The organism is Sinomonas cellulolyticus (genome assembly GCF_014656475.1).
Taxonomy (GTDB): domain Bacteria; phylum Actinomycetota; class Actinomycetes; order Actinomycetales; family Micrococcaceae; genus Sinomonas; species Sinomonas cellulolyticus.
This window is the reverse complement of record NZ_BNCM01000004.1, coordinates 57,102-113,334: the sequence shown is the minus strand read 5'-3', so window position 1 is coordinate 113,334 and position 56,233 is coordinate 57,102. Positions and strand designations below refer to the sequence as shown.

Here is a 56,233-nt window from a genome sequence, read left to right as displayed (position 1 = left end):
GCCCGCAGCTCGAGGATGCCCGGGTCCGCGGTGGGCCCCTCGGCGCCGCAGTTCCATGAGCGGTTGTCATCCGCGCCGTCGCGGTTGCCCTCGCCGTTGGCCTCGTTGTGCTTGCCGTCGTAGGAGACGAGGTCCGCGAGGGTGAAGCCGTCGTGCGCGGTGACGAAGTTGATCGAGGCGCTGGGCTTGCGCCCCTCGTCCTCGTACAGGTCCGCGGAGCCGGCCACGCGCATGGCCAGCTCGCGCAGCGTGCCGGGCTGGCCGCGCCAGAAGTCGCGCACCGTGTCCCGGAACCGCCCGTTCCACTCGGTCCACTGCGGGGGGAAGTTGCCCACCTGGTAGCCGCCGGGGCCCACGTCCCACGGCTCGGCGATCAGCTTGGTGCGGGAGAGCACCGGGTCTGCGGCCACGAGCCCGAAGAACGGCGAGACCATGTCCACCGTGCCCTCCTCCCGGGCGAGCGTGGCAGCGAGGTCGAACCGGAAGCCGTCCACGTGCATCTCGGTGACCCAGTAGCGCAGCGAGTCCAGCACGAGCTGGAGGGTGAGCGGGTGGCCCACGTTGAGGGAATTGCCGGTACCGGTGTAGTCCATGTAGTAGAACTCGTTGCCCGGCACGAGATGGTAGTAGGCGGCGTTGTCGATCCCGCGGTAGCTCAGCTGCGGTCCGAGGTGGTTGCCCTCGGCAGTGTGGTTGTAGACCACGTCCAGGATCACCTCGATCCCGGCCCGGTGGTACGCCTTGACGAGCTCCTTGAACTCGTAGATCTGCTGGCCGTGGTCCCCCGAGGACGAGTACGCGGCGTGCGGCGCGAAGAAGCACACCGTGTTGTAGCCCCAGTAGTTCACCAGCCCCTTCTCCAGCAGGGTGGAGTCGTGGACGAACTGGTGCACGGGCATGAGCTCCACCGCGGTCACCCCGAGCTCGGCGAGGTGGCGCACGACGGCGGGGTGGGCGGCTCCCGCGTATGTCCCCCGGCACGCTTCGGGAACCTCGGGGTGCAGCTGGGTGAGGCCCTTGAGGTGCGCCTCGTAGATCACCGTCTCGTTGTAGGGGGTGCGCGGGTGGGCGTCGCCCTCCCAGTCGTACTCTGCGTGGTCTACCACCACCGAGAGGGTGCTGTGGCCCAGGGAGTCGGAGGTGTCCATGGTGGCCGGGTCGCCGAACACGTAGGCGTGCATCTGCTGTCCCCACTCGGTGCGGCCGGAAACGGCGAGCGAGTGCGGGTCGAGGAGCAGCTTGGAGGGGTTGAACCTCAGGCCCCGGCCCGGGTCCCAGGGCCCGTGGACGCGGTAGCCGTAGTGCTGCCCGGGCGCGCATCCGGGCACGGTGCCCTCCCAGCGCACCGCCTGCTCCCCCGCTGTGGTCCCCGTGCGGGCCAGATCGAAGCAGCGCTGCTCCCACGTCTCGTGGTCCACGAGGCAGACTTCCACGCGTTCAGCCGCCGGGGCCGTCGCGAGGGCGAAGTCCGTCCCGCTGTCGGTGGGCCGGGCGCCCCAGAACGGGGACTGCGCGGTGGAGTCCATGGGGCGACACTAGCGGACCCCTGCGACATTCTCGGAACTTCCGCTTCCCGCAGCCTTGGCCCCCGCGTGGCGGGTGCCTACCGTGGGTAAGTGGAGGCCCTCAGGAGAGAGAGGCTCCCATGGATCTGACATTCACCGAGATAGAAGCGGCGCCGCCTCCCAGAACCTGGACGTGGCTCGGGATTGCGTGCGTCGCCACGCTTCTGCTCGTCCTGTTCCTCGCTGCGCCCGCGGCGGCCGCCGTGGCGGGGCTGGTGCTTCTGGCCGCCCTGCCGCTCGCCGTGATCGCTGGCACGAGGCGGACGAGGGCGCCGCTGGCCGTGGCCGGCGTCCTGGCCCTCATGGCGCTCGGCTCCTCTGCTGTCTCGCTCGCCGTATCCATGAACGGGCCCGCCTCGCTCCCCCGCGCCGCGCGCACGCTACCGCCGGCCAGCAGCGCGGGCCCGTCTCCCGCCGTCGTGCCTCCCGTCCCCTCGCAGGGGCCGGCAAGACCGCTGCCCGCCCCCGCAGAGATCGCTGCCGCGCCGCAGCCGCCCGAGCCGACAGCCACTCCTCCGCCACCGGCCGCTGCCGCTCCTGCCCCTGAAGTAGCACCGGCGGCCGCCGCTCCCGCCCAGGCGCCCCAGGCCGCCCAGGCACCGGCCCCTGAGCCGGCCGAGGTCCAGGCACCCGCTCCCGCACCCTCACAGCCCTCTCCCGTGCCCTCGCTGGCAGTGCAGAACACCCTCTCCACGCCCGCCTGGGGCCAGCTCCCTGAGCCTCAGCGCGAGCAGCTCTGCGCGGCCGCGGAGAGCAGCGGACTGAAGATGCCCCCAGGGCAGTGCAAGTGAGGCGTCATAGTCGGTTCAGTTGGGCGGGAACAGCAGCAGCCTGAGGTCTCAGGCCTAGGCTGGATATCGGGATCCAGGGGACAGGAGGCCCGTGATGACGTACCGGTACTTGCTGCTCGGCGACAAAGTGACGTTCCACGACACTGGCCCGCATCCTTTCAACGTCCGGGCGGTCTCTCCCGACGGGCGGACCGTGATCCTGTCCCGCCCCGTGGACCGGGGCGCCTCTGCGGAATACACGATGATCGACTGGGAGCGCGGGGTGCGCGGCTCAGATGGTACGGGCGGACAGGGGATCCGCATCACCTCCCAGGCCCACCACCGGCTTCAGCACTTCTTCACCGGTCCGGCCCTGGCTCTCTCCCGCACCGACGAGGGGTCAGCGCCCACACAGTCCGTCCTCGCCTTCGGCGACTGGACGCCGGTGCTCATCGCGACCGTCAACGGGCACCCTTAGGCACGGGGTTCGCCGGAGCAGAGCGTCCCCGCCTTTGCGTCAGGCGAGCGGACCCAGAATGATAGGAGCCGTGGAGAGCACGAGCGGGGAACGGGTGGCGAACGGCCTCCCCCTCGTCGACCTCCCGCTCGAAGACCGCGTCCGCCTCGCGCACGCCCTCATTGAGTCCGCCGCCACTGGCGTGGAGGTGGACCTTCTGCACATCAAGGGCTACTCGGCCGCCCCGGGCCTGTACGCCCCGGGCCGCGAGAGCACCGACGTCGACGTGCTGGTCCGACCCGCGCACGTGGACGCCCTTGTTGAGGCGCTCCACGCCCGCGGCTGGAGGACGGTGACCACCTTCCGCACCGGCTCTGTGTTCCATCACGCCATGACCCTGTGGCACGACCAATGGGGCTACGTCGACGTCCACCGTGCCTTCCCTGGCGTCGGAGTCCCGGCGGAGGAGTTCTTCGAGCTGCTGTGGGAGCAGCAGACCACGGCGGATATCGCAGGATGGCCGTGCCGGGTGCCGTCCCGGGAACACCACGCGCTCATGATCGCCCTGCACGCCGCGCGCGACCCCTACCGGGGGGCCGACGACGTCACGCACCTGCGCTCGGCGCTGACCGCGGATCAGTGGGAGAGGGTCGAGGCGCTCGCCGGTGTGGTGGGGGCCCACTTGGGCTTCGCCGCGGCGACGGGGCGTCTCGATGAGTGGGCGGCGCACCCCGAGCACGATGTCTGGGAGGTCATGTCCCACGGAGGCACCCGGGTGGAGCTGTTCCGGGCCCGGTGGCGTGCGGCGCAGGGAGCGGCCGAGCGCGCCGAGCTGCTCCGGTCCCTTGTCGTGGTGAATCGGGACCATCTGCGCATGCGCCTTCACCGCGAGCCGGGCTTCGCAGACATCGCGAGGGAAGTCTGGGCACGGGCACTGGACGTACTGCGCGCTGCGGGTGGACGGAACCGGCGGGAGAGCTCCTCAGCGCACGACGTCGGGTAAGCGGCTCAGGTGCTCGGCACACCTCTGGGCTGGATTACCGGCGTGGCGCGGTGCCGGCGAGGGCGTACACCTCATCACGAAGCCGGTCGCGGAAGCGTTCTTCCGAGAAGGTTTCGGCATGCTGCCGGATGGTCCGGGCATCCCAGTCGCCAACGGTGAAGCCTCGTACCGCTTCCCGTATGGCGGTGGCAGTCGGCGCCTCGATGAAGACGCCTGTCTCACCCTCGATGATCGTGTCGAGGTAGCCCCCTGCGCGCAGGGCGATGGTCGGCTTGCCCCACGCGGCACCCTCGAGTGGAGTGATCCCGAAGTCCTCGTAGCTAGGAGCAATCACGGCGGCGGCCGTGGAGTAGGCCCAACGCATCTGCGCGTCCGTGAGGTGGGATGCGAGCCGCACATTGGGCGGCATGGCAGCCCGGAGGTCCGCGGCCATGGGCCCGGCGCCGATGACGAGGAGCCGCTCGTCGAGTCCTCGGAAGGCCTCCATGGCCTGGTCCACGTTCTTATACGGCAAGAGCCGGGAGACTGTGAGGAAGTGCCCTCCCGGGCTGAGGAAGTCCTCGAGCCCGGGAATCGAGTCCCGCGGCCCTTCCGTGTCGACGCTGTGGGGAGGGTGGAAGACCTCAGCCTCGCGACCATAGACCGCCAGGATGCGTTCGCGGACCACGGTCGAGTTGGCCACGTATGTCTCCGGCCGTGCCGCGGCACGCTGGTCCCACCACTTCAGGAACGGGCGCAGCGCTGCGAGTGAAAGGCCCTTGGCAGACCGGGCGGAGGAGCCGCCCAGGTACTGCTCCGTGAGGTAGAGCCACCGGGCAGGCGAATGGCAGTATGCGTACACCACGCCGTCGGTCCTGAAGCCGTGCGCCCACCCGCTGGTCGACGTGACGACGATGTCGGCCGGGATCCTCAGCGACTGGGATGCGGGGGCCAGTACCGGCAAGGCGAGCCTGTGGTCCCTGCGGAACGCGGCGATCCTGTTCAGGGGCGAGGTGACGATCTCAGCGTCCCGGAACTCGGGGTAGGTCCCGTCCGGATCGTAGAGCGTGGTGTAGATGGTGGCCTCGGGGAAGGCACGGTGCATGGCGAGGACTACCCGCTCGGCTCCCCCTCGCTGGGTCAGGTAGTCGTGCGCAATGGCGACCACTGGCTTCTGTCCCATCAGAACCTGCTCCGCGCTCGTTCGGGATATCGGATGCCAGCCAGGCCAGCCGACTCGACAGCGAGGGCCACGAGCTTCTCCGCCGCCCGGGCTGGGAGGAATCGTCCGGTGAGGTCGACGGCAGGACCGTAGAGACTCAGGGTCCGCTCGGAGACGAGCGCCGCGGACGCCCGCACCAGCCGGTCCCAGGTTCCGGTTCCTTTCGACGGTTCCGACAGTGCCTCTGCGCCGTGGATGCCGACGAAGGTCTCCCGAGCGGCACCCGAATGGAGGGCCCTCAGTGCGCGTATGGTGGTGGTCGTCGCTGCCACGTGGTGGACCGCGCTCAGCTCGGGAACGATCCGAACTGCAATCCCGGCCTGGTGAAGACGGTAGCCGTAGTCGACGTCCTCCCACCCGTACCGGCGGAAGCGGGCGTCGTAGCCCCCGATCCGCTCATGCACCTCGCGCAGCACCGAGACGTTGCCAGCCCAGTAGCGCCACTGCCCATCCGGCGGCGCCGCGAGCGCCTGCTCGCGGAAGCGGGCGTCGGCGCGCATTCCGTAGGCTCTGGCATAGGGAGTGTCCGGGAGAGAGTTGAGGTAGAGGCCGATTGCTCCGTGTTCTCCTTCCTCATGCTGGCGCACATGCGCGGACACGTACCCCGGAGCCGGCTCAAGGTCGTCGTCGGCACGGATGAGGACTCTGCCGCGCGCAGAAGCCGCCCCCGCGTTCAGCGCAGCGGAACGACCCTGGTTCTCAGCGAAGACGACAGAACGTACAGGAAGCCTGGCCGACCAATGTGCCACAACGTCAGCCGTTCCGTCGGCATCGCCGTCCACCACGACGACCACCTCGAAGTCGTCCGTGTCCTGCGACTCTAGGGCCTGGAAGAGTACTGGCAGTCGGCGAGCACCAGCGTGCGTCGGCACAACGACCGTGGCAGCGGGGGTTCTCATGCTGACCCCCTCAGATCCGGCACCTGGTCGGCGACGATCCCCAAGCTGACCAGCAGGTCACGCAGGCGCAAGCGACCGGCCTCCGGCGAGTACGACGCCGACCATCGCCGGTTGGCGGCGTCGACGGCGTCCACGGCGGGCAGGGCGGCGACGCACGCCCGAATGGCACGGGTGAGGTCCGCGCTGTCACCGGCGCGGGCGATCCACGGGTGATTGGGCCCAACGACCTCAGGCAGAGCACCGGCGTCGGTCACCACGACGGGCACCCGAGCGGACATGGCCTCGGCGGCTGCCAGTCCGAACGACTCGGGCGCCACCGAAGGCACGACGAGGAGATCGATTGTCCCGAGGAACTCGTCCGGCGGCATCCAGCCAAGTCGCTCAACGGCGCTGCCCAGTCTGCGCATGCGCCCCTCGAGGAAGGCCCTCTCGCGCGCGTCCACGAATCTGGGCTCCCCGGCGATCCGGAGCCGGTACCCACCCGGCTTTTCGCGCAGGAGCAGGTCGAGCGCGTCGGCGAGGACGTGAATTCCCTTCGCCTCGGACGGGCGTCCGAGGAAGCCCAGACGGACAGGGCCGCTCCCGCGATTCGTAGGAATGCGCTCGAGGGGGGCCGTCCAATTCTGCAGGGACACAGACCCGTGAACCCTTGCGGCGACGAAATCCGATGGGACCACCGTGGCGAGGGCTCCGAGCTTCGCGGCGAGGACCGCCGGACGCTGGAGCGGAGCGGGCAACTGGTGGAGGTGCACGACCCGCCTCCGGCCTCCCGCGGTTGCTGCGGCTGGCACAAGCCCGTTGCACCATAGGAGGCCATCGCGGTTGTCCTTGCGCCATCGCCGGAGCGAGCGCATGTAGGAGATGCGGTCCGGACCGGCGACTGCGGCGGTGGGAAATCCACGCTCGGCGGCCTCCCTGAGGATCCCCTTGGGCCTCTCGGGCCCGACCACGGTGACGTCGAGGCTGAAGGAGCGCATCGCCTCGGCCATCGCAAGGAGCATCACCTCACCGCCGCCGATCTCGGCGTTGTTCGCGGCGATGCAGATGGGTTGCGGGCTCATGCCGCTTCAACTCCCGACGGGCGACGCCGTCGTGCTGAAAGAAACACCACCGCAACTGCCCATAAGACAGCGCAGGATCCGACTAGAGTCTCGGCCACTGACCATCCGCCCCTCTCCAGATATGAACCAAGGAACCACCACGGCGGCACCGCGAGCACGACGACGCCGGCAGCCGCGAGCAACATCAGGTCCCATCCCTTGATCAGCCATCCGCGGGCCACGAGGAAGAGCACTGGAACCACAGCAAGCACCCAGTGGTGGAGCCATGAAATCGGCGAGATGAGCAGTACCACGAGCGCATTGAGAGCAAAGGGCCCGACCTCTTCCACCCGTCCATGATCCAGCACGCGCATGGCCCGCACCCCGAACGCCACGACAATCGCACAGGCGCACAGCCAGACGATCCACGCCAAGCCCTCGAGATGTCCGGTTGAGGAGGCAGCAAGGCGTGAGATGAGACCCGCGAGGCTTTGATTGAGCGCAGCCGTCTGAGCGCCCACGCGATCGGTGTCCCACAGGAGCTTGGTCCAGTAGACGAAGGAGTCACTCGGTGCCACTATCCACCCGAGGGCAGTGGTTGCTGCCGCTGAAGCCATGATCCTGAGGACAGACGGGATGTCCTTCCGCACGAGGAACAGCAGGATGAAACCCGCGGGAGTCAGCTTGATGGCGGCTGCCACCCCGATGGCAATTCCTCGCCATCGCGAGCGTGCCCCGAGCGCATCGAAGACGATTAGCACGGCCAGAAGGAGATCTACCTGCCCCGAGCCGTACGAGCGTTGGACGGGATACCAGAGGAGCGCGAGGGGCGCGACAAGAAGGGCCAGCCAGAGCGCTGACTCGGACGGCGCGCCGAGACGCCTGACGGTGAGGAGAACGACGGCATACACGGACAGTACACAGGCTCCCTGGAGCAGTGGCACGGCGGCCGGGAACCACGCGAACGTTGTGAATACCAGAGCAGCGAACGGGGGGTAGGTAAACCCGAATCCGGTGTCCGAGGTGGAAAAGCCATAGACGCTCTCGCCGTGCAAAAGTCGCTGGGCAGCGGTCATATAGATTTGCCCGTCGGATCCCGTGAAGCCCTGACGGGACATAGCCGTCATCGCTGCAATGACTCCGAGGATCACCACATTCAGCGCAACAATGACCCATCGGGTGCGCTGCAGGAAGAGGAACTTCGACAGGCTGGGCACGGCGTGCACGCTTCGCTCAGCAGTCATGGCCGCGCCCTCCCCGCCACGCGCACTGATGGGCCCTGGTCGACTACACGTGAGGGCGGCGGTGACGACGCTCTCACGAGCAGTCCGAGCGCCATGGTCATCGGGAGCGCAAAGAGCACTTCGCCCAACTGTTGCGAGCAGATGAGCAGAGCAAGGACCGCTCCCTCGACCCAGATGCTCCGATTTCCCCGTCTCTTCCGGATGGCGAAAATAACGACGACCGCGGCGAGAAGCAGCACGAGGCCGACACCGATCCAGCCGAACTCGGCAACTCCCGACAAGTAACTGTTGTGAAAGAAGAAGTTCTTCCGGCCCTCGGGGACGTAGACGGTACCCTGTCCGGGGCCATGCCCGAGCCAAGGGCTGGCTGCCACTTTGGCATCCTCGGCGGCGAGGATCTTGGTGCGGAGTATGTCGCTGCCTTCCCTGCCCTCGAAGAACCGGCTCGCCCAAGGCATCGCACCCAGGATTGGCACCGCGGTGACGACCACGGTCATCGCGGCAACCGCAAACCAGGCATGCAGCCACCGACCCAGGAGGACCCAGAGCAGGACCATCGCGGCCGCGAACAGCGTCGTCCGCGACTGCGTCATGTAAATGCCGAAGAAGGCGACACCCCCAACCACAATGCGGGAGGACCGACGCTCGAGGAGTGCGATGCACATCGCGGCGGACGCAACCAGGATCATACCGCCCGTGTTCGGGTCACCGAACAGGCCTGTCATGCGGCCCGCATAGGAACTCGACCCGAGACGTACGACTCCGTAGACGGTCCCGATGACAATGCCGACGCCCATTCCGCGGGCCAATGACGGCGTGTGGACTCGCCCGAAGATGATGACCGCCCCTAGGAGGGCCCACAGCGCCAGGTGCCCGACTCTCGTCACCGAGAACGTACCGGTCACGAGAATGACAATGCCGACCCAGACTGCGAAGAGAAGCACCGGGACGTAGTAGGCCCGGCCGGGAACCGGGCGCAACTGCGGGGTCCGGAGCAGCGCGAAAGCAACCAGCAGCGCGGCAGCCAGCTCGCTGACCGTGAGAGAGAACGGCCAGCCGGGGAAGTCACCGGCCTTGTAGAGAACGAAGATCCCCAGAAGGAATTCGACGAGACGCGTCGGCGAGGAGGTTCGTGTAGCCCCTGTTGCGACGCCGGTGCCGGGCGTCACGGTCTCTCCTCGTAGACGCCCGCAGTCTTTCGGGCCATCTCGGCGCGTGAAATCCACGATGACCCCGGACGCTCGTCTGAGGCGAGCTGGGCGGCTATGGCCGAGGCGACTGCATGGGCATCCTCGGCCTCGACGAGGCACCGCTCCGGCAGGATCTCGGGGTTACCGCCCACCGGCGTCGCGACGACGCCGAGCCCGGCGGCAACGGCGTCGAGCAGGGTGTAGGAGCAGTTCTCCCACACGGAGAGCTGAACAACCACATCCGCCTCGCTCATTGCCGCGCCAGCATCGACAAAGCCGGGGAAGGCCACGGAGTCCGCGAGGCCGAGCGTTCTGGCTTGCGCCTCGAGGGCGCCCCGGTCGGGTCCATCCCCCGCCACGGTCAGTATCGCCTCGGGATGGGTCAGGCGCAGACGAGCGAAGGCCTCGAGGAGCTCCGGAATGCGCTTCTCCGCGGAGAGTCGGGCGAGTGAGAGGATTCGTGGGCCGCCACGGGAAGCGCCGCCCGTACCACTGACCGGCGCCGCGGTGCGGATGCGTGCGGTGACCTCGTCCGCGTCCACGCCGTTGGGGATCACGGTCACGGCCTGCCGGGGCTTCCACTTGTGAACCATGGCCCACTTGGTCGCCTCGGCCACGGCGATGACGGCCGACGCCCGGCGCAGCCGCAGGGCGTGCACCGCGGCCATGAGGCGGGACTTCCAGGCCGAGCCGTGGTAGACGGCGTCGTCGCCCGCGATGCCGTGCTCGGTCGTCACGTAGCGCGCCCCGGTGCCGATCGTCGCGACGGCCGCGACAACGTCCGCATACGCCAGATGCGCGTGGACGACAGACGGGCGCAGCGCGCCGATGTTCTTCCGGAGCGTCTTCACGGAGGCGATGAAGCCGGCGGCCGGGCCGAACGGGCCGGTCACGACGGCGGCGCCTGCCTCCTGCAGCTTCCCCGCCAGCGGTCCCTCGGGGCACAGGACCACGAGCCGCCACCCGGGCAGCCCCACGGCGGCCACGTCGAGGACGTGCCGGGCCACGCCCCCGAGGTCCGGGACCGGAATGGCCCACAGCGCGATCCGGGCGGCGTGGGGCGAGCGCGCGCCGTCGAGCGCCATCAGAACCACGCCTCGAGCCGGTCCAGGGCCGTCCAGAAGCCCTCGCCGGAGTTGACGTGGCCCTGCCAGATCTCGGGGATGAAGCTCACCCCAGGGGCGAGCCGCTCGAGCTGCTCGGCGAGCGCGGGCCAGTCCACCTCGCCCTCCCCCACCTGCACGCCCTCGCCGTCCACGCCGGTGGCGTCGACGAGGTGGAGGTGGATCGTGTGCGGGGCCAGGAGCTCCACGGCTTCGGAGAACTGCATGCCGAGGAAGTTGGCAGCGAGCTTGGAGTGGGAAACGTCGAGGCACAGCCTCGTGCCGGTCGCGGCCGCGAACTCGGCGGTATCCCTCGGATCGAGGAACAGGTTGTGGAACTGCTGGCCGCCCATGAGCCACGGATACGGGGGCAGGGTCTGGGCCGCGATCCGCACGCCGGTCGTGTCGAGGCGCTTGAGCGCGTCCGCGATCCGCTCGTACATGGCCGGCCGGGCGGACGGGCTCACGTGGCGGTCCTTGGTGAAGCCGCCCATGGTCACCACCATGATCGGCTCATCCTCGCGCTTGAACCAGGTGGTGAGCGAGCGGGTGATGTCGATCGTGCGCTGCACCTCGGCGATCGACCGCTCCCACACCTCGGTGTCCTGCGAGGCGAGGTCCACGAGGAAGTCGCCGGCGAACAGGTCGGGCAGGTGCGTGGTGAAGCCCATGTCGAGCGGCTGGGTGAAGACCGCATCGGGGTCGATCTCGAGGTCTTTGTAGGAGAAATGGAACTCGAGGAAGTCCGGCGTGCAGTCCGCGATGAGCGCCGCGTGGTCGTGGTAGCGGACGGGCAGGCCCCAGGGGCGGCGGAAGGCGAAGTCCCGGCCGGTGGGCACGACGTCGGCGAGATCGCCTTCGAAGAAGAAGTCGCCCTCGGCAAGCGTGCGCCTCAGGGTCCGGCCCAGTAGGCGCGGGAGGGCGTTGGGCTGGAGGCCCCGGCCCGGGCTGCGCACGTCCACATCCGCCTCGCCGATGAGCGTCCCCGCCGGGATCGGTCGCGCGGCGACGAGGGACTTGGCGAGGTTGACGCGGTTCATCATCTCGCCGGTGGAGACCTGGCGTGGGGCAGCGTCGCCGATGGACTCCTCGACCTCGCGGATGCGGGCCACCATCGCGGCGAATTCGTCAGGCAGGAGCGAGACCTTGTGGTCGTTGCCTTCCATGGCGGTGTCCACGGTGAAGTGCTTCTCGATGATCTTCGCCCCGCGCGCTACCGCCGCGACGGGCACGTGGTAGCCGCGCTCGTGGCCCGAGTAGCCCACGATGCAGCCGCCGATCTCCGCGAGGCGGTCCATGTAGGCGAGGTTCACGTCCTTGAACGGGGCGGGGTAGGTGGACTGGCAGTGGAGCATCGCGAAACTCGAGCCCATGGAGCGCAGAAGCCCTGCGGTCTCGCGGATCTCGTCCTCGCGGGACATGCCGGTGGAGAGGATGAGCGGCAGGCCGCGGGACCCGGCGTCGCGGAGCAGGCCGTGGTTGGTCAGGTCCGCGGAGGCGATCTTGAGGGCCGGGATGCCGTAGTCCGCGAGCGCGGCGACGCTCGGAGCGTCCCACGGCGTGCACATGACCTCCACCCCCCGCTCCCGCGCGTGGTCGAAGACGCCGAAGAGCTTCTCGGCGGGCAGGGAGAACCGGGAGAGCAGGTCGAGCGTGTACTGGGCGCCGAGGTCCTCCCCCGCGCTCGAGCCGCCCGACTGGCGGTAGAGCGCGTCCATGTCCCGCAGCTGGAACTTCACGGCATCCGCGCCGGCATCCGCGGCGAGGTCCACGAGTCGCTTCGCGAGGTCCACCGAGCCGTTGTGGTTGTTGCCGATCTCGGCGATGAGGAACGCGGGGCTGTTCGGCCCGATCTCCTGAGTCCCGATCCGCAGCACGTCGGCGCGGTCCACGGCGATGGCCATGAGGTGCCCGCGCGTGTCCACGAGCGGCAGGTGCGTGACGCCCCGGGTGAGGTAGCCGCCGAGCTCCGCCGGCGGCGTCGTGTGCGGGGCGGTGCGGACGGAGCGGTTCGCGACCGCGAGTGCCGAGGCCGTCAGGTCCGCCGTGGGGTTGCTGACGATCCAGCGGCGGAAGTCGCCGTCGGAGAGGGAACCCTGGAGGATGCCGTGTTCATCGACGCAGAAGACGATGCGTTCCTGGTTGGCGGTGATCTTCTGCAGGGCGGTGAGGATCGGATCCTCGGAGAAGACGACATACGGCGTAATGTTCCGCTCGATGATCATTCGGCGCGTGCCTCCCCCTCCAGTTCCGCTCGGAACCGGTCTAGCTGCTGTGCGGCGACGGCGAGGTCGAGCTCGGTGTCGACATCGACGCCTTCCCTCTCGTCCATGACGAACAGGCCGATGCGGCCGCCGAGGCGGTTGTCGAGCTGTTCGTAGATGGCCGTCCGGGTGACGTAGAGCGAACCGGTCTCGCGGTAGCGGAAGTCCCGCTCAGTGAGCTCCTGACGGCGTGGCCTGCTCTCCACAGTGTACTGGGCGGCGGGCTGGCCCCCCTGTTCCTGCGGCAGAGTCCACAGGAACGGCGTCTGCGGGACCACGCCCACCAGGGAGTCCACGCCGGTCTCCCCGAACTGCGCGACGGCTCGGTCCAGAGTGCCCCGGAAGCGAAGCGGCGAGGTGGCCTGGAGGAGCATGACGGCGTCGGGTCGCCTCCCCTGCGCGTGGCGGAAGTCGATCGCGTGGCGGACCACGGGCTCGGTCGCGGTGGTGTCCTGGGCGAGCTCTGAGGGTCGAAGGAACGGAACATCGGCGCCGGCCACGCGTGCCACATCGGCGATCTCGGGATCGTCGGTGGAGACGAGGACGTCGAGGCTCGCGTTTGCAGCGAGGGCCTGCTCGATCGTCCACACCACGAGCGGCTTGCCGGCTACGTCTCGGATGTTCTTCCGGGGGATGCCCTTCGAGCCCCCGCGGACGGGGATGACGCAGAGGATGGTCACGGGCGGGCTCCTAGGGTCTCGAGGAGGGAGGCAGCGATGGCCTGAGCCGGCTCTGTGGCGGCCCTAGCGGGCGACGGCGTGGGCTCGCCTCCCCAGGGATGCATCTCGTACCGCTCCCAGAACTCGGAGAGCCATGCGGGCGGCCGGGGGTAATGGACCCAGGCTGGCAGACCGCGCGCGGCAGCCTCCAGGACGCCCGTTGAGAAGGCTGAGACCACGGGACGGCCGAGCTCGGCGAGCGGGAGGCCGGAGCGGTCGAACACGATGCCCTGGCTCTCCCATCGACGGTGCTGGAGGCGGGAGAGGATGTCCATCTCGGCGGGGTGAGGACGGTACTCGGACCCGGTGGTGCGGCAGAAGCCCCCGGCGGCGCTGGCCTTTCCGTAGCGCGGAAGCTCTGCGCCGTGCAGTTGGCCGAGGTACACCGGTCGCTCGGAAAGCAGACCGTCCTCGACCCGTGGACGCGACCCGGCGGCCCAGAGCAGCTGCGACCCCACGGATGTGTGGGTGACGTCAGTCCGCCCAGATGCCGCGAATTCCGCATCCGCGTCGCTGAACGAGAACAGGTGGACCTCGCGCGGCAGCGGCGGCGCGTGCGGGGTCAGGAGTCCGTGCTGCACGACGAAGAACTCCGCTCCGAGACCCCGAGCCCAGGCCTCCGCGAGCGCCCCGATCGGCAGGTAGTGCCCTACGGCGAGCACCGCCGTGGCGCCCTCGACCACGTCAGGGACCGTCGCGCCGTCGTGCATCTCTGCCGGGAGCTGCGTCCAGGTCCATTCGCCCGGCAGCAGGCCCTCGAGCCTCCGGTGGGCGAGGACGGCCGCGTCCAGGTGCGGGCCGAGAAGCTCGAGCGGGCGGATGAGAGAGGCGATCTGGGTGGGCGTCGTGGCGTCGAGCGCAACGAGCAGCCGTGGCGACGCGCCGCGGACGGCGAGCCAAGGACGCACCGGCGCCTCCGGGCGGAGGGCGCTGCGGACCATGCGGAGCGGGTTCTGACGCCGCTGCCAGGAACGCCACGCGGACAGGTCCTCAGGGAACATGAGTCCGGCACATCGGCCACCGAGCGTCAGTCCCACAGTGTGTCCAGTCGCTCGATCCGGTGCGCGAACGTGTGCTCGGCAAGCGTGCGGCGCTGGCCCGCCTCGCGGATGCGCTCGCTCCATGCGCGGTCGCTCAAGGCTCGACGGGCCAGCTCCACGAGCTCCTCAGCGGACCCGAAGACGAGGGCCTCGGTGCCCGGGTCGTAGAAGTCCTCCACGTCGGGGCGGTCGATGAGCTGCAGGCCGCCCATGCCGGGAACCTCGAAGGTCCGCATTGCGAGTCCGGCCTGGAGCCCGTGCACGTTGATCGCGGCAGCCGCCTCGGCTTGGACAACGTAGGCGCGCTCGAGGCTGATATCCCGCTCGGCAGGAAGCCTGGGGCGCACCACCTCCCAGGTGCGGAGGCGGTCGAAGGGGTGCTTCGACCACTGCCTTCCGTAGGCGCGCACTGGCAGGCCGGCCGCATGCAATTCCTGGAGGAGCTCCACGCGGTTGGGATAGCGCGAGCCGACGAAGACGATCTCGTCGGTCCGCCGTGCCGTGGGCGCGCCGACGAGCCCGGGGTCGAAGCCGTTGGGCACCCAGCAGGCGTTCACGCCCCTCTCCACGAGGCCCTCGGCCTCGCTGCGGGCGTAGGAGACCACCGGCCCCACCTCACGGAGGAACTCGTAGGTGTAGCGGTGGCGATGCAGGTCGTCGTAGAGCCAGAGGATGCGCGGGAGTTCCCTGCGCTCGACCTCGTCCCAGAAGTCGAGCCCGAGCGTGTCTCCCTTGATCACGATGATGCGATCAGGCGAGGACTCCCGGAGAGCGGCAAGTGCCCGTTCGGTGGCCCAAGCCTCGGCGGACCGATGGCTGTCCACACCCAGACGGGCCGGCAGCTCGACGAGGGCCTTGTTGCGGAGCTTGTCCCCGAGCGTCGCGAAGCCGTCGTAACAGTGGGTGATGACCTCGTAGCCGCGGCCCTCGAGCGCACGGGCAATTCCCCGGTGGTAGCCGTGGAACGTTGGAGTCACGAGAAGGAGACGCGTCACCGGACGCGCTCCTGGCCGGCCAGGAGGTAGCTGATCTCGCGTCGGAGTGTTGCGGCGGCATCGACGTCGCGTCCGGCGGCCTGGCGGACGGCGTTGACTCCGAAGTTGGCGAGGGACGCCATACTGAGGGCACCCTTCAGCTGCGCAGCGCCGCCCCACTTGCGCGCGTATTCGAGCCGGGAGTCCACAAGCCACCGACGGCGCCTCTCCGGATCCGAGGATCCGCCGCCTTCGTGAACTGCCGTGACCGTGCCGGCGAACACACTTGGCACGCTAATCTCGCGAAGGCGCCGCTGGAGGTCCACCTCCTCGGCATTCATGAAGAAGCGCTCATCGAATCCGCCTACAGCCCGCACCTGCTCCATGGGCAGGAGCATGGCGGCACCCATGACCCAGTCAACGGGAACGGTCGCGCCATCGATGCAGCGCGTGTCGTGGCCCACGGCCTCGTGGAGGGCCGGGAGGTGCCGGAATCGGGCGAGCGGGCTGAGCCACTCGACGGCCTGGTGCCAGGCAGTCGGGAAATGCCGCCCGACCCACTGCGGCTTGCCGTCGTGGCCGTGGATTTGGGGGCTGACCACCGCGGGCATCCAGGGCTCAGCGGCGCCGACAAGGTCCTCGACGAACGTAGGGCCGATCTCGAGGTCGCTGTTCAGCACCAGGGCGTAGTCGGTCTCTACCAGCGCGAGCCCGGTGTTCACCGCGGATCCGAATCCGCCGTTGCGCTCGCGGCGCACGACGACGACACCGTCCCTCGCGGGGAAGGGCTGAGGGGACGCGTCGTCGGACACCACAATGCGGGCAATGCTGGATCCGGTCTGGGCCAGGAGTCTCTCCACGAGGGTGAGGGCCGGCGCCGGCTTGCCGTAGTGCGGGATGACGGCGGTCAGGGCGCTCACCTCGCGACCTCCGTGAGCCGACTCGGCTGCTCCATGAGCCGCGGGGCAGGCGGAGCGCCGAACTTGCGGTAGCGGAGGTGGCCGGCGAGGACGCCGAGGTTCCACCCAAGGGCCCTCGCCTGGACCAGGCGCGCTTGCGGGTCCAGAAGGCGATGGGCGCGCAGCGTCTGCACGGCTACGTTGCGAATGCTCCCCTTCAAGGACACGGGGGCGAGGCTATGGGTCGGCGCGTGGCGGGCCCACAGCTGGAGCGAGGACTCGCCATAGTTGAACGACTGCCGGAAGACGCCGCGGGTGTCGGCGCGCTGGCGGTAGTCGACGACGGCGTCCGGCGCCCACCCGAGGGAGTAGCCCGCGTGCTGGAGCCGCCACGCGAAATCGACCTCCTCGTGGCCGTGTGGGAACGACTCGTCCGTTCCGCCGAGAGCCAGGTACACCTCTCGACGAACGCCGAGGGAGGCGCCGACCGCATAGGGGAGGTAGCCGAAGACAGATCGGTTTCCTGTCGAGAGAGTCTCCATCCCGGCGATGGTGGGCCCAGCGTTGATGCGGTCCAGCCGGACCGGGCCCCCCACGGCGTCGAATTCTGCCAGTCCGTCCGCCATAGCGCGCACCCACCGGGGCGACACGTGGTCGTCAGCATCGCAGAAGGCCACGGCGGCGCCGCGGGCCGCCGCCACGCCGGTGTTACGGGCAAACGCTACCCCGGGGCGGGCCCCCGCATCGACGACGCGGACAGGCATGCGGCCGCCACACCAGGCCAAGGCCAGGGCTGCGCTCGAGTCGGTCGAGCCGTTGTCCGCCACGACCACCTCGAACGCGGGCGCGTCCTGCTGCTGGGCGAGGCAGCGCAGCTGCTCCCCCAGCGTCTCCGCGCCGTTGCGCACCGGGATGACCACGGCCACCTCATAGGCGGGCTCAGCCATAGATCTTCCTCATGCTCTGCTCAAACTGCTCCTGGCCGAACGCCCCCAGCGCCTCCGTGCGCGCCGCAGCGGCCCGATGCTCGGCAGGGCCCGGGTCGGTGAGGACTTCCACTACGGCCGCGGCGAATGCCGCGGGGTCGCTGTGCACCCCCGCGAACCATGCGTCAGTGCCGATGCCCTCGGCCCCGACCGGGGTCGTGACGACGGGAACGCCGCGCACCAGCGCGTCGACCACCTTGAACTTCACCCCGGCGCCGAGCCGCAGTGGCACGACGACGGCGGCGGCCTCGTCGTAGAGGGGCTCGAGGTCGTCGACGAATCCAAGCAGATCGATTCTGGCCTTCTTGGCGGCCTCAGCGACGTGGGGACGGATGCCGAGCCCGGCGACGCGGAAGCGGACGTCGGGGACCTCACGCCGGATGAGTGGGAGTACCTCCTCGAAGAACCAAAGGAGTCCTTCCTCATTCTCCCAGCGGGCCAGCATGCTCACGAGCAGGAGATCGGCGCGCCTGTGTCGGTCTGCGCGCGGCGATGCACCTCGGGCAAGCGGCGGCGTGACAACCACGATCTCGGCGCGGCCACGAGGGAGGAGATCGGCATCCTTCGCACTCAGCACAGCGATGACGTCGACGGAGTTGCTCATGGTCCGCTCGCTCTCCAGCGCCCTTCGTCGAGCGTAAGCCCAGCGCAATCTTCTCGGCGCGTCCTTGGCTGCATCTCGCATGCGCCCAAAACGCTGCGACATGACATCGTGCACGGTGCAGACGATGCGGGCATGGGGGTTGATGCGCCGAATCGCGGGCACGAGGTTGGCCTGCGCGGACCATTGAAGATCAACGACCTCCGCGCGGGCGACAAGGGCCTGCACGGCGGCGTTCGTGGCGAGTGCGTGAGCCCATGCTCGCGCCGGAAGGTCTGGACTGAAGACCTCACGGAGTCGCTGGGCCACTCGGGAGGTCCCCCCGCTCTCCGGGTGGGAGAGAATGATGTGCTTCGGCACACCACCGCTGGCGAGCGAACGGCTCACTGACAGGCCCTCTGGCGTGATCACGACTAGATCTGTGCGTGATCGCATCCAGGAGGCGACTTCGTGCACATACCGCGTTCCTGCGTTGTCCGCGTTCCTGCACGGCAGCACCGGCGCGAGCATGACGACGTTTGACGACGTCACAGCTTGCCTAAGGCGACCAGGTGCGCAAACTCAGGGCTGAGTGCCTCTACCTCATGGAATGTCCCCTCAGCCTGAATCATGCCGTCGCTGATGAAGATGACCTTGTCTGCATTGCGGACTGTCGACAGCCGGTGTGCCACCACGATGACGGTCATGGTGCCTGCCAAGCGCTCAAGGGTCTCGGTGATGCGATGCTCAGTGGCGTTGTCGAGCGCCGATGTAGCCTCATCAAGCACGAGAATGCGGGGTTGGCGGTACAGGGCTCGGGCGATTCCGACGCGCTGGCGCTGCCCGCCCGAGAGACGCACGCCGCGCTCCCCGAGCCTCGTCGCGAGCCCATCTGGAAGTTCGGCTATGAAATCCCCCAGTTGAGCGAGCCGGATGGCATCTGCAAGTCGATCCCGGTCGACGTCATCTGCTTCGTCACCAAACGCAATGTTCGCCAGCAGGGTGTCGTCCAAGAGGAAGACGTCTTGTGGCACAACGCCGAGCTGGGAGTACCAGGCAGCGAAATCATCTCGGATATCCATCCCGCCGCACCGCACGGACCCCCGTGTCGGGTCCAGGAGGCCGAGGATGAGGTCGAGGAGTGTGCTCTTGCCCGCCCCGCTCGACCCGACAAACGCTGTCGTCTGGCCCTCTGTGACGGTCGCCGACACGTCTCTGATCACGGGTTCCTCAGCGTCGGGGAACGTGAAAGATACGCCCTCTAGGGTGATGTCTCCCTCGAAATGGCGAACGGGAGGCCCAGGCACGTACGAACCGTTGTCATCAAGCTGACGGATTTCAGCAACAAGGATTCTCAACCCGACTTCACCGGCCCGTATCCCACCCGTCGTGGCCACGAGCCGATTGATGGTGGGCAAGATTCGCGTGGACCCCGCTGCAAAGACGCCAAGGACCGAGGCCGCCGTCGCCGCGCCACCAGTTGCGAAGAGAACCGCAGCCACACCGGCGATGCCAATGACAAATACGACCTCCAGGACGTACTTCGGCAGCTCGGAGATAAGGGAAAGTTCACGGTACGCCTCGGCTCTGCGGTGTTTTGCCACACCGAATCGCCTGACGAACATCTCGCTCGCGGCGGCCAGACGAGCTTCGCGAAAGCCGTTCACACCCGGCATCAGCGCACTCCATGCGTCAAGGTCCGCCTGGGCGATTGTCTCGCCCACCTTCGCATATCGTGGCCTGAGGAGTCGCTGCACACCCCACCCCGCGCCGACAAACAGGACTCCTGCGAGCACGGTTGCCAGTGGGGATACGAGGAGAAGGACAACAACAAGGGCGGCCAGCGTCAGAGCATCCGTGACCCAACTCAGGAGCCCCTGGAGCACTTGCGAGAATGTCTGCGGCACAGCAGATGCGATATTTCGGTGAACCTCAGCCAGCTTTCGGGACCGGTGCGCCCAGTACGGAGCCCGCACATACCTCCGCAGGAGTTCTTCGCTTGCCTCAGCTTCTAGCTTGGTTGTGATCCCCAGCTGCCACCAGCGAAATGCAGTCGTCATGACACTCTTGAGGATGAACGCTGCAGCTACCATTCCGGCGACCGCCATCACGACAGTCTCGACGTCACGCGTTCCGAGCATCTCAGCGACCGCGCCGAGAAATCCGGAATCCATCGAACTACCGGTGACCGCCTGCATCAGGGGCAGCATCGCGGCAACGCCGAGCATGTCGAGCCCCGCGATCGCGAGTGAGCCAATCACTGAGAACACGGCCCATCCACGGAGAGGCCGGTGTACGAGAACCCTGACTGTCTTCAGGTCTTCGATCACGCCGCCCCCACTTACCTCATACAGAAACTGGGGCCGGCTCCACAGGAGAGTCACGGCCGACCACCGAGATCGTATCAGGCGAGACGGGCGGCCCGCCGAGCCATGCACATCACTCGGTCTGCCCAGACATCCCAATTGAGGGTGGATCCATGACGGCTACGAGCAGCCGAAGAGAATGCCTCCCAGACTTGCGGCCGCGATAGCGCGGAGAGGGCTTCGAGCGCGGGCCCGAACCCGTCGGTTCCCTGGGGAACCAGGAAGCCGGAACGTCCGGCGTCCACGATAGATGCCGTTCCTCCCGTTGCGGTCGCGATGACCGGAAGCCCATGAGCGTGCGCGTCCGTCATCGTCACTCCCCCCGCATTCGCCTCCGCGAGCTCAAGGAGCACGTCATGGGCCGAGTACACCGTGGACATGTCGGACCGCGCCACTCGTCCCGCCGACGCTATCCAGTCTGGCAATGGCCTGGGGGGCTCTCCCACGACAGTGAGCTCGACAGGCAGGCCTGCTGCTCTCGCCCGCCGAGCGACCTCGATTGCCGCGTCTCCACCCTTTCGCTCCCAGTCACTTGCGACCACCAGCACGCGAAGGGTACGCCCGTCCATCGGCGGGCGGGCTTTAGTGCCGGGAACAATGCCCGGCCCGAAGGGAATCACAGATACCCGATCGCCCTCGACGCCATAATCGCTGATCAGCGAGTTGCGGGCCCATTCGCTCGCGACCGCGAACGCATACGTACGGTTGCGGGCACGGCGGTCGACATGGTCAGCCTGCCAACGCGAGAGCGCATGAACGCCCCTGAACATGGGGTAGAGACCCGCGATAGCCGCCGGGGTCGCATCCGTCACCTGGATGACCGGGGTGCCGGCCGGCAGGTAGGCAATGTCCTGCGACGCGGCGATTGCCACAATGACATCTGCGCGGGCGCCCTCCAAGGCGCGGGCTAGGTGTCGGCCACGGCGCTGGGCCGTCGGTACCGCCTGTCCCACGAGATAGGTCGACCCAGTCAGGCGTCCGATCGACCCGGCAAGGATTCGATCGACGGGGGCGGCGCCGATAGTGTCCGTCTCAATGACCTGAACGACGGCCCTCTCGCCGATCGCATGGACCATGTGGGGTACGACGCCGGACCACGAGCTGGCGCGTGCCACCGGCCAGGGTGAGACGAACGCCAGACGCAAGGACTCCTCCTAGATTCGGAACTGACTGCCACGAGAGGGCGCCAGGCAGGATGCAACGACGGGTGCGAAGTCGCTGAAGACACCATAGCCGTAGCAGGCGCATGCGAAGATGGCGGGGTGCACCTCGTCTACCTCCATCCAGGCACCGTGGCAGGGAGTGTAGGCGGCCTGCACCTCGATGGGAAGACGGAGTCAGGACTGCGCCAGTACGCAGCGAGTTGGCCAGGACGAATCACAGCCGTGGTGCGTGCCGCGGAGAAAGACGGCGTCGGAGAGGGCGCCTTCGAGAAGGACGGCTACACGATTGTGGTCGCCCGGGACGTGAAGGGGGCCATCGCCGCCCTCAAGCCCTCCGCAGTCCTCGCCCTCCACCGTCATGATTCCGATACGCTGTTCAGCCTGGGATTTCCAGTTGTCCTCACAAGCGAGAACTCGATCACGGAACGCACCGCCCAGCAGCTGGTTCGAACCTCCTCACCCTTGGACCGCGCCCGCGTCCGAGTCGGAGCGCACCGGCTGGAGAAGTCGTTTCGACGGTCAGCACGGCGAGCGGCTGGCCTCCAGTGCAATGGGTTCGCCGCGTGGGACGCCTACGCGCGCGAGAATCGAAACCCGTTCTTCTTCCACGACCACAGGATCACACAGGAGGACCTCGACGCCACGGAGGGGTCTCCGGTCTGGGATGGCAGTCGCCCCCTTCGAGTAGCCTTCTCTGGCCGACTCACCGCGATCAAGGGGCCTCAGTACGCTCTCCAGATGGCTCAGGAGTTGGGGGTCGGGCGCGCTCCTGTGGAAATCGTCTTTCTCGGCGAAGGTGAGCAACGCGGCTCCCTTGAAAAAGCTGCGCCCCCCAACACGAGATTCCTCGGTGTACTCGACTTCGAAACCCAGTGGAAGTCCTATGTGCGAGAGAACGTTGACGTCATGGTCCTCCCCCACCCGCAGGGCGATCCGTCCTGCACCTATTTTGAGGCACTTGGCTGCGGCGCACCCATTCTTGGGTTTGCCAATTCAACTCTCGCTCCACTCGTCGACCGAAGTGCGGCAGGGTGGGTGGTTCAAGGGGCGTCGGAACTCTCGCGCGCTGTGTTCGAACTTCTGGAGAACCCTGAGCGAATCTCCAGCGCTCGAGACGCTGGACTCGCGTATATGCATGGGAGTGACTTTGAGAATGTCTCTAGCGCTCGGGTGAGGCACATCCTTGAGAGCGTGGACTAGCGGGCGAGCAGGCCTCTTAGTCCGGATTTGGCCTTCCTCGCGGTCTTGAGGACTCCTGGGTAGCGATCGCGAATTCGTTCAAACCAGGCGTAACGGTATCGAAGGTCGTTGATTTCGTCTTGCTGTCGGAAGATATATGTGAACAGATCCTCGGCGTGTTCTCCGTACAGGGGAAGATTGTTGCGCATCATCCTTGCGCTTGCCTCGACCAGGATGCGCCTGTCAGCCCCAACAGCGTCGTTCACCGTCGTATGGTGTCCTCGCCGGTAGAAGAAGTAGACGCCCTCGAGACGGTGCGGAACCAGTCCAAGGGAGAGCATCCTCAGGATGAAGTCGTGGTCCTCGCGTCCACGCATTCCCTCGTCGTACCCTCCGGCGGATTCCCAGTCGCTCTTGCGGTAAAGGCTCGTCACGAAAATCATGTTGTGCACGAGAACCTGCGGCCAGGAGAACTCGGCCAAGCGCCACGGACCGGAGATGGAGCCGAAGAACTCGGCCCGACAGTACACAAGCCCCACTTCTGGCCGTGAATCGAGGACAGGGACCGCCTCCGCGACGTACTCGGGCGCAATGACGTCGTCGGCGCCCAACGGCAGAATATAGGGGCCCGACGCCGCCCGGATCGCTGTATTCAACGCCGCCGACGGACCGCCGTTCGCCTGCCGGTGGACCGCCACGCGGTCCCACCGGGCGACGTCGCCGAGCGCATCCTCTGTGGCCTGATCAGTCGACCCATCGTCGACGATGACCACGTCGAGATCCGCATAGGACTGAGCCAAGGCGCTGCGTACCGATTCAACCAGCATCGGACCAGCATTGAAGCACGGTATGACAACCGAGACGTGCGTCATGGGTCCTCCTGGCTATAGGGTATGGCGGCGGCTCCGAGAACTGCCAATCAGCCATCCTATGGCCGCGCCGCACTCCCTGCGCGCACCTACTGTGGGCGCGACGCGCCCGCTCTGAACGCACAACCCCCATGGATCGGACGACAGATGGCCACCAACATCACGACGTTCCCTCCTGGCCGAGACACTCCGATGCTGATCGTCTCACCTCATCTTGACGACGCAGTCCTCTCCTGCTGGAGCCTCATCGATCAAGAGGCAGTTGAGGTTCTCACGGTGTTCGCCGGGCGGCCCGCGGCCCCCGTTTCGACTGATTACGACAGGGCATGCGGGTACGCCGATTCGGATGGGGCAATGAGCGGGCGTCTCAGAGAAGACGACGCGGCACTGACCCACCACGGTGTCTCGACCGGTCGTCTCGATCTCCTCGACATCGGCTACGCTGCCGCGCCCCCGCGCCCATTCCACGACGTATCGATCCTTCGGGAAGCGGTCTGGTCATGGATTGGCCGCCATGATGGACAACGCACGATGGTCCTCCTCCCTGCCGGAACGGGTCTCTCCGCTGGACTGATTGCGCCCGCTGGAGGAATCGTTGCGTCGCAGAGTCAGAGTCCGGGCGACGACTCCCAGAATGCACCAGCCAGCCATCGACGGTCCCTGCGCCTGCGCGCCCTCGCTGCCCGGTTCGGCGGACGTTGGATCGCACATCAAGTGTTCCTTTGGCGCAAGCGTCGAGGCACACTTCCACTCTCGCCGGCGCATCCGGACCATGTGTGGGTGCGAGACGTCCTGCTGCCGGGGCTCCTTGAACACCCACGCGCCGATGTGGTCCTGTACGAGGAACTGCCCTATCTCTGGGAACTGCCTGCTGACGACGCTGTGGCCGAAATACGGAATACCTTGGACGTGCAGTCTTCGGAAATCCACCTGCCCGTCGATCAAGATGCCAAGATGCGCAGGGTTGGACACTACGGGACTCAGCTTCGAGTACTCGACCCGGGGGGCCAGCGCCTCACCGACTCCAGCGCCTACCCCCTCATTGAACGCTTCTGGACGATGACGCGTCGCCCGGAGGCCGCCGAACGTCCCTCGGAGCGTTCTTTGGACATCCGGTAGTCTTACGCTACGGCGGCCGCGGTCATGGTCCGCTTCGGCATCCCACGGACGTGAGCACGATGCCTTGATGTGAGGCATGGGGGGCGCATGGAACTTCAGCGGAGCGGCGTACACGACGCCCAGCGTCCGCGACATCGCCCTCGCAGGAATACCTCCCTCTGGCCGTGGTCGCACCGCTCGCTCCTCGCAGTCGTCGACGTGGCATGCGTCATCTGGGCCGTCACCGGCGCCCAATTCCTGCGCTTCGGGGTCAAGGACCCCACCCTCGACGTCATGGTCAAGCAGGCACCGTACACGATCGTCGGCGCCGCACTCGCCGTCGCGTGGGCGATAATGCTCGGTCTCTGGGGGACTCGTGACCCACGAATCCTCGGCTACGGGCCCGCCGAGTACAAGCGCGTCACCACCGCGTCACTCTGGCTGTTCGGTGGCGTGGCCGTTGTCTCCTACGTCTTCCAGCTCGACACCGCGCGGGGATACGTTGCCATCGCCCTTCCTCTGGGCATCGCCTCCCTGCTGTTCGGACGATGGGTGCTGCGCAACATGCTGGTGCACGACCGCATGGCCGGCAGGAGGCTCTCGCGGGTCCTGCTGATCGGATCGGCCGATTCCGTCGAGCACCTCAACCGCCAGCTTGGCGGGCACCCCGAGGCCGGATACCGGCCCATCGCGGCGTTCATACCGGACCACGACGGTGCGGACGTCGGACGACGGGGCGAACGGCTTCCGGTGGTCGGTGCGGGCCCATCCCTCGACGCGATCCTGCGAGCCATCACCCAGACCAAGGTGGACACGGTGGCGATCTCCGGCGGTGCTGCCATCCCAACGGAGACCCTGCGCCAACTCGGATGGCAGTTGGCCTCCCAGGACATCGCCATGATCATGGCGCCTGCGTTGACTGACGTCGCCGGTCCCCGGATCCATACGCAGCCAGTGGCGGGCCTTCCGCTCATCCACGTGACGACCCCCAAGCTCGAGGGCGCCCAAGGCGTTGGGAAGCGTGGCTTCGACCTCATCGTGGCGTCCATCCTCCTGGCGGTGCTGGCGTTGCCGATGGTGGTCGTGGCCCTCCTCGTCAAGGCCGACAGCCGGGGACCCGCGCTGTTCCATCAGACCAGAGTCGGCAAAGCAGGGGACCTGTTCGACATGTTCAAGTTCCGCTCCATGGCCGCAGACGCCGAATCGCGCCTGGACGAGCTTCAGGGCTCGAGTGACGGCAATGGGGTTCTCTTCAAGATGAAGAACGACCCCAGGGTCACGCGCTTCGGCAGGTTCATCCGGCGGTACTCCATCGACGAACTCCCGCAGCTGCTCAACGTCCTCAAAGGAGACATGAGCCTCGTAGGGCCCCGCCCGCCGCTGCCCGGCGAGGTTGCCGGATATGACGACTTCGCACACCGCCGCCTTCTCGTCAAGCCCGGCATCACGGGTCTGTGGCAGGTCAGCGGCCGCTCCGATCTCTCGTGGGAGGACTCTATGCGGCTCGATCTCTACTACGTGGAGAACTGGTCGATGATCCAAGACCTCATGATCCTCATCAAGACGATCCGGGCCGTCGTGCTCTCGAGCGGAGCCTACTGATGCGTGTCCTCGTGACCGGAGGCGCCGGCTACCTCGGCACCCACACCTGCCTCTCCCTCATCTCCGCCGGACACGAGGTGACGGTGCTGGACAACTTCGTGAACTCCTCGGCAGAGGCCGTCCGTCGGACATCCGAGCTCGCGCGCACGGCCATCCCGGTCATCGAGGGCGACCTCTTGGATCCGCGAGCGCTCATGAAGGCGATGGACGCAAGCCAGCCCGACGCCGTCGTGCATTTCGCCGGGCTTAAAGCGGTTGGCGAGTCGAATACCGAGCCGCTGAGATACATGACGAACAACGTCACCGGCACACTGCAACTGCTCGAGGCCATGGAGGCTGCGGACGTCAGGAGGATCATCTTCTCGTCCTCGGCCACGGTCTACGGAGTGACCGAGACCGTGCCGACCCGCGAAGACCACGCGCTCTCAGTGACGAACCCCTATGGCCGCACGAAGCTCGTCATCGAGGATCTCCTGCGCGACATCGCAGCGGCGGACCCGCGGTGGAGCATCGGGATCCTTCGGTACTTCAATCCCGTCGGGGCGCACCCTTCTGGCATGATCGGCGAGGACCCCACCGGCACCCCGAACAACCTCGTCCCGTTCGTGGGGCAGGTCGCGGTGGGGCGCCACGAGGCAGTGAGCGTCTTCGGCGGCGACTACCCGACTCCCGACGGGACAGGCATCCGCGACTACCTCCACGTCATGGATTTGGCGGAAGGCCACGTCGCCGCGCTCGACTGGATCACCGCCCACACGGGCGTCGACGTGTGGAACCTCGGGACTGGGACCGGCTATTCCGTGCTCGACGTCATCCGGATGTATGAAAGCGTCTCGGGCCATCCCGTGCCGTTCCGGATGGCCGCGCGGCGCGCAGGAGACGTGGCCGTGAGCTACGCCGACGCAAACAAGGCCGCGGCGGAGCTCGGCTGGCGCGCCGGCCGGAGCCTCCGCGAGATGATCGAGGACCATTGGCGGTGGCAGAGCGCGAACCCGGACGGCTACGAGCGATGAGGACCGGAGCCGATGCGACCGATCCTCGGATCCTCGGACTCTTCGACCACAACGGCATCCTCTCGCGCAAACGCCGTCTGGCGGGCGCACCCCGGGTGCCCGGACCATATCGCGTGGACCTTCTGGACGAGCTTGGCTACGAGTTGAGGACGGTCCTTCCGGCGCAGGGCCGCGGCCATCGGAAGGTACGGGATGTGATCGAGCACCGGTCGGGGCTTGATATCGATATGGCGGTCCGCGCGATGCCAGAAGCCTGGCGCGCCGACGCGGTGCTGGCCATGTTCGAGCGCCGGGCGCAATTCGTTGCGCGACTCCGTCGTCGGGGTATCGCACCTTACGCTGGCCGCCCCTTGTGGGCCGTCTCCTGTTGGTGGGCAGAAGAACTCCGTGGCATGAATCGTCAGGACAGCGCACGGATTGCGCGGGACATCGAGGGCATTGACGGCCTCCTGGTCTTCAGCACGAATCAGCAGGAGATCTTTGCGGAGACGGGTGTTCCTGCACACAAGATCCACAGCATTGATTTCGGGGTCGATCCGGAGTTCTACTCTCCGGACCCCACGGCGGCACGTCGGTTCCAGGTTTTCTCGGCGGGAGTCGACCGGGGAAGGGACTTCGAGTCGCTGATCGGGGCGGCGGAGCTGCTGCCCCAGACGCGGTTCGACATCTTCACGCAACCCGGCCGCATCGCTCGCAATCTCCCCGCGAATGTCACGCTCCATTCTCCCGTGGACATCGTGGCCCATCGGGACAACCTGCGCGCTGCAGACCTTGTTGTGGTCCCGACGCACGACCTGGCCTATCCCACAGGGCAGTCGGTGCTGCTGGAGGCGTCAGGCTGTGGTGCTTGCGTTGCAGTTACCTCAACCAAGGCGATGAACCAATATTTCGAAGACGGTGTGACCGCTCTTGCGATGCCCCTTCATGATCCAGAAGGGATTGCCCGAGTCATCGAACGCGCGCAGTCCGATCCAGCGCTGCGAGAGAGGGTCGGCGCGAACGCGCGGAGGGCCGTCGTCGAGCATTTCAACTTCCGCCGCATGTGGACCGAGATCGGCGCCCTGATCACCTCGGCGGGCTGATACCCGCGAACGCCCGCACCACCCCGTCGATAGCCCTGTGGACCTCCGCACCCGGGTCCACAGCGATCCGGTGCATGATCAGCCCCTCGCACACCGCCATGACCGCAGTTGCTGCGACGGCCGGGTCGGCCGCACCCAAAGCCGCCATCCCAGCTTCGGCGAGCGCCCGGAACCGGGCACGTCCCGCCAGCAGCGGACCCTGCACGTCGTCGTCGTGCGCGCCCTCGAGGAACAGCACGTACCGCGCGGTCGTGCGGACGCGGAAGGGCCCGGTGAGCTGATCGACCATACCGGCGAGGAGACCAGCGAACCCGTCAACGGTGTCCGGCAGCGCACCGGGCTCGCCTTGGCCGCCGATCTCCTGCTCCACGATCCACTCGACGACGCCGCCTACGAGCGCCGCGCGCGTGCGGAAGTAGTTCGACGCAGACCCTTTGGGCACCGCCGCGGCTTCATCCACCCGGGCGTGCGTGAGTGACCTCAGCCCCTGCGTCCCGAGCAGCCCGACCGCTGCCTCAAGCACCTTCTCCCGCGTCGACACAGCCACCACTATAGAAGTAGTGGCAGGACACTACAAAAATAGTACCGTGGCCACATGAAGGGCACAGCAGTCATCGTCGGCGCCGGGATTTCTGGCTTGGCCGCAGCCCGCGCGCTCCTGGCGGGAGGCTGGGAGGTCGAAGTCCGGGAGCGCAACGCCGCGCTGTCCACGGCCGGGACACTCCTGGGAGTCTGGCCAACGGCGCACGCCGCGCTCGCGAGGCTCGGCGCAACCGCACTGCCGACCGTCAGCATCACCTCGGGTGAGCTCCTCCGACCCGACGGCCGCGTCCTCGCCAGCCTCACGCTTCCCGAGGGAAGCATCGGCGTGGGCAGGATGGACCTCCTCGAAACGCTCCTGGCCGGCATCCCGTACGGCACGGTCCACTGGGATGCTCCGGTCCCCTCACCAGCGGATCTTCCCTCCGCGGACGTTGTTGTGGCGGCCGACGGCGTGCACTCGGCACTGCGCGCAGCGTCCTTCCCGGGTGCGCGCCTCAGGGACGCCGGCGTGGTGGCCTTCCGGGGCGTGGCGCCCATCCCGTCGGCGGGTCAGTCAGAAACGTGGGGACGCGGCCTCATCTTCGGCCGCGCCCCGTTCCCCGGCGGCGGTTCCAACTGGTATGCCGGGGTCCGCAGTGAACTCGCCGGAAGCCGCGACGATGACCCGCTCGCAGTGCTGCGCGCGCTCTATCGGGACTGGCACCCGGGAGTGCAGGAGGTCCTGGAGTCGCTCACGCCCGGGGCGATCGACCGTCGGCGCATCGAGGACCTGCCCCGGCTCGCGAGCTACGTCTCCGGGAACCTCGTGCTCGTGGGCGACGCCGCCCACGCGATGGCGCCGCACTTGGGCCGAGGCGGCTGCGAGGCGCTCGTCGATGGGCTCGCACTCGCCGACGCACTCCTCGCCGCCCAGGACGCTGCGGAAGGCCTGCAGCGGTACGACGCCGCGCGCCGTCGCCCATCCCAGCGCGCCGTGGCCGGATCCCGCCTCATGAACCGCCTCTCCAACCAGCAGCGGCACCCGTGGCTCCGCGACGGCCTCGTGACCGCGGCCGGGAAACTCGCCGCTTGGCGACGGTCCCCCGTCAGTCCTTCGCGATAGCGCGCGTAGCGGCAATGATGGGCTCATGACCGAGCCCGACCTGCCTAAGGTCTTCCAGATCGACCTGCCGCCCGAGAACGTCGAGGGGCGCTTCGCCGACTTCGCGAACCTGTGGCATACGCCCAATGTGTTCGTGCTCGATTTCGTGGCGCTCACCCAGCCGGCCCAACCGGGAGAGGGCCCGGACGGCAGTCCCGCAGAGCTCATCCCCGGACGGGTGGTGAGCCGGATCCGCATCCCCCCGGAGCAGGTCTTCGAGCTCGCCGCCGCACTCACCCGGCAGCTTGGAATCTGGGAGCAGGAGACCGGCCGCAAGGGCCCGGCGAAGCCCCTCTTCGACTCCGAGGGGAGGCAGATCCGCATCGACGACGAGGGCGTCGACGGCCCCAGCTGATGCCATCCCACGCCTCCCCTCATGGAAGGCAACGATGCGTGACGAACATGTGGCGCGGAACATTTGGCGGTTTCCATCACACCCTATAAGGTGAACCCGAAAGCTTGACTTGAACGTCGACTGCGCGCAGGCAACCGCCCGCGTCAGCCAGCGGTTAGGGCGAGGTGTGGGGGAGCTTCCAGAGTCCTTTCCAGACCCTGAACCGATTCGCATCTGGAAAGGACATACTCGTGACCGAGACTCGAACCACGAACATGCCGTCCCGCCGCGCCGTCACCAAGGTCGCCGCGTGGTCCGCACCCGTCATCGCAGCCGCTGCTGCTGCCCCTATGGCAGCAGCGTCGGGCGGCGGCGGCAACGCCAACCGACTCGCGTGGAACCCGCCGCAGCCGTACGACACCGGAACCGGGCTCTTCAATAAGAACGGGGACAATGTGCTGGAGATCCAGGTCTTCAGCAACAACAAGGGGCTTGAGCCGGGCCAGACGTTCACCGTAACGGCGAGCAAGGGTGCCACCTTCGTTTCTCCGACGGGCACCTTTCCGTACACCTACAACGCGCCGGACGGCAGCTACACGATTGTCTTCTCCAGCGCGACCGTCGCCACGATCACCGTCCATGTGGAGCGCCTGAAGCAGTCCTACCTGGACATCGTCTTCCCCAAGGGCACCATTTCGATGCCGACCGGCAGCCAGCTGACCGCAGTCGCCGACCAGAACGGCTTCGCCAACTCGGCGAACATGAACGCCTGATCAGCGTACGAGGGAGGGCCGGCCACCATGCGGTGGCTGGCCCTCTTGCGTTCCTAGGCGGCGAAGAGGGCCACCGCCTCCCGCACCGCCTGCGCCAACTCCCCCGCACCGTACGGTCCACCTTTGGCCGCCAGCCGGCCCGCCCGCTGATGGATGCATGCGGCGAGCGCCGCGAGCTCCACCGGCCGCGCGCTCCCGTGGCCACCCGCGTGAGTTCCCGTGGCGAGGAGCGCTCCGAGGATCCCGGTGAGCGTGTCGCCGCTGCCCGCGGTGGCCAGATAGGGATGCCCGGAGCCCTGCACGTACGCCGTGCCGTCCGGGGCAGCGCAGACCGTCGCAGGCCCCTTGAGCAGGACCGTCACGCCGATCCGGCGCGCGGCTTCGCGAGCCCAATGCAGCGGTTGGGACTCGATCGAGTCCCGGCTCGGCGCGTCCGAGGCAGAGTTGAAGTTGGCGAGCAGCGACTCGAGCTCGCCGGCGTGGGGCGTGAGCACGAGGTGCTCCCCCGCCACCGTTCCCTCCTCGGCGATCCGGGCCAGGACCTCACCGAGCCGGGGCTCCGCGGCCGAACCCCGCGAGCGGGGGTCCGCCGCGAGGAATTCACCCAGCGCCTCGAGCCCCGAGGCATCCACCACCGTGGGGAGCCCGGACCCGAGGGCCACTCCGAGCGCGCGCCGCTGGCCGCCGTCGTCCGCGATTCCGGGCCCAACCGCCCATGCCTGCACACGGCCTCGCGGCTCCAGGGAGCCGACCACCTCAGGGTGCGCCGCGAGCACGAGGTTCCGCACCTCATCGGGCGCCACGATCCGGACCATCCCCACCCCTGTGGCCAACGCCCCCGCGGCAGAGAGGACGGCGGCACCCGGGAAGTCGGGCGAGCCGGCAACGAGGCCCAGGACGCCCCGCGAGTACTTCTGCCAGTCATCGCGGGGCCTCGGCAGCAGCGCGGCGGCGGCGGCGTCATCGAGGGAGCGCACATCCGGCTCGGGGAGGTGTGGGCCGAGGCCGATGTCCACCACCTCAACCGTGCCGGAAAGCTCGCGTCCGCGGCCCACGAGCAGCCCCGTCTTGAGTGCACCGAAGGTCACCGTCACATCCGCTCGCCACACGGCCGCGCCCGCGGTGCCAGTGTCCGCGTCGACTCCCGAGGGGAGGTCGCAGGCCACCACAGTGGCCGCGGGGCGAGGGAGGGGCGGCCGGAACTCCCCGGCGAACCCGGTGCCGAGCACGGCGTCGATCACCACATCCGCCGGCTCAAGCTCCTCGGTGACGCGGCCCCCCGCAGCGGTGAACGCCGCGAGCCCGTCCGGATGGGCGGTACCGCCGGTGAGCACCGCCGTCGTGCGCACGCCCCGCCGCGCGATCTCCGCAAGCGCGAAGAGAGCGTCGCCGCCGTTGTTGCCCTTGCCCACGACGCCGGCCACGCGCCTTCCGTACACGGCGCCCGTGCGCTCGAGCTCGCGCAGTACGGCGAGGGCGAGACCGTGCGCGGCGCGGGCCATGAGGGCAGCACCCTCGCCGCGGTCGAGGAGCGGCCTCTCGGCCGCGCGGACCTGGGAGCCGGTGTACGCGGAGACCATGTGCCGGAGTCTACCGATCTGTGGAAGTCACGGACCCTACAGATCGTGTGAAGTGCCGAATCGGCCTTTTCCTGCACGCCTGTGCGGATAAACTGGCGAAGCTGCCACTATCACCGTTCGCCCGGAGTTTCCGCAGCACAGCCGCCTGTTCCATGGGGGCACAGGCTCAGGACCGCTTTGGGGGCAAAGTGAAAGCTCGTTGGGTACCAGCCGCGCTAGTGACCGCGGCATTCGTGGTGGTCGCGCTCGTGGGCTCCGGGGGCACACTGGACGCGTCAGTACTCGTGTGGACCGCCGTCGGCATCTTCGGGCTCGTCTTCGGAATCACCGTCGTGGGTTCCGCGCGGCACGTGGACACCCTTCCCTCGCCGTCCGTGAAAGCCCACGCACACCGGATCGCCGCGGCCCACGCGCCCCTGGTGGAGGCGGCAACCGCCGCCCGCGCCACGGCAGCGCAGGACACGCCCCCGACAGACCTCGAAGCCCTTCGCGCCCTCGCCGTCCAGGCCACAGCCGAGCCCGAACCGGCCCTTCCCCGCCGCGCCCCCAAGCATTCCGCCGAGCTCCCCGTCTGACCGACGTCCGCTCGGCGCCCGCTGGGGCCCTGGCCGTCGCGAGTTCAGCCTTCCGCTACCACCATGGCGGTGGCAATGCCGCCGTCGTGGCTCATGCTCAGGTGCCACGCCTTCACCCCGCGGTCCCGGGCCACGGCGAGCACAGTGCCCTTGACCTGGATTTCGGGACCCAGCGAGCCGAGGCCGATCCAGCAGTCCTGCCAGTTCATGCCGGCCGGAGCGCCGAGCACCTTCGCCACCGCCTCCTTGGCGGCGAAGCGAGCGGCGAGGGAGCGGACGTGGAGCTCTCGCTCCGCGGGGACGAACAGCCGGTCGCGCAGCCCCGGCGTGCGCTCCAGCTGACGCTCGAACCGGTCAATGTCCACGACGTCCACGCCGATGCCGATGATAGCCATGGCGACACTCTATCTGGGCCGCAGCCTCTGCCCGACGATCCCAGCCTCTGCCCGACGATCCCAGCCTCTGCCCGACGATCCCAGCCGCGGCACTCACGCGCGCATCCGCTCGCGGAGCCGGGTGATCAGCCGGCGCAGCAGCCGCGAGACCTGCATCTGGCTGACCCCGAGCTCACGCGCGATCTGCTCCTGGGTCATCTCCTCCGCGAACCGCAGACGGAGCAGCAGCCTCTCGGCCTCGGTGATCCCGGCGAGCGCCCCGGCAAGCGAGCACGCGTCGTCGACCTGCTCGAAGCCCGGGTCATCCCGTCCGAGCCGCTCGCCGACAGGACGCCGGTCGGACTCATCCGCCTCGCCGCCGTCGAGGGGTCGGCCCACCATGGAAGACGCCGTTGCCTCAGCCTCGAGGACCTCACTGGCGGTCACCCCGGCCGCGGGCGCCAGCTCGGCCGCCGTAGGCTCATGCCCGAGTTCCTGGGCGAGCTGCTGGCGGAGGGCATTGAGACGCATCCGGAGTTCCTGGAGGGACCGTGGCGGCCGCACCACCCACGACTGGTCCCTGATGTAGCGCTTGAGTTCGCCCGTGATTGTGGGCACAGCGTACTGCGCGAACCCGTGCCCGAGCGGCTGCTGGTACCGTCGGGCGGCCTTCAGCAGACCGAGCCTGGCCACCTGACGCAGGTCCTCGGGGTCGTGACGCGACGAGCGGTACCGCCTCGCGAGGGCGTCCGCGAGTCCGAGGTACTCGATGACGAGCTTGCCGGCGGTCATCGAGGGGCCGGAGTCCTCCGCAAGGGGGCGGGGCATCACGGCGTGCCTCTGTGGACCTCTCGGAGCTTCTCGGGCCGCATGGCGAGGCCACGCCACGGATGCGCCTCGCTCGGCAGGTACACGTCCTCGGACGCAACCCTGCGCTGGCGGCACCGGCCCGAGGCGACCATCCAGACCACGGTGATCCATGCGCCGTCGGCGGCGACTGCATACCCGTGGATCTCGAGGCCGGGGTCGCGCACGATGACCTGTTGCGGCGCCTCCATCGGACTGCGGGGAAGGCGGGCCTCTTCGACCCCGAACACAGCGGGCATCAGGGGGCGCCCCCGCCCACGAGCGGATGGCCGTCAGTGCCGATCAGGTGAAGCTCTCCCCCCAGGACAATGGCCTGACGGCGTACCGTGGCGAGGATCTCCCTGCCGGCGTCATCCATTCCGTCCACTCCCGAGAGATCCACGACCAGCACTCTGTCCGGCTCAAGCACCTCAAGCAGGAGGTGCAGGACGGCGTTTCCCGTGGTGGCATCGATCCGTCCGGTCAGCCGCATGATCTCAGGGGCGCGGCGGGCGCTGCCCACAAAGTCGATACTCATCGTCTGGCCTCCTGTGGGTGTCGCACGGCCCAGGACGTGCTCGTCTTCAACGCTTCTCGGGGCATCCTTTACGGTAGGGACACGGGGGGCGACGTGTCTTCACCCCTAGGGGTGTGTTCTCGAGCACCGGCGAGGGTGGGAAGATTACTCCATGCGCGTGGCACTGGTGAACGACTACGAGGTGGTGGCACGCGGTGTCGCGGCCATGCTCCGCGCATACCGGGACGAAATCGAGATCGTCGAGGTCGACGTGAACAGGCCGGTGGCGCAGCCCGTGGACATCACGCTCTACGACACCTTCGCCGCCACCCAAGGGGACCAGCTCGAGGTCCGGACCCTGAGCCGCAATCCGCTCGCCGGCAAGGTCGTTGTCTACTCCTGGAACACCGGACCGGAGCTGGTCGCTGCGGCCATCGCCAACGGTGCCTCCGCGTACCTCTCCAAAGCGCTGCCCGCGCGCCAGCTCGTGGATTCCCTGCAGGCAGTCCACCGCGGCGAGCTCCCCCCCACGGACCTGCCCAAGGGCACCACGACGGTTGTCGGCGGGGACTGGCCCGGAAGGGAGGAAGGCCTCACGCAGCGCGAGGCCGAGGTCCTGGCCCTCATCACCCAGGGGATGAGCAACAGCGAGATCGCCGAGCGTACGCTCCTGTCCATCAACTCAGTGAAGACCTACATCCGAAGCTGCTACCGCCGCATCGGCGTGACCAACCGGGTCAATGCGATCCTCTGGGGCGTGGCGCACGGCTTCCAGCCGGATCGGGAGCGCATCCGGAACCCCGTCTGAGGGGCTCCCGACCTTTGCCTCCGGCCACTTCCTGCCCGACCAGGGCATCCCGGGCATAGGCTGGGCGCCATGAACCACGATCCGAACGGGTCCGTCCAGCTCCTCCTCGACGGGTTCGAGCGCGTGCGGGAGTCCGTGGAGCACGCGCTGCTGGGCCTTTCGCCCGAACAGCTGCTGGAGCGGCCGGGCCCACACGCCAACCACATCGCGTGGCTGGTGTGGCACCTGACACGGGTTCAGGACGACCACATCGCCGCCCTCGCCCACGTCCTCGAGGGCAACGACCCTCCCGCCAAGGGCACCCGGGAGGTGCCGCCGGGCCAAGTGTGGGCCGATTGGCGGGAGCGCTTCGGCCTTCCCTACGGCGAGTGGGCCACGGGCTACGGCCAGTCCTCAGAGGAGGTGGGTGCCTTCCCCGCAACGAACCCCGAGACGCTGCGCGGTTACCACGAGGCGGTGCAGTCCCGCACCGCCGAGGTGGTGGGCGCTCTGAGCGACGCCGACCTGCGCCGCACCGTCGATCTCCGCTGGACCCCGCCCGTCACGGCCGGGGTCCGCCTCATGAGCATCCTCAACGACACCACGCAGCACGTGGGTCAGGCCGCCTACGTGCGCGGCCTCGTGCTGGACTGAATCCGGACGAAAGGCCCTCCCGCGTCGGCCTGGCGCCCGCGTAGCGTGGTGGACAGGAGGGCACGATGGCTGCGCTGGCACGACGTCAGGTCGGAATCATCATCGGCGTGGTCCTCGCGGTCGCCCTGATCGGTGGTGCGGTCGCGCTCGCGCTTCTGCGCCCCACTGGAAGCACGACGGCGGAGACCTCACCGACAGCGCCGAGCAGCGCCTCGGCCTCTGCCTCGCCGAGCGGGACGGCGGTCCTGACACCCGCGCAGTCGGGCTCCCCCTCTGCGGCGCAGCCCTCCGCCTCCGAGCGGAACGGATCACAGCCGCAGCCGAGCGAGGCGGCTCCCCCGGCCGACGAGCCGCCGGCCCCGCCCTCCGAGGCGGCTCCCCCCGCCGACGAGCCGCCGCCGGCCCCGCCCGGGCTTCCGGCGGCGCTTCGCGGCTTGGACGTGGAACGGATCGCGACCTCACAGAAGCTCGTGGCGCTGACCTTCGATGCGGGCGCGAACGATGCGGGCCTTGCCTCAATCCTCGGCACGCTGTCCACCACCGGGGTGAAGGCCACATTCTTCCTCACCGGCGCCTGGGCCCAGGCGAATCCCGCGAAGGTCGCGCAGATCGCGGCGGCCGGCCACCGGATCGGCAACCACTCGATGACGCACCCGGATATGACCACGCGCTCGGACGCGCAGATCGCCCAGGAACTCGCCGGCGCCCAGGCGGCGATCCTCGCGGGCGGCGCTGACCCGCGGCCGCTCTTCCGCTTCCCGTCCGGAGCGCGGGACGCCCGCACCATTGCCGCTGTGAATGCGGACGGGTACGCGGCGATCCGCTGGACCGTCGACTCGCTGGGCTGGCAGGGGACGATGGGCGGCACGCGCGGTCCGGCCTTCGTCACGCAGAGGGTGCTCGCAGCGCTGCAGCCGGGTGAGATTGTCCTGATGCATGTGGGGTCCAACCCGGATGACGGCTCAACCCTCGACGCGGCTGCCCTGCCGGACATCATCGCCCAGATGCGGGCGGCCGGCTACGGCTTCACCACGCTGGACATCCTGCTCTGACCCCGCGCACGTGAGAGCTGCGATGTGAGAACCCCGTCGGCCAGAGACATTCAGGCCCATCGGCAGGACAATGGACAGTACACAACCGAAGAGGAGAAGGCCATGCGCTGGCTCGATGTCTTCAAACCGTCCGGCAGCACGCACCTGCGCCGCGCCGGAGGCACTCCGTCGCACGGCGTAGGGCACGATCCCGGGATGCCGCACCTCGCAGCAGCCCAGATCCCCGGCCCAGGCGCGGGCCGGATGCTCGCGGGCGAGACCGGCGCGCTGCCCGACGACGCGGCGGACCCGGTCGAGCGCGAAGGCCACACCGGCGCGCGCAGCCGCCAGGGACGGCGGCACCGCCGGGAACGCTGACGCGGGCGGCTTCCCCTATTCGACGGTGACGGACTTGGCGAGGTTGCGCGGCTGGTCCACGTCGTAGCCCTTGGCCGAGGCGAGCTCGGCGGCGAAGATCTGCAGCGGTACCGTCGTGAGCAGGGGCATCAGGAGCGTGGGCGTCTCGGGGACGTAGATGACGTGCTCAGCGTACTGGCGCACGGCCTCGTCGCCTTCCTCCGCGATCACGATGGTCCGGGCCCCGCGGGCGCGGACCTCCTGGATATTGGAGACGACCTTGGCGTGGAGGGAGTCCCGCCCGCGCGGGGACGGGACCACGACGAAGACGGGCTGGCCCTCGTCGATGAGCGCGATCGGTCCGTGCTTGAGCTCGCCGGCGGCGAAGCCCTCGGCGTGCAGGTACGCGATCTCCTTGAGCTTGAGCGCGCCTTCAAGCGCAACGGGGTAGCCCACGTGGCGGCCGAGGAACAGGACGGACTTCTCGTCCTTCATGCTCCGGGCGAGCTCGCGCAGGGGCTCGGCGGAGTCGAGGACGGTCTGGATCTTCTCGGGGATCTTATTCAGGTCGGCGAGGACGTCCTTGATCTGCCCGGAGAAGATGTTCCCGCGCAGCTGGGCCAGGTAGAGGCCGAGCAGGTATGCGGCGGTGATCTGGGCGAGGAATGCCTTCGTGGACGCGACGGCGATCTCGGGGCCCGCGTGCGTGTAGAGCACGGCGTCGGACTCGCGCGGGATCGTGGAGCCGTTCGTGTTGCAGATCGAGACGGTCTTGGCGCCCTGCTCGCGGGCGTACCGGACGGCCATGAGGGTGTCCATGGTCTCGCCGGACTGGCTGATCGAGACCACGAGCGTGTTGGAGTCCACGATCGGGTCGCGGTAGCGGAACTCGTGCGCGAGCTCGACCTCGGTGGGTATCCGGCACCAGTTCTCGATCGCGTACTTGGCCACGAGCCCCGCGTAGGCCGCGGTGCCGCACGCGAGCACGATGATCTTGTCGACCTTCTTCAGCTCGGCCGGGTCGATGCGCAGCTCATCGAGGATGAGCCGGCCGGACTCGTCGGAGCGGCCCAGGAGGGTATCGTGGACAGCGGCGGGCTGGTCGTGGATCTCCTTCTCCATGAAGGAGCTGAAGCCGCCCTTCTCGGCGGACGCGGCGTCCCACGAGACCTCGAACTCCTTGCCCTGCGCGGGTGCGCCGAAGAAGTCCGTCACCTCGAACGTGTCCGGAGTGATCGTGACGATCTGGTCCTGCCCGAGCTCCACGGCACGGCGCGTGTAGTCGATGAAGCCGGAGACGTCGGAGCCGAGGAAGTTCTCCCCCTCGCCGAGCCCGACGACGAGCGGCGAGTTCCGGCGGGCGGCCACCACGACGCCGGGCTGGTCCGCGTGCACGGCGAGGAGGGTGAAGGCGCCCTCGAGCCGCTGGCAGGCGAGCTGCATGGCCCGGGTGATGTCGCCGCCGGCGGCGCCGCGGTACAGGTCGCCAATGAGGGCGGCGGCTACCTCGGTGTCGGTCTCGGACACGAACTGCACGCCCTTGGCGGCCAGCTCTTCCTTGAGGGCCGCGTAGTTCTCGATGATGCCGTTGTGGATGACGGCGAGCCTGCCGCCGTCGGCAAGGTGCGGGTGGGCGTTGGCGTCCGTCGGGCCGCCGTGCGTGGCCCAGCGCGTGTGCCCGATTCCCGTGTAGCTCGCCGGGAGCGGGCTCTCCGCGAGCTCGTTCTCGAGGTTCTTCAGCTTGCCGGCCTTCTTGCGGGACTCGATCGCCCCGTCGGAGACGACCGCGACGCCTGCGGAGTCGTAGCCGCGGTACTCGAGGCGCCGCAGCCCCTCGATCACCACGTCGAGGGCGCTGTGATTGTTGCTGCCGTCAGCCGCGAGGGCGCTGGCGGTTCCGACATAGCCGACGATTCCACACATGCGTTCCATCCTACCGGGAGCCACTTCCCCTGCTCAGCAGACGTCCTACCTCCTGCTCCGGCCGCGCAGCTGCGTGCAGCCTGAGGCCGTGGCAAGTTCGCACGATCCCGCGCCGCTTGACAGAATGCACAGGTGAGTCTGCAGAGAAGCGAGTTCATGGGCGACGGCGCCACACCCTTCGTCGAACTCGACCGTTCCACGTGGTCGCGGCTCGCGGACCGCATGGAGCAGCCCCTGAACCAGGACGACATCGACCGCATCCGCGGCCTCGGCGATCCCCTCGACCTGCGGGAGATCCGCGACGTCTACCTGCCGCTCTCCCGCCTGCTCTCGCTCTACGTGGAGGCATCCGGCGAACTGCACAACGCGACCCAGAAGTTCCTCGGCGAGAAGACGCAGCGCACCCCGTTCGTGATCGGCGTGGCCGGGTCGGTCGCGGTGGGCAAGTCGACCATCGCGCGCGTGCTGCGCGAGATGCTCCAGCGCTGGCCCTCCACCCCGGACGTGCAGCTCATCACCACGGACGGCTTCCTGTATCCCCTCGCGGAGCTCACCCGCCGCGGCATCCTCGAGCGCAAGGGATTCCCCGAGTCCTACGACCGCCGCGCGCTCCTGCGCTTCGTCGCCGAGATCAAGTCCGGCGCCGAGGAGGTGCGCGCCCCTTGGTATTCGCACCTCACCTATGACATCGTGCCCGGCCGGGAGGTCGTGGTCCGGCGCCCGGACGTGCTCATCGTCGAGGGGCTCAACGTCCTCGCGCCCGCGCGCGCACGCTATGACGGCACGACGGGCCTCGCACTCTCCGACTTCTTCGACTTCTCCGTCTATGTGGACGCGAAGACCAGCTACATCGAGCAGTGGTACGTGGAGCGCTTCCTCAAGCTGCGCTCCGGCGCGTTCGCCCAGCCGGAGAGCTACTTCCACCGGTACGCGTCCCTCTCCGACGAGGAGGCCGTGACGACCGCCCGCAGCATCTGGAAGCGCATCAACGAGCCCAACCTCATCCAGAATGTGCTGCCCACCAGGGGCCGGGCGCAGCTCGTACTCACCAAGGACCAGGACCACTCCATCCGGCGCATCCTCCTGCGGAAGGTCTAGAGCCGTGGCTGACGTGCCTCGCCGTACTGTTGCCCTCTCGGCGCTCGCACTCGGCCTCACCGCCTGCTCCGCGCCGGCAGCGATCGAGCGGAACGATGCGGGAAGCCAGCCCGTCCCCGCCTCCTCGCCGAGCCCCACCGATGCGAGCACGACGACGACAGCCGCCCCCGCGCCGTCGTCCGCTTCCGCGGCTCCCACCGCAGCACAGACTGCCGCAGGGCGGTTCACGGCGGCGGCGAGTCCTGCGAGCGCTCTGGTCGTGGTGAACAAGAGGCGGCCACTGGCCCCGGTGGACTTCGTGCCCGAGCTGACCCGGCCGAACGTGGTGCTGGCCACGAGCGGTGAGGGCGCCCTGCTGAATCCGGCCACCGCACACGCCGCGGAGGCCATGTTCGCCGCGGCCGCGAACGCCGGGTCGCCGATGACGCTCGTGAGCGGGTACCGCTCCTACGGCACCCAGTCCGCCACCTACAACGCATGGGTGGCCCGCGAGGGGCAGGCCATGGCGGACGTCGCCTCCGCCAGGCCGGGGTACTCGGAGCACCAGACGGGCTGGGCCTTCGACATCGGGGACGCGGGCGGCGCGTGCGCGCTCCATCCCTGCTTCAAGGACACGCCTGCGGCGCGGTGGGCTGCCGCGCACGCGTGGGAGTTCGGGTTCATCGTGCGGTATCCGTGGATGTTCCACGAGACCACGGGCTACTACTACGAGCCGTGGCACCTGAGGTACATCGGGGTGGAGGCCGCCGCGGCTATGCGCGCCGCCGGCGCCAACACCCTGGAGGACTTCCTCGGCCTCCCGGCCGCCCCGACCTACTGATCGAATCCCCGTCCCCGACCCGGGGTCCAGCTCGCGCACAGCTGCCGCCTAGGTGGGCCGCGTACTTTAGCGGGCATGGCTTCTGGCAGCAAACGGTTCTTCGACATGACCACCACGTTGGGCCGTCTGCTCGCTTTCCTCACCGTGAGCGCGCTGGCCGGTGTCCTCGTGGTGGGGCTCATGTCCCCGGCGCTCGCACTGACGGGGAGCGCCGCGTCGGGAGCCACGGAGGCCCTCAGCTCGGTCCCGACGGATCTCACGGCCACGCCGCCCGGCCAGGCCACGAAGGTCCTCGCCGCGGACGGCTCAACGATCGCCACGCTCTTCACCGAGAACCGCACGGACGTGCCCTTGGACGCGATGTCGCCGAACATCAAGAACGCGATCGTCGCCATCGAGGACTACCGCTTCTACGACCACGGCGGCATCGACCCCATCGGCATCCTGCGGGCTTTGGCGACGGACGCGGGCGGCGGGCGGCAAGGGGCATCGACCCTGACGCAGCAGTACGTCACGAACGCCCTGAACGAGCAGCTCGTCGCGCAGGGACAGGGGGCGGACATCGTCCTGAACGGGCAGAAGGACGTCGCGGACAAGCTCAAGGAGATGCAGCTCGCGATCGCCCTCGAGAAGAAGTTCAGCAAGGACCAGATCCTCGCCGGCTACCTGAACATCGTCCCGTTCAACGCGAACGCATATGGGATCGAGGCCGCGAGCCAGTACTTCTTCTCGGTGGACGCCAAGGACCTCAGTGTCCCCCAGGCGGCGCTTCTGGCCGGCCTGGTCAACGGCCCCGCCTACTACGACCCGTCCCAGTACCCGGACCGCGCCACGGCGCGCCGCAATCTGGTCCTCGACGCCATGCTCGAGCACGGCTACATCGACAAGAAGCAGCACGATGACGCCGTCGCGACCCCTGTCCAGCTCAAGCTCAATCCGCCCCAGCAGGGCTGCACGTACGCGTCGCAGGCGCCGTACTTCTGCGACTACGTCCTCCACCAGATCCTCAACGATCCTGCCTACGGCAAGGACGAGCAGTCCCGGCTCAACAAGGTGATGCTCGGTGGCCTCACCATCAAGACCACTCTGGACCCGCGGCTGCAGGGCCCCGCACAGAAGCAGGTCGACGCGACCGCCGGGGCCAATCCGGACAAGTGGGGCGCCTCCCTCGTCACGGTGCAGCCGGGCACGGGCAAGATCGTGGCGATGGCGCAGAACAGCCGGATGGTTGCGGGGCAGGGATCAGCGTTCACCTCGGCGTACAACTTCAATGTCGACGCGAAGGACGCCAACGGGAACGACCTCGGGGGCGCCGGCGGCTACCAGCCCGGGTCGACCATGAAGCCGATCACCCTCGCGGCATGGCTGGACGAGGGGAAGCCGACCAACGCCGTCGTCGACGCGGCGCAGCGCCGGTACAGCCCGAACTATCCGTGGAAGTCCACCTGCGGCCCGGTCCACGGGTACTACGACAGCGCCATCAGCGGCTCCGTGGACCTGCAGAACGACGAGCCGGGCTGGTACCACCCCATGACCGTGCGCGAGGGCATCTACAACTCGATCAACACCGCCACCTTCGCCTCGGCCGCCGCCCTCAACGACTTCTGCGACATCCAGCGCGCCGCTGATGCGATGGGAATGCACGACGGCGCGGGGTCGGGCCAGAAGCTCGACCTCTCCACACTCGGGAACATCCTCGGCGGCACGAACGTGGCCCCGCTGACGATGGCCAACGCCTTCGCGACCTTCGCCAGCGGCGGCACATACTGCGCGCCGATCGCGATCACCGAGGTGGACAACGCGCAGGGCCAGAAGATCGGGGGCCAGTCCCAGCAGTGCCAGGAGCATGCGCTGAGCCCCGACGTGGCGAGTGCCGCGACAAGCGTTCTCGAGGATGTCCTGACCAAGGGCTCGGGTCTGCTCATCCCCCAGAAGGTCGGCGTGCCCGCTGGGGCCAAGACCGGCACGAACAACGAGAACAGCCAGACCTGGGTGGTGGGCTACACCAAGGGCCTGTCCACGGCCTCCTTCTTCGGCGAGCCGCTCAACGGGCCCTCGGCGCGGATGGGCCGGGACGTGACGGTGAACGGCAAGTTCTATCCGGTGGTCGACGGCGCGTACATCGCCGGCCCGCAGTGGGCGTCCTACATGCAGCAGGTGGCCGGCCTCTACGACCACGGCGACTTCCCGACCCCGCCCCAGCGGCTGATCACGGGCTCGGGACCCAGCTAGACAACGGCGCAGGGGAAGAAGTAGTCCTCCGTTCATAGTGCTGTTCGCATTGCGCGGCTACCATGGCGCCATGCTCAGTGGATTCAAAGCCTTCATCATGAAGGGCAATGTCGTTGACCTTGCCGTCGCCGTCGTCATGGGTGCCGCGTTCGGCGCCGTCGTCACCTCGTTTGTCTCCAACATCCTCATGCCGATCATCTCGCTCCTTGTCGGCCAGCCCAACTTCGACAATTTCCTCGTCTTCGGCCCCGTCAAGATCGGCGTCTTCCTCACTGTCCTGGTCAACTTCATCCTCGTCGCGGCGGCGATCTACTTCGTGGTCGTCATGCCGATGAACCACATGATCGAGCGCCGCAACCGCAGGCTGGCCATCAAGGAACAGACCGAGGAGGAGCCGATCGATCCGCAGATCGCCCTTCTCACCGAGATCCGGGACGCCCTGAAGGCGCCGCGCCCGTAGCCAGCCGCTGAGGCGTCACCAGACCCCACCGACCGCAGACGGCTCCTCACCGCGCAGGTGAGGGGCCGTCGTCGTGCTTCGGCGTCGCGCCGTGCTTCGGCGAGGGGACCTTCTGCACTGGCAGGCGAGCACGTCCGCGAGCACCCTTGTCCGCAAGGAGCAAGGGGTAAGGCTGTAGGAGGGTGAGGACGATGGTGCGGTGGGCCAGGGTTGTTCTGACGGTGCTGGCCGCCGTCGGCGGGGTGACGGCCGTGGCCGGCGGGGCGACGCTCATCTGGGGATCCACGATGGGCAACGCGCCCTATTGGGCCACTCCCCCGGGATCGATGCTCGAGGGCAGCCCCTTCTCCTCCTATCTCGTTCCGGGGCTCCTGCTCGCCGTCGTGGTGGGCGGCACCCAGCTGGTGGCCGCCGTGCTGCTGGTGCGCCGCTCGGCCGCGGCCCCGTTCGCGGCGGCCGTGGCGGCGTTCGGGCTGCTCGTGTGGATCTTCGTGCAGATGGTGGTCATCCCGTTCAGTCCCCTGCAGGCCGTGTACTTCGCGTGGGGCCTAGCGGAGGCGGGACTGCTCCTCGTGGCTCTGGGCCTGTTCCGTCAGGGCATCGCCTGAGCGGCCTCGGCGAGCTTCTCGGCCCCGTCGGCAAGGACCGCCTGGAGCCGGCCCTCTCCGAGCCGCGACGCCGTCGACGCGAGGACCAGGGCACTCGCCGCCCGGGCCTCCTGCATGCGCCACGGGTCAGGCGAGGGGCCATGCTGTGGGCCTGGTCCCGGCCAGGGGAACGGCCACTTGCGCGGCCACGTGCCGCAGTACTCGTCGATGATCTCGGCGAGCCAGCCGGTCGGGTCCTCGCCGCGGAGGTCCGCCTCAATGGCGAGGCTCACGAGCCGCTGGGTCATCCACGCGGCGGCCGCGGCGAACTGCTCGGGAGGGCCGGGCGGGAGGGGCTGCGGGTTGAGCGCGACCTCTTCGAAGCGGCTCCAGCCTCGGGGAGCGCGCGGAATGATCGCGTCCCAGGCCTCGGGGTGGAGCCGGGCGATCACTGACAGGAGCTGGTAGTTGGTCATGGTGTGGTCCTGGGTCGAGGCGGACAGGCTGACCCCCAGCTCGGGCGTACCCGTGCGCCCAGTATCCGCTCCCCGCGTTCCTTTGGCCACGGGCGGAGCAGGCCGAATGGCGGGCTGAGCCGAAGAGTGCGTCAGGCCGAACGCCCGAGCCACTGGGGCTCGATGGCGCGCCGCTTCACTTGTGCCGCCTCGACCCAGAAATGGCGCGCCCCGCGGTAGTAGGAGAGTTCCCAGAGCACCTGCACGAGAACGTGCTGGGTGGTCCACGCTTTCGCGAAGCCCTTCTCGAGGCGCTCGGGCCGGCCGTCGTCGAACCTGAGCCGTGCCCACACGGGGATGGGCCGATTGGCGTGGGCAACCTGGGCCCGGTCGATGGCATCGTCGGGGACGACGACGGGGTCCGGCTCCGCTTCGCCTCTTTCGTTCAATCCGCTCACGGCCGGGATCTTCCCACCGGCCACCGACAGTCAGCGGAGTATCAGGCGGCGATGAGCTCCACGATGCCGTAGGCGCCGGAGTCGATGGTTCGCCCCGGTCTGAACCCCGCGGCGGAGCCGAGGCCCTGCAGCTCCGCTGCTGAACGCTGCCGGCCCTCGGTCTGCGCCAGCATCATCACGTCGGAGATGGAGACAGGGAAGGACGCGACGTTGGGCTCCTGGAGCCACTCGAGGACCAGCACACGTGACCCCAGTGGCGCGGCCGCGTGGACAGAGCGCAGGATCTGCTGGCACTGCCCGTCGTCCCAGTCGTGGAGTACATCCTTGAGCAGGTATATGTCCGCCGCGGCGTCGAACCCGGTGAACAGGTCGCCCTGCACCATCCGCACCCGGCCGGCGACCCCTCGCCCGGCGAGGTACTCCCGCGCCGCGGCGAGCGGCCCGGCTTGGTCCACCAGCACGCCGTCGAGCGCGGGGCGGGCGCGCAGCACCTCCGCGAGCATCGCACCCACCCCGCCGCCCACGTCGCACACCGTGCCGTACTCGGGCCACGGGTAGGCGGCGACGATGAGCGGTGCGGCGAGGAGGGTCAGCTCCCGCATGGTGCGGGCAAAGCCAGCCTCCTCGTCGGGGTGCGCTGCCATGTAGTCCCACATGGACGTGCCGGTCGCGGCATTGAACGCGGGCAGGCCGTCGGCGAGGGTCTCGGGCAGGCGCAGCCATCCGGCGAGCACTGCGTCCGAGGTGGCGTACCGCACCCAGCCCGCCATGGAGTGCGGATCGTCCTCGAGGAGCAGCCGGCCCGTGCGTGTGAGGGTGAAGCGGCCGCGGCCGTCGAGCCGGACGAGTCCGTAGACAGCGAGCCCCCGGAGCACCCGGTGGACCACCGGCCTGTTCAGTCCGAGCTCAGCCGCAACCTGCGACGCGGTCCGCGGCCCCGGCGCGAGCGGCTCCGCGAGGCGCGTCCGGACGGCGGCGCGCATCAGGGCGATGGCCGCAACCCCACCGGAGACTTCGAGGAACCGCGCCTGGGGCGGCTGGAGGGCCGCACCTGCCCGCTGGAGGGCGGCGCTGAGGCGCTGGACGGCACGGACGACGGCGGGCGGCGGCGGGCGCATGAAGCGAGCGTAGCGCCTGGCCGCCAGCAGTGAGGGAGCTACGCGGTCTCGAGGGCCAGCTGGCTCTGGACCACGCCGGCGAGGCGCTCGGCGATCGCCTGCGCAGTCGCCTCATCCGCGGCCTCAACCATCACCCGCACCACGGGCTCCGTGCCGGAGGGTCGCAGGAGCACCCGCCCGGTCTCCCCCAGCTCGGCCTCCGCGGCAGCGACGGCCGCCGCGACGCCGTCGTCCGCCGTGACCCTCGCCTTGTCCACGCCGCGCACGTTGATGAGCACCTGCGGCAGGCGGGTCATGACGGAGGCGAGGTCCTTGAGCGTGCGCCCAGTGCGGGCTACCTGCGCGGCGAGCTGCAGGCCGGTGAGCACGCCGTCTCCGGTGGTCGCGTAGTCGGAGAAGATGACGTGGCCGGACTGCTCGCCACCGAGCGAGTACCCGCCCGCGCGCATCTCCTCGAGGACGTAGCGGTCGCCCACGGCGGTCTCGCGGATCGTCACACCGGCGTCGCGGAGGGCGAGCTTGAGCCCGAGGTTGCTCATGACGGTGGCCACAAGGACGTTGTCGCGCAGCTTGCCAGCATCCTTGAGGGCCAGGCCGAGGATGGCCATGATCTGGTCGCCGTCCACCACGGTGCCCTCGTGGTCCACCGCGAGGCAGCGGTCGGCGTCGCCGTCGTGTGCGATCCCGAAGTCGGCGCCGTTCTCCACGACGGCGGCCTGGAGCTTCTCGAGGTGGGTGGACCCCACGCCGTCGTTGATGTTGATCCCGTCCGGGTCCGCGCCGATCACCACCACCTCCGCGCCGGCATCCTTGAACACCTGTGGGGAGCAGCCGGAGGCGGCGCCGTTGGCGCAGTCGAGCACCACGGTGAGCCCGTCGAGGCGGTGCGGGAGGGTGGTGAGGAGGTGGACGATGTAGCGGTCCTCCGCATCGGCGAAGCGTTGGATGTGCCCCACGCCTGCGCCGGTCGGGCGGTGCGGTTCGGCCTGCAGGAGGGCCTCGATCTGGTCCTCGACCTCGTCGGGCAGTTTCTGGCCGCCGCGGGCGAAGAACTTGATGCCGTTGTCCGGCGCAGGGTTGTGGCTCGCGGAGATCATCACGCCGAAGTCCGCGCCCAGGTCCGCCACGAGGTAGGCGGCGGCCGGCGTGGGGAGCACCCCGGCGTCGTACACGTCGACGCCCGCGCTGGCGAGCCCCGCGCATACGGCGGCGGAGATGAACTCGCCGGAGATGCGGGGATCGCGGGCGACGACGGCGCGCGGGCGGGTGCCGTCCGGCACCTGCCGGTGCCCGAGGACCACCGCTGCCGCCTGGGAGAGCTTGAGCGCGAGCTGCGCGTCGAGGAGGCCATTGGCCAGTCCGCGGACGCCATCGGTACCGAAGAGACGTGTCATCGGGTGCAAGTCTACCTGCGGCCCGAAGGGCTCCCCTTTCGCGTGACCCGGCGCCCGGCCTGCGCTCAGCGCTCCTCGGCGCCCTCGCGCAGCACCGGGAACCGCGCGGTGTACGTCTCGCCTTCCTCGAGGACCTCGGCCGCCGGCCCCACGATCAGCGGATCCGGCGCGTGCGCCACCTTGAGGTCCTTCCGGGCGTACGGGGTGACATGGAGGATGTACCGCATGGCCTCGAGCCGGGCGCGCTTCTTGTCGTTGCTCTTGATGACGGTCCACGGGGCGTCGCCGGTGTCCGTGTAAAAGAACATGGCCTCTTTGGCCTCGGTGTAGACGTCCCACTTGTCGAGGCTCGCCATGTCCGTGGGCGAGAGCTTCCACTGCTTCACCGGGTCCGTCTCCCGCGAGGCGAAGCGGTTGAGCTGCTCCTCGCGGCCCACCGAGAACCAAAGCTTGTGTAGGCGGATCCCCGAGTTGACGAGCATCCGCTCGAACTCGGGTGCCTGGCGCATGAACTCGTGGTACTCCGACGGGCTGCAGTACCCCATCACCCGCTCCACGCCCGCCCGGTTGTACCAGGAGCGGTCCATCATCACGATCTCCCCGCCGCTCGGCAGGTGTTGCACGTAGCGCTGGAAGTACCATTGGCTGCGCTCGGCGTCGGTGGGCTTCTCGAGGGCCACGATTCGCGCACCGCGGGGGTTGAGGTGCTCGTTGAACCGCTTGATCGCACCGCCCTTGCCTGCCGCGTCACGCCCCTCGAAGATGATGAGGACCTTCTGGCCGGTGTCCTTCACCCACAGCTGGAGCTTCAGGAGCTCGATCTGCAGGGCGCGCTTCTGCCGCTCGTAGGCGGGGCGCCCGAGCTTCTTCTCGTACGGGTAGCCGTGGCGCCACGCGTTCGGGTCCGCGCTCGGGCGGCGCTTGTGGTCAACCTTGCCGATCTCGCGCAGCTCGTCCAGCTCGGCGGCGTAGTCCTCGGTCACGGAGAGGCGCGGTTCCTCGGGAGCCATGTGAAAAGGGTAGCGCCGCCGGGGCGCGGCGAGCCGGGCCTAAGGCCCCTGAACGCGCGACGGCGCCGGCCGCCTGGGGTGGCGAGCGGCGGGTCGGCGGCTCCGGCCGCCAGGGCGGATACAAGACCAAGGGCCCGCCCCACATCTGGAGCGGGCCCACGGCATTGAGCGCCGGACTACTTGGCGAGGCAGCCGCCGTTCGCGGTTCCGTCGATTGCGGAGATCTGATCCTGCACGGCGGAGAGCTGCCCTTGAAGGATGGTGATTGCGGTCTTCTGCGCGGCGATCGCGTCCTTCTTGTTGCCCTTCTGCGACTGGATGTCGCGGAGGACCGCTTGGGCGTCGGTGATCTGCTTGTCTAGGTCGGTGGACTGCTGCTGCAGGGACGCGAGCTTGGCCTGGGCGTCGCTGGCGTCCTTGCTGAGACTCTCCAGCTGAGCGAGGAGCGGGGCCACTCGCGTCTGGAGGTCAAGCACGTTTTGTTCGGCGGCAGCAATGCTGTCGTTGAGGTCCTGGAGCTGGCCCGAGAGCGCGTTGCTCGCCGCGTCGAGTCCCGAGATCTCCGTCTGCTTCGCCATGACGTCAGCGGATGCCTGTTCCACTGCAGTATTGAGTGCGGGAAGCTGGCCGTTCAGCGCGTCAAGGTCCGCCTGCTTGGCGGCGACTGCTCGCTGGGCGTCGGCGAGTGCGCTGTCAGCAGCAGCGAGGTCACTCTGCCGCCGCGCCAGCACCCCCTTCTGGGCATCCAGATCCGCTAGGGCCTTGTCACGCCCTTCGGTGAGCGTTTGGAGCTGCGCGTCGAGATCCGCAACGGTCTTGGCCTGAGCATCGGCTGCCGCCTGCGCATCCTTCTCTGCGGCGGCGAGGGTGGTCAGCTGGGACTGCAGGCCCATGAGCTCAGTCTGCTTCGCCGAAACGGCGCTGGTCGCGGTGGACAGGGCCTCCTGGAGCGCGGGAAGCTGACCCTGCAGAGTAGCGATGTCGGTCTGCTTGGTGCTGACGGCGTCGTTGGCGCTCGCGAGCGCTGCCTGAAGCGGTGCGGCCTGCTGTTGGAGTGAACTGCTGGCTGCCTGCGCCGCGGAGAGCTGGGTGGTCAGCGAGTCAACACTGGCCTTCAGTGGGGCCAGGTCACCCTGAAGTCCGGAGATCACGGCCTGCTTGTCCGCGATCTGCTTGTTCAGCGTATCGAGCTGGCTCTGCTTGGCGGCCAGCTGGGTCTGGAGGTCACGCTTCTTCTGACTGTTGCCGTTGATCGCCGCGATCTGCGAGTTCAGCGAGGCAATCTCAGCATCGAGCTGAGCCTTCTGTGCTTGGAGCGCCTCGAGATCCTGCTGAGCCGTCGTCAGCTCGGCCCGCTTGGCGTTCAGGGCCGCATTCCCGTCATCGAGCTGCTTCTGGAGCGAGGCGACATTGGCCTGTGCCGCCGCGGACGCGGCCTGGTTGGCCGCGAGATCATCGGCAGCCTTCTGCGCGGCGGCTTTCAGTACCGTGAGGTCGCTTTGGGCCGCGGCGATCTCGGCGTTCTTCGCCGTGAGGGCGTCGGAGGCCTGCTGCGCCTGCGTCTGGAGTGTGGCGAGCTGCGTCTGGGCCGCGGCGACCTCGGTCTTCTTTGCGGCCACCGCCGCCTCCGCATCGGTGGCGGTCTTCTGCTTCGCTGCGAGATCGACCTTGGCGTCAGCCACAGCCTTGACCTGTGCGTCGAGAGCCGCCTGGGCTGTGTCCGAGGCGTCCTTGAGGCGTGACAGCTCAGCCTCGGCCGCCTGCACCGCTGCGTCCGCAGCAGCTACATTGCCGGCAGCAGTCTTCGCCGTTGCCTCAAGCTCAGTGAGTTCCTGGCCCGCGGCTGTGATCTCCGCCTGCTTGCTCTCCAGCGCAGCCCGGGCTGCTTCCTCGACGCCTTGCAGCGTCGCCATTTGGCTGTTCGCCGCCGCGATCTCGGCTTCCGTGGCCGCGAGGTCCGACTTTGTCTGGTCGGCCTTCGCTTTCAAGCCCGGGAGGGCGGCCTCGGCTGCGGCGAGGTCGGTCTGAAGCGGCGTCAGCTGCGCCTGCAGATCACTCTGCTTCTGCTGCAGCGTCGTGACCACCGTCGTCGCGTCGGCGATCGCCTTCTGAAGGTCCTGCTGCTTTGCAGTAAGGGCGTCGATGCCTGCCTGCGCCGCCTGCTCCTGTACGCCGAGGCTGTTGTACTCGTCCTCTAGCTTCGTGAGCTGGTCCTGGGCCGTCTGGATCTCGGAGGCCAGCTGCGCCTTCTGAGCCTCGAGAGGCGCCTTCTCTGCGGTCAGTTTGGCGATGGTGTCAGCATTGCGCTTTGCAGCGGCCTTGAGCAGATTCTCCTGGACGGTCCCCCGGTGCGCGAGTTGGTTGACGACGCCGTTGCAGATCCCCTGTGTGCCCGCGGGCCCGTCGGCCTGCGCGGGAAGCCCGAGGGTGAGCAGCGCGCCCGTGATGCCGGGCACCAGGACAGCGGCCGCGAGGGTCCTCCTGAGAGTGGCCGTGCGGGTGTGCGAGTGGTTCATGATTCCTCCGAATGGGTGCGAAGGGACACCGACCGAGACCTCAGGCGCCAGTACGGCGGCAGGAGAGGCGTGGATTCGGCGAGCTCGGGCGGGTGCAGAAGCGCGAGTACACGATGTGTCCCCTTCATCGTGTTCATTTGCGCCCGACTCTGGACGCCCTATAGACGCTACATCCGATCTGAGACTCGTGCACCACTTGTTTCGGAAACGGTGTACTCGAAAAACAGTTGGCACGTGATCGCTGAGCGGGCCAACGGTGCCACAGCCGGTTCGCACTTCCCAAGTCCCGGGAATGCGGAAAGGCCCGCCCCGCAACAGCGGGACGGGCCTTCTCTGAAGGGCTGGGATCAGCGCTTCGAGTACTGCGGCGCGCGGCGGGCCTTCTTGAGACCGGCCTTCTTGCGCTCCACCACGCGGGCGTCGCGGGTGAGGAAGCCGGCCTTCTTCAGGGCCGGGCGGTTGTTCTCCACATCGATCTCGTTGAGCGCGCGCGAGACACCGAGGCGCACAGCGCCAGCCTGGCCGGAGGGGCCGCCACCGTGGATGCGGACGATCACGTCGTAGGCGCCCTCGAGGTCGAGGAGCTTGAACGGGTCGTTCACCTCCTGCTGGTGCAGCTTGTTCGGGAAGTAGTTCTCGAGCGTGCGACCGTTGATGGTCCACTGGCCGGAGCCGGGAACAACGCGGACGCGGGCCACGGCCTCCTTGCGGCGGCCGACGGCGGCACCGGCGACCGTGAGGGCCGGGCGCTCGCGGCGGGCTTCCTCAACCGTGGCCGGCGCGCTCTCGGACGTGTAGCTGGTCAGGTTCTCCTCGGCCGCGGCCGGGTTGAGCTCTTCGTTCTGAGCCACAGTGTTCTCCTTGATGAATTCTTGGGTAGTGGCCAGGACTACTGGGCGACCTGGTTGATCTCGAAGGTCTTGGGCTGCTGCGCAGCGTGCGGGTGGTTAGGGCCCGCATAGACCTTGAGCTTGGACAGCTGCTGGGCGGCCAGCTTGTTGTGGGGAAGCATGCCCTTGACAGCCTTCTCCACGGCGCGGACCGGGTTCTTCTCAAGAAGCTCGGCGTAGGTGACCGAGGTCAGGCCGCCCGGGAAGCCCGAGTGGCGGTAGGCGCGCTTCTGCTGGAGCTTGGCGCCGGTGAGGGCCACCTTGTCCGCATTGATGATGATGACGAAATCGCCCATGTCCATGTGGGACGCAAAGGTCGGCTTGTGCTTCCCGCGCAGCAGTGTTGCGGTCTGGCTGGCAAGGCGACCCAGAACGACGTCGGTGGCGTCGATGACGTGCCACTGACGGTCGGCGTCGCCGGGCTTCGGAGTGTACGTACGCACAGTTATTGCCTTCGTTTCGTGGTCTGGTGGGATGCCGGTGAGATACACCCCGTTCTTCGGTGCGCTACCGGACCAGAGGTGAGGGCTCCCAGACCAGTTATCCCATTGCTTCTCGAAAGCGCCCCGGAAGCCGGCGTCCTGCAACTGGACACTCCCGCGACGCGCACCATCGAGTAAGGACACGCACAACAGCTATCAAGTGTACACGATGCGCTGCGAGTTCGCGGCGCGGGCGGAGCGGCGGCGGGCAACGCAGGGCCGGTCGAGGTTATGGCATCCGCACCACCTCCGGCGGTGAGGGCCGCATGGTGACACAGGCCACGTCACGAGCCGAAACTAAGTACACCTAGCCCGCGCCCAAGTAGTCAAGGGGGTTACGCAGGGCGCAAAAGACGCGTACAGCCAAGTGGTGCAGTTGCGCACACCACCATGGCACCGTGATCGGGTGGAACCCGGCGAGCTTCAAATGGGGGCACGTTGCCTTGGTTCCGCCATTACCCCGAAGGAACCATCGTGAACAAGTTCATGGTCTCCCTGCTCACGTTCTGGAACGACATCACCTCCTCTGACAAGGAGAAGGGCGCGACGGCGACCGAGTATGCGCTGCTCATCGGCCTCATCGCAGTCGCCATCATCCTCGCCGTCACCGCCCTCGGAGGTGGTATCTCGACCCTCTTCCAGAACATCGCCGATCGCATCAACGCCATCGTCGTCCCCTGAGAACCCGTCAACGGCGAGAGGGTGGGGAGCCGCAGACTCCCCACCCCTCATTGCACTACCCAGGGGGGTACATGCTGACGCCCATTCAGGCGAAAGAGCGTGGAGCGGCCGCCGTCGAATTCGCACTCGTACTTCCACTCCTCATAACCCTCGTTTTCGGAATCATTGAGTTCGGACATCTTTACAACGCGCAGATCGTTATGAGCAACGCAGCTCGTGAGGCCGCTCGAACAATGGCGGTAACCGACAACCCGGATACTGCGCGGTCCGCTGCTCAAAGCGTCGCCACGGGCTACCTCATTGCAGTTACGCCAGATCCCCTGACTTGTGATGCCCTCACCAAGCAGGTGAACGCCACCGTCACGTCGAATGTCGGACTCCTCACCGGCGGATGGCTCGGGCTGCCGGCGAACATTACGATCACCGGGGTCGGAGTCATGCGATGCGGTGGATAGCCGTGATGAGGCGAGAAAAGGAAAAAGGTGCAGTCGCCGTGTTGGTGGCCATCCTGATGGTCGCCTTGCTTGGGATGGGCGCCCTCGCAGTCGATATCGGAAGAATCGCTGCGGAGAAGGCGCAACTCCAGAACGGCGCAGATGCGTCCGCTCTCGCCGTTGCCCAATACTGCTCGAACAACGCCGGGAACTGCACGGCTCTGCAGGCACAATCCCTCGCGAATCAATACACACCTCCTAACTCCAATGATGGAACGGCAGTCGCAGCACCACCCATCCTGCAGACAACAGCCGCGGGCGGCACCGTCCAAACTCGGACGTCAACTCCCCCGGACGGCCTCCCGCTCACATTGGGCAGGATCTTCGGCATGGGCTCGACTCCGGTCGAGGCTGCGGCAACCGCCGAGTGGGGCTTCCCCTCGTCGGGTGGAGGATTTCCGCTAGCTCTCTCGAACTCCTGTTTCGATTTGAGCAGTGGTTCTGAGACAGGCGATCTTCAGCGGTTCTCGTACAAGCCTGGCAACGGGCCCAACGGAACTCCGAGTCAGATGCAATGCACCAAGAATTCCAGTGGCGCGACTGTCAGCGGCGGTTGGGGCTGGCTCTCCGAATCCTCCCCGTGCTACGCAACCACTACCTCAGGAGGATGGGCAGGTGGTGATCCAGGAAATGACCCGGGTGACTGCAAATCGATTCTCGAGGGGTGGGTTGCCGATCTCACGGCGGGGAAAAATGTGGAGCAAGAGTTCCCCGTGTTTGATTATTCTGCCGGCACCGGAAACGGCAGCAGTTACAAGATTCTCGGCTATGCCACCTTTGAAATTCACGCCTGGCAGTTCAGCGGCACAGGAAATCAGCCCTACACATACATGCCAAGTACCATCCCGAGCAATGTGAAGTGCTCCGGAAGCAATCGTTGCATCGTTGGCAAATTCATGCGATTCGAGGAGGCCGATCCGTCGGCCTTAATAGGTGGCAGCAACTACGGAACCACCATCGTCCGCCTCATTAAGTGATCTAAGGAGTTACCGTGAGGACCCGCCTACTGGGAGGCGTGGCCGCTCTGATTGTTGCAATCATCGGCAGCGTTCTGCTCATCATGTACGTCAACGGCGCTGACGCCCGCGCCATGGCCGGCACAGAGACTCAAGATGTCTACGTCGTCCAGAAGTCCATCCCCACCGGAACCGCAGCCGGCTCACTGGGCAGCTCGATCGCCAAGAAGCCCGTCCCCAAGGCCGTCATCGCCTCCGATGCGGTCACTGATATCGGACAGATCCAAGGCAAGGTCGCCGGTGTCTCGCTCGAGCCGGGCGAGCAGCTCCTCACCACTCGGTTCGTGGCTCCCGGCTCGCTCAACGGACCCGGTCGAGCGACTGTCCCCGACGGAATGCAGGAGGTCACTGTTCGCCTGCCGATTGAACGGGTGGTGGGCGGGACCCTCTCCGCAGGTGACACCGTGGGCGTCTTCGTCTCTTTCGCGAAGGAGGACAACGTCCCTGCACAGACGCAGCTCGAGTTCCACAAGGTCCTCGTCACGGGCATCCAGATGACCTCCGGCGCCGCGGCCCAGAACAACGCCACTGCGGCACCTCAGCAGAGCGGCGGCGGAATAGGCGGATCCGGCAGCTCCACCGGCGAATACCTCGTCACAATCGCGAGAAGTGCTGCCGACGCCGAGAAGATCGTCTTCGCCACCGAATTCGGCAAGGTCTACCTCTCCAAGGAACCGTCCACGGCGGCTGAGAACAACAACGGAGTTGTCGACAGGACGAAGGTGTTCCGGTGAGCCGTTTCGCCGTGATCACTGCAGACACCGACTTCGAGCATCGCGTC

58 protein-coding genes (2 of these 58 only partly in view) are annotated in these 56,233 nt (G+C 68.0%); 26 read left to right on the top strand and 32 right to left on the bottom strand.

Annotation, left to right across the window (positions count from 1 at the left end; translation table 11 throughout):
- Nucleotides 1-1,526, bottom strand: partial view of a glycogen debranching protein GlgX gene (gene glgX, locus IE231_RS06390; RefSeq protein ID WP_189693112.1) — the 5' portion only. Its footprint begins 601 nt before the window's first position; the window shows 1,526 of its 2,127 coding nt (coding positions 1-1,526); the start codon lies at nt 1,524-1,526; its stop codon lies off the left edge, out of view.
- A gap of 119 nt (nt 1,527-1,645) precedes the next feature.
- On the opposite strand from glgX, the gene IE231_RS06385 reads away from it, so the two are divergent.
- The 3 genes from IE231_RS06385 (at nt 1,646) to IE231_RS06375 (ending at nt 3,795) form a co-directional block, all read left to right on the top strand.
- A complete protein-coding gene (locus IE231_RS06385) occupies nt 1,646-2,356 on the top strand; it encodes a hypothetical protein (RefSeq protein ID WP_189693111.1) in 711 nt (236 codons plus the stop codon).
- Nucleotides 2,357-2,450: 94 nt separating this feature from the next.
- A complete protein-coding gene (locus tag IE231_RS06380) occupies nt 2,451-2,813 on the top strand; it encodes a hypothetical protein (protein ID WP_189693110.1) in 363 nt (120 codons plus the stop codon).
- A gap of 70 nt (nt 2,814-2,883) precedes the next feature.
- Nucleotides 2,884-3,795, top strand: a complete 912-nt coding sequence (locus IE231_RS06375) for a nucleotidyltransferase family protein (protein ID WP_189693109.1) — start codon at nt 2,884-2,886, stop codon at nt 3,793-3,795.
- Nucleotides 3,796-3,829: 34 nt separating this feature from the next.
- Here IE231_RS06375 and IE231_RS06370 read toward each other — a convergent pair whose 3' ends face one another.
- From IE231_RS06370 to IE231_RS06300, 15 genes are all read right to left on the bottom strand, one after another.
- Nucleotides 3,830-4,957, bottom strand: coding sequence for a glycosyltransferase (locus IE231_RS06370; RefSeq protein ID WP_189693108.1), 1,128 nt, complete (start codon nt 4,955-4,957; stop codon nt 3,830-3,832).
- The gene (locus IE231_RS06365) at nt 4,957-5,895 is read right to left on the bottom strand and encodes a glycosyltransferase family 2 protein (protein ID WP_189693107.1); all 939 of its coding nucleotides are present in this window, start codon (nt 5,893-5,895) and stop codon (nt 4,957-4,959) included. The genes IE231_RS06370 and IE231_RS06365 overlap by 1 nt, the downstream gene beginning before the upstream one ends.
- Nucleotides 5,892-6,956 carry a glycosyltransferase family 4 protein gene (locus IE231_RS06360; protein WP_189693106.1) on the bottom strand — a complete coding sequence of 355 codons (1,065 nt, stop codon included), beginning with the start codon at nt 6,954-6,956 and terminating at the stop codon, nt 5,892-5,894. Before IE231_RS06360 ends, IE231_RS06365 begins: the two co-directional genes overlap by 4 nt.
- Nucleotides 6,953-8,179: a glycosyltransferase 87 family protein gene (locus IE231_RS06355; protein WP_189693105.1), complete on the bottom strand. Its 1,227-nt coding sequence runs from the start codon at nt 8,177-8,179 to the stop codon at nt 6,953-6,955. The genes IE231_RS06360 and IE231_RS06355 overlap by 4 nt, the downstream gene beginning before the upstream one ends.
- Complete coding sequence (locus IE231_RS06350; RefSeq protein ID WP_189693104.1) at nt 8,176-9,348, bottom strand: O-antigen ligase family protein; 1,173 nt, start codon at nt 9,346-9,348, stop codon at nt 8,176-8,178. Before IE231_RS06350 ends, IE231_RS06355 begins: the two co-directional genes overlap by 4 nt.
- Nucleotides 9,345-10,454, bottom strand: coding sequence for a glycosyltransferase family 4 protein (locus IE231_RS06345; RefSeq protein WP_189693103.1), 1,110 nt, complete (start codon nt 10,452-10,454; stop codon nt 9,345-9,347). The genes IE231_RS06350 and IE231_RS06345 overlap by 4 nt, the downstream gene beginning before the upstream one ends.
- On the bottom strand, nt 10,454-12,697 hold the full coding sequence (locus tag IE231_RS06340) for an N-acetylneuraminate synthase family protein (protein WP_189693102.1): 2,244 nt from the start codon (nt 12,695-12,697) through the stop codon (nt 10,454-10,456). Before IE231_RS06340 ends, IE231_RS06345 begins: the two co-directional genes overlap by 1 nt.
- A complete protein-coding gene (locus IE231_RS06335) occupies nt 12,694-13,416 on the bottom strand; it encodes an acylneuraminate cytidylyltransferase family protein (protein ID WP_189693101.1) in 723 nt (240 codons plus the stop codon). The genes IE231_RS06340 and IE231_RS06335 overlap by 4 nt, the downstream gene beginning before the upstream one ends.
- Nucleotides 13,413-14,456, bottom strand: a complete 1,044-nt coding sequence (locus IE231_RS06330; protein ID WP_189693100.1) for an RNA-binding protein — start codon at nt 14,454-14,456, stop codon at nt 13,413-13,415. Before IE231_RS06330 ends, IE231_RS06335 begins: the two co-directional genes overlap by 4 nt.
- 26 nt (nt 14,457-14,482) lie before the next feature.
- Nucleotides 14,483-15,490 (bottom strand): CgeB family protein, encoded by a 1,008-nt coding sequence (locus IE231_RS06325; protein ID WP_189693099.1) that lies wholly within the window; start codon nt 15,488-15,490, stop codon nt 14,483-14,485.
- A complete protein-coding gene (locus IE231_RS06320) occupies nt 15,487-16,389 on the bottom strand; it encodes a glycosyltransferase family 2 protein (protein ID WP_189693098.1) in 903 nt (300 codons plus the stop codon). Before IE231_RS06320 ends, IE231_RS06325 begins: the two co-directional genes overlap by 4 nt.
- Nucleotides 16,386-17,315 (bottom strand): glycosyltransferase family 2 protein, encoded by a 930-nt coding sequence (locus tag IE231_RS06315; RefSeq protein ID WP_189693097.1) that lies wholly within the window; start codon nt 17,313-17,315, stop codon nt 16,386-16,388. Before IE231_RS06315 ends, IE231_RS06320 begins: the two co-directional genes overlap by 4 nt.
- Nucleotides 17,308-18,183, bottom strand: a complete 876-nt coding sequence (locus IE231_RS06310) for a glycosyltransferase (RefSeq protein ID WP_189693096.1) — start codon at nt 18,181-18,183, stop codon at nt 17,308-17,310. The genes IE231_RS06315 and IE231_RS06310 overlap by 8 nt, the downstream gene beginning before the upstream one ends.
- A gap of 299 nt (nt 18,184-18,482) precedes the next feature.
- Nucleotides 18,483-20,264, bottom strand: a complete 1,782-nt coding sequence (locus IE231_RS06305) for an ABC transporter ATP-binding protein (RefSeq protein WP_189693095.1) — start codon at nt 20,262-20,264, stop codon at nt 18,483-18,485.
- A gap of 74 nt (nt 20,265-20,338) precedes the next feature.
- Nucleotides 20,339-21,445, bottom strand: coding sequence for a glycosyltransferase family 4 protein (locus IE231_RS06300; RefSeq protein ID WP_189693094.1), 1,107 nt, complete (start codon nt 21,443-21,445; stop codon nt 20,339-20,341).
- Between the two features lie 117 nt (nt 21,446-21,562).
- Here IE231_RS06300 and IE231_RS06295 point away from each other — a divergent pair, with 117 nt between their 5' ends.
- Nucleotides 21,563-22,663, top strand: coding sequence for a glycosyltransferase (locus IE231_RS06295; RefSeq protein WP_189693093.1), 1,101 nt, complete (start codon nt 21,563-21,565; stop codon nt 22,661-22,663).
- Here IE231_RS06295 and IE231_RS06290 read toward each other — a convergent pair.
- Complete coding sequence (locus IE231_RS06290; protein ID WP_189693092.1) at nt 22,660-23,514, bottom strand: glycosyltransferase; 855 nt, start codon at nt 23,512-23,514, stop codon at nt 22,660-22,662. The two genes, IE231_RS06295 and IE231_RS06290, sit on opposite strands and share 4 nt — an antisense overlap.
- A gap of 144 nt (nt 23,515-23,658) precedes the next feature.
- On the opposite strand from IE231_RS06290, the gene IE231_RS06285 reads away from it, so the two are divergent.
- From IE231_RS06285 to IE231_RS06270, 4 genes are all read left to right on the top strand, one after another.
- Nucleotides 23,659-24,630 (top strand): hypothetical protein, encoded by a 972-nt coding sequence (locus tag IE231_RS06285; protein ID WP_189693091.1) that lies wholly within the window; start codon nt 23,659-23,661, stop codon nt 24,628-24,630.
- Between the two features lie 198 nt (nt 24,631-24,828).
- The gene (locus IE231_RS06280; protein WP_229866538.1) at nt 24,829-26,211 is read left to right on the top strand and encodes a sugar transferase; all 1,383 of its coding nucleotides are present in this window, start codon (nt 24,829-24,831) and stop codon (nt 26,209-26,211) included.
- Nucleotides 26,211-27,224 (top strand): UDP-glucose 4-epimerase GalE, encoded by a 1,014-nt coding sequence (gene galE / locus IE231_RS06275; RefSeq protein ID WP_189693089.1) that lies wholly within the window; start codon nt 26,211-26,213, stop codon nt 27,222-27,224. The genes IE231_RS06280 and galE overlap by 1 nt, the downstream gene beginning before the upstream one ends.
- Entirely contained in the window at nt 27,221-28,306 is a 1,086-nt protein-coding gene (locus tag IE231_RS06270) for a glycosyltransferase family 4 protein (protein WP_189693088.1), read from the top strand. The genes galE and IE231_RS06270 overlap by 4 nt, the downstream gene beginning before the upstream one ends.
- Here IE231_RS06270 and IE231_RS06265 read toward each other — a convergent pair.
- The gene (locus tag IE231_RS06265; RefSeq protein ID WP_189693087.1) at nt 28,290-28,847 is read right to left on the bottom strand and encodes a TetR/AcrR family transcriptional regulator; all 558 of its coding nucleotides are present in this window, start codon (nt 28,845-28,847) and stop codon (nt 28,290-28,292) included. The two genes, IE231_RS06270 and IE231_RS06265, sit on opposite strands and share 17 nt — an antisense overlap.
- Nucleotides 28,848-28,901: 54 nt before the next feature.
- Between IE231_RS06265 and IE231_RS06260 the strand changes: the two genes are divergently transcribed.
- From IE231_RS06260 to IE231_RS06250, 3 genes are all read left to right on the top strand, one after another.
- The gene (locus IE231_RS06260) at nt 28,902-29,951 is read left to right on the top strand and encodes an FAD-dependent monooxygenase (RefSeq protein WP_189693086.1); all 1,050 of its coding nucleotides are present in this window, start codon (nt 28,902-28,904) and stop codon (nt 29,949-29,951) included.
- Nucleotides 29,952-29,976: 25 nt separating this feature from the next.
- Entirely contained in the window at nt 29,977-30,345 is a 369-nt protein-coding gene (locus IE231_RS06255; protein ID WP_189693085.1) for a DUF3467 domain-containing protein, read from the top strand.
- A gap of 230 nt (nt 30,346-30,575) precedes the next feature.
- Nucleotides 30,576-31,097, top strand: a complete 522-nt coding sequence (locus IE231_RS06250; RefSeq protein ID WP_189693324.1) for a hypothetical protein — start codon at nt 30,576-30,578, stop codon at nt 31,095-31,097.
- A gap of 53 nt (nt 31,098-31,150) precedes the next feature.
- Here IE231_RS06250 and IE231_RS06245 read toward each other — a convergent pair whose 3' ends face one another.
- Entirely contained in the window at nt 31,151-32,677 is a 1,527-nt protein-coding gene (locus IE231_RS06245; protein WP_189693084.1) for a bifunctional ADP-dependent NAD(P)H-hydrate dehydratase/NAD(P)H-hydrate epimerase, read from the bottom strand.
- A 218-nt stretch (nt 32,678-32,895) separates the two neighbouring features.
- Between IE231_RS06245 and IE231_RS06240 the strand changes: the two genes are divergently transcribed.
- Nucleotides 32,896-33,252, top strand: a complete 357-nt coding sequence (locus tag IE231_RS06240) for a hypothetical protein (RefSeq protein ID WP_189693083.1) — start codon at nt 32,896-32,898, stop codon at nt 33,250-33,252.
- A 44-nt stretch (nt 33,253-33,296) separates the two neighbouring features.
- Here the strand turns inward: IE231_RS06240 and IE231_RS06235 are convergent, their stop codons facing one another.
- The 4 genes from IE231_RS06235 to IE231_RS06220 form a co-directional block, all read right to left on the bottom strand.
- A complete protein-coding gene (locus IE231_RS06235) occupies nt 33,297-33,647 on the bottom strand; it encodes a holo-ACP synthase (RefSeq protein ID WP_189693082.1) in 351 nt (116 codons plus the stop codon).
- Nucleotides 33,648-33,740: 93 nt separating this feature from the next.
- On the bottom strand, nt 33,741-34,454 hold the full coding sequence (locus IE231_RS06230) for a sigma-70 family RNA polymerase sigma factor (RefSeq protein WP_189693081.1): 714 nt from the start codon (nt 34,452-34,454) through the stop codon (nt 33,741-33,743).
- Entirely contained in the window at nt 34,454-34,732 is a 279-nt protein-coding gene (locus tag IE231_RS06225) for a hypothetical protein (protein ID WP_189693080.1), read from the bottom strand. The genes IE231_RS06230 and IE231_RS06225 overlap by 1 nt, the downstream gene beginning before the upstream one ends.
- Complete coding sequence (locus tag IE231_RS06220) at nt 34,732-35,010, bottom strand: STAS domain-containing protein (RefSeq protein WP_189693079.1); 279 nt, start codon at nt 35,008-35,010, stop codon at nt 34,732-34,734. Before IE231_RS06220 ends, IE231_RS06225 begins: the two co-directional genes overlap by 1 nt.
- Nucleotides 35,011-35,161: 151 nt before the next feature.
- Here IE231_RS06220 and IE231_RS06215 point away from each other — a divergent pair, with 151 nt between their 5' ends.
- The 4 genes from IE231_RS06215 (at nt 35,162) to IE231_RS06200 (ending at nt 37,839) form a co-directional block, all read left to right on the top strand.
- A complete protein-coding gene (locus tag IE231_RS06215) occupies nt 35,162-35,797 on the top strand; it encodes a response regulator transcription factor (protein ID WP_189693078.1) in 636 nt (211 codons plus the stop codon).
- Nucleotides 35,798-35,866: 69 nt separating this feature from the next.
- Complete coding sequence (locus IE231_RS06210) at nt 35,867-36,430, top strand: mycothiol transferase (protein WP_189693077.1); 564 nt, start codon at nt 35,867-35,869, stop codon at nt 36,428-36,430.
- Nucleotides 36,431-36,495: 65 nt separating this feature from the next.
- Entirely contained in the window at nt 36,496-37,482 is a 987-nt protein-coding gene (locus IE231_RS06205; protein WP_189693076.1) for a polysaccharide deacetylase family protein, read from the top strand.
- Nucleotides 37,483-37,584: 102 nt separating this feature from the next.
- Nucleotides 37,585-37,839 (top strand): hypothetical protein, encoded by a 255-nt coding sequence (locus tag IE231_RS06200; protein WP_189693075.1) that lies wholly within the window; start codon nt 37,585-37,587, stop codon nt 37,837-37,839.
- Between the two features lie 15 nt (nt 37,840-37,854).
- On the opposite strand, the gene glmS is transcribed toward IE231_RS06200, so the two are convergent.
- Nucleotides 37,855-39,741 carry a glutamine--fructose-6-phosphate transaminase (isomerizing) gene (glmS, locus tag IE231_RS06195; protein WP_189693074.1) on the bottom strand — a complete coding sequence of 629 codons (1,887 nt, stop codon included), beginning with the start codon at nt 39,739-39,741 and terminating at the stop codon, nt 37,855-37,857.
- Nucleotides 39,742-39,897: 156 nt separating this feature from the next.
- On the opposite strand from glmS, the gene coaA reads away from it, so the two are divergent.
- From coaA to IE231_RS06170, 5 genes are all read left to right on the top strand, one after another.
- Nucleotides 39,898-40,839 (top strand): type I pantothenate kinase, encoded by a 942-nt coding sequence (gene coaA, locus IE231_RS06190; RefSeq protein WP_189693298.1) that lies wholly within the window; start codon nt 39,898-39,900, stop codon nt 40,837-40,839.
- Nucleotides 40,840-40,843: 4 nt separating this feature from the next.
- Nucleotides 40,844-41,659, top strand: a complete 816-nt coding sequence (locus IE231_RS06185) for a M15 family metallopeptidase (protein ID WP_229866537.1) — start codon at nt 40,844-40,846, stop codon at nt 41,657-41,659.
- A gap of 75 nt (nt 41,660-41,734) precedes the next feature.
- Nucleotides 41,735-43,891 carry a transglycosylase domain-containing protein gene (locus IE231_RS06180; protein WP_189693072.1) on the top strand — a complete coding sequence of 719 codons (2,157 nt, stop codon included), beginning with the start codon at nt 41,735-41,737 and terminating at the stop codon, nt 43,889-43,891.
- Nucleotides 43,892-43,961: 70 nt separating this feature from the next.
- A complete protein-coding gene (gene mscL / locus IE231_RS06175; RefSeq protein WP_189693071.1) occupies nt 43,962-44,351 on the top strand; it encodes a large conductance mechanosensitive channel protein MscL in 390 nt (129 codons plus the stop codon).
- A gap of 191 nt (nt 44,352-44,542) precedes the next feature.
- On the top strand, nt 44,543-44,959 hold the full coding sequence (locus IE231_RS06170; protein WP_189693297.1) for a hypothetical protein: 417 nt from the start codon (nt 44,543-44,545) through the stop codon (nt 44,957-44,959).
- Here the strand turns inward: IE231_RS06170 and IE231_RS06165 are convergent.
- From IE231_RS06165 to rplM, 8 genes are all read right to left on the bottom strand, one after another.
- Nucleotides 44,944-45,504 carry a hypothetical protein gene (locus tag IE231_RS06165; RefSeq protein WP_189693070.1) on the bottom strand — a complete coding sequence of 187 codons (561 nt, stop codon included), beginning with the start codon at nt 45,502-45,504 and terminating at the stop codon, nt 44,944-44,946. The genes IE231_RS06170 and IE231_RS06165 overlap by 16 nt on opposite strands.
- 41 nt (nt 45,505-45,545) lie before the next feature.
- On the bottom strand, nt 45,546-45,851 hold the full coding sequence (locus tag IE231_RS06160; protein ID WP_189693069.1) for a hypothetical protein: 306 nt from the start codon (nt 45,849-45,851) through the stop codon (nt 45,546-45,548).
- Nucleotides 45,852-45,892: 41 nt separating this feature from the next.
- Complete coding sequence (locus tag IE231_RS06155) at nt 45,893-46,969, bottom strand: methyltransferase (protein ID WP_189693068.1); 1,077 nt, start codon at nt 46,967-46,969, stop codon at nt 45,893-45,895.
- Between the two features lie 38 nt (nt 46,970-47,007).
- Nucleotides 47,008-48,363 (bottom strand): phosphoglucosamine mutase, encoded by a 1,356-nt coding sequence (glmM, locus tag IE231_RS06150; protein WP_189693067.1) that lies wholly within the window; start codon nt 48,361-48,363, stop codon nt 47,008-47,010.
- A gap of 65 nt (nt 48,364-48,428) precedes the next feature.
- Nucleotides 48,429-49,373, bottom strand: a complete 945-nt coding sequence (gene ppk2 / locus IE231_RS06145; protein WP_189693066.1) for a polyphosphate kinase 2 — start codon at nt 49,371-49,373, stop codon at nt 48,429-48,431.
- A gap of 176 nt (nt 49,374-49,549) precedes the next feature.
- Nucleotides 49,550-51,889, bottom strand: coding sequence for a coiled-coil domain-containing protein (locus IE231_RS06140; protein WP_189693065.1), 2,340 nt, complete (start codon nt 51,887-51,889; stop codon nt 49,550-49,552).
- A gap of 347 nt (nt 51,890-52,236) precedes the next feature.
- A complete protein-coding gene (gene rpsI / locus IE231_RS06135) occupies nt 52,237-52,740 on the bottom strand; it encodes a 30S ribosomal protein S9 (protein ID WP_189693064.1) in 504 nt (167 codons plus the stop codon).
- Nucleotides 52,741-52,778: 38 nt separating this feature from the next.
- Nucleotides 52,779-53,222 carry a 50S ribosomal protein L13 gene (rplM, locus tag IE231_RS06130; protein ID WP_189693063.1) on the bottom strand — a complete coding sequence of 148 codons (444 nt, stop codon included), beginning with the start codon at nt 53,220-53,222 and terminating at the stop codon, nt 52,779-52,781.
- Between the two features lie 513 nt (nt 53,223-53,735).
- Here rplM and IE231_RS06125 point away from each other — a divergent pair.
- From IE231_RS06125 to IE231_RS06105, 5 genes are all read left to right on the top strand, one after another.
- Nucleotides 53,736-53,942: a Flp family type IVb pilin gene (locus IE231_RS06125; RefSeq protein ID WP_229866536.1), complete on the top strand. Its 207-nt coding sequence runs from the start codon at nt 53,736-53,738 to the stop codon at nt 53,940-53,942.
- A 71-nt stretch (nt 53,943-54,013) separates the two neighbouring features.
- Nucleotides 54,014-54,397, top strand: a complete 384-nt coding sequence (locus tag IE231_RS06120; protein ID WP_189693062.1) for a TadE/TadG family type IV pilus assembly protein — start codon at nt 54,014-54,016, stop codon at nt 54,395-54,397.
- Nucleotides 54,398-54,402: 5 nt separating this feature from the next.
- Nucleotides 54,403-55,413: a pilus assembly protein TadG-related protein gene (locus IE231_RS06115; RefSeq protein ID WP_189693061.1), complete on the top strand. Its 1,011-nt coding sequence runs from the start codon at nt 54,403-54,405 to the stop codon at nt 55,411-55,413.
- Between the two features lie 14 nt (nt 55,414-55,427).
- Nucleotides 55,428-56,186, top strand: a complete 759-nt coding sequence (gene cpaB / locus IE231_RS06110) for a Flp pilus assembly protein CpaB (protein WP_229866535.1) — start codon at nt 55,428-55,430, stop codon at nt 56,184-56,186.
- Nucleotides 56,183-56,233: the start of a CpaE/TadZ family protein gene (locus IE231_RS06105; RefSeq protein WP_189693060.1), read on the top strand. It continues 1,152 nt past the right edge of the window; only the first 51 of its 1,203 coding nucleotides appear in the window; its start codon is at nt 56,183-56,185; its stop codon lies beyond the right edge, outside the window. Before cpaB ends, IE231_RS06105 begins: the two co-directional genes overlap by 4 nt.

What these genes read in the sequence shown, in the direction of transcription:
- IE231_RS06385 (WP_189693111.1), top strand. Translation starts at nt 1,646, where the DNA reads ATGGATCTGACATTCACCGAGATAGAAGCGGCGCCGCCTCCCAGAACC.
- IE231_RS06380 (WP_189693110.1), top strand. Translation starts at nt 2,451, where the DNA reads ATGACGTACCGGTACTTGCTGCTCGGCGACAAAGTGACGTTCCACGAC.
- IE231_RS06370 (WP_189693108.1), bottom strand. Translation starts at nt 4,957, where the DNA reads ATGGGACAGAAGCCAGTGGTCGCCATTGCGCACGACTACCTGACCCAG.
- IE231_RS06365 (WP_189693107.1), bottom strand. Translation starts at nt 5,895, where the DNA reads ATGAGAACCCCCGCTGCCACGGTCGTTGTGCCGACGCACGCTGGTGCT.
- IE231_RS06360 (WP_189693106.1), bottom strand. Translation starts at nt 6,956, where the DNA reads ATGAGCCCGCAACCCATCTGCATCGCCGCGAACAACGCCGAGATCGGC.
- IE231_RS06355 (WP_189693105.1), bottom strand. Translation starts at nt 8,179, where the DNA reads ATGACTGCTGAGCGAAGCGTGCACGCCGTGCCCAGCCTGTCGAAGTTC.
- IE231_RS06345 (WP_189693103.1), bottom strand. Translation starts at nt 10,454, where the DNA reads ATGGCGCTCGACGGCGCGCGCTCGCCCCACGCCGCCCGGATCGCGCTG.
- IE231_RS06340 (WP_189693102.1), bottom strand. Translation starts at nt 12,697, where the DNA reads ATGATCATCGAGCGGAACATTACGCCGTATGTCGTCTTCTCCGAGGAT.
- IE231_RS06330 (WP_189693100.1), bottom strand. Translation starts at nt 14,456, where the DNA reads ATGTTCCCTGAGGACCTGTCCGCGTGGCGTTCCTGGCAGCGGCGTCAG.
- IE231_RS06315 (WP_189693097.1), bottom strand. Translation starts at nt 17,315, where the DNA reads ATGGCTGAGCCCGCCTATGAGGTGGCCGTGGTCATCCCGGTGCGCAAC.
- IE231_RS06290 (WP_189693092.1), bottom strand. Translation starts at nt 23,514, where the DNA reads ATGACGCACGTCTCGGTTGTCATACCGTGCTTCAATGCTGGTCCGATG.
- IE231_RS06285 (WP_189693091.1), top strand. Translation starts at nt 23,659, where the DNA reads ATGGCCACCAACATCACGACGTTCCCTCCTGGCCGAGACACTCCGATG.
- galE (WP_189693089.1), top strand. Translation starts at nt 26,211, where the DNA reads ATGCGTGTCCTCGTGACCGGAGGCGCCGGCTACCTCGGCACCCACACC.
- IE231_RS06270 (WP_189693088.1), top strand. Translation starts at nt 27,221, where the DNA reads ATGAGGACCGGAGCCGATGCGACCGATCCTCGGATCCTCGGACTCTTC.
- IE231_RS06260 (WP_189693086.1), top strand. Translation starts at nt 28,902, where the DNA reads ATGAAGGGCACAGCAGTCATCGTCGGCGCCGGGATTTCTGGCTTGGCC.
- IE231_RS06255 (WP_189693085.1), top strand. Translation starts at nt 29,977, where the DNA reads ATGACCGAGCCCGACCTGCCTAAGGTCTTCCAGATCGACCTGCCGCCC.
- IE231_RS06245 (WP_189693084.1), bottom strand. Translation starts at nt 32,677, where the DNA reads ATGGTCTCCGCGTACACCGGCTCCCAGGTCCGCGCGGCCGAGAGGCCG.
- IE231_RS06235 (WP_189693082.1), bottom strand. Translation starts at nt 33,647, where the DNA reads ATGGCTATCATCGGCATCGGCGTGGACGTCGTGGACATTGACCGGTTC.
- IE231_RS06230 (WP_189693081.1), bottom strand. Translation starts at nt 34,454, where the DNA reads ATGCCCCGCCCCCTTGCGGAGGACTCCGGCCCCTCGATGACCGCCGGC.
- IE231_RS06225 (WP_189693080.1), bottom strand. Translation starts at nt 34,732, where the DNA reads ATGCCCGCTGTGTTCGGGGTCGAAGAGGCCCGCCTTCCCCGCAGTCCG.
- IE231_RS06220 (WP_189693079.1), bottom strand. Translation starts at nt 35,010, where the DNA reads ATGAGTATCGACTTTGTGGGCAGCGCCCGCCGCGCCCCTGAGATCATG.
- IE231_RS06215 (WP_189693078.1), top strand. Translation starts at nt 35,162, where the DNA reads ATGCGCGTGGCACTGGTGAACGACTACGAGGTGGTGGCACGCGGTGTC.
- IE231_RS06210 (WP_189693077.1), top strand. Translation starts at nt 35,867, where the DNA reads ATGAACCACGATCCGAACGGGTCCGTCCAGCTCCTCCTCGACGGGTTC.
- IE231_RS06205 (WP_189693076.1), top strand. Translation starts at nt 36,496, where the DNA reads ATGGCTGCGCTGGCACGACGTCAGGTCGGAATCATCATCGGCGTGGTC.
- IE231_RS06200 (WP_189693075.1), top strand. Translation starts at nt 37,585, where the DNA reads ATGCGCTGGCTCGATGTCTTCAAACCGTCCGGCAGCACGCACCTGCGC.
- glmS (WP_189693074.1), bottom strand. Translation starts at nt 39,741, where the DNA reads ATGTGTGGAATCGTCGGCTATGTCGGAACCGCCAGCGCCCTCGCGGCT.
- coaA (WP_189693298.1), top strand. Translation starts at nt 39,898, where the DNA reads ATGGGCGACGGCGCCACACCCTTCGTCGAACTCGACCGTTCCACGTGG.
- IE231_RS06180 (WP_189693072.1), top strand. Translation starts at nt 41,735, where the DNA reads ATGGCTTCTGGCAGCAAACGGTTCTTCGACATGACCACCACGTTGGGC.
- mscL (WP_189693071.1), top strand. Translation starts at nt 43,962, where the DNA reads ATGCTCAGTGGATTCAAAGCCTTCATCATGAAGGGCAATGTCGTTGAC.
- IE231_RS06170 (WP_189693297.1), top strand. Translation starts at nt 44,543, where the DNA reads ATGGTGCGGTGGGCCAGGGTTGTTCTGACGGTGCTGGCCGCCGTCGGC.
- IE231_RS06155 (WP_189693068.1), bottom strand. Translation starts at nt 46,969, where the DNA reads ATGCGCCCGCCGCCGCCCGCCGTCGTCCGTGCCGTCCAGCGCCTCAGC.
- glmM (WP_189693067.1), bottom strand. Translation starts at nt 48,363, where the DNA reads ATGACACGTCTCTTCGGTACCGATGGCGTCCGCGGACTGGCCAATGGC.
- ppk2 (WP_189693066.1), bottom strand. Translation starts at nt 49,373, where the DNA reads ATGGCTCCCGAGGAACCGCGCCTCTCCGTGACCGAGGACTACGCCGCC.
- IE231_RS06140 (WP_189693065.1), bottom strand. Translation starts at nt 51,889, where the DNA reads ATGAACCACTCGCACACCCGCACGGCCACTCTCAGGAGGACCCTCGCG.
- IE231_RS06120 (WP_189693062.1), top strand. Translation starts at nt 54,014, where the DNA reads ATGCTGACGCCCATTCAGGCGAAAGAGCGTGGAGCGGCCGCCGTCGAA.
- IE231_RS06115 (WP_189693061.1), top strand. Translation starts at nt 54,403, where the DNA reads ATGAGGCGAGAAAAGGAAAAAGGTGCAGTCGCCGTGTTGGTGGCCATC.